The 57,671-nt window shown below is 61.2% G+C and carries 54 protein-coding genes and 1 pseudogene (1 of these 55 running past the window's edge); 12 read left to right on the top strand and 43 right to left on the bottom strand.

Features of this window, described 5'->3' with window-relative positions; all coding sequences use genetic code 11:
• From G3N94_RS04675 to G3N94_RS04650, 6 genes are all read right to left on the bottom strand, one after another.
• A protein-coding gene (locus G3N94_RS04675; protein ID WP_205790925.1) for an OmpA family protein crosses the window boundary here: on the bottom strand, window positions 1–470 show its 5' portion. The gene continues 217 nt to the left of window position 1, outside the view; 470 of the gene's 687 nt are visible here — the first part of the coding sequence; the start codon lies at window positions 468–470; the stop codon falls past the left edge of the window.
• Between the two features lie 58 nt (window positions 471–528).
• Complete coding sequence (locus tag G3N94_RS04670) at window positions 529–1,293, bottom strand: flagellar motor protein (protein ID WP_205790924.1); 765 nt, start codon at window positions 1,291–1,293, stop codon at window positions 529–531.
• A gap of 76 nt (window positions 1,294–1,369) precedes the next feature.
• Window positions 1,370–2,611 carry a cyclic nucleotide-binding domain-containing protein gene (locus G3N94_RS04665; protein ID WP_205790923.1) on the bottom strand — a complete coding sequence of 414 codons (1,242 nt, stop codon included), beginning with the start codon at window positions 2,609–2,611 and terminating at the stop codon, window positions 1,370–1,372.
• Between the two features lie 311 nt (window positions 2,612–2,922).
• Window positions 2,923–3,351, bottom strand: a complete 429-nt coding sequence (locus G3N94_RS04660; RefSeq protein WP_241021598.1) for a lytic transglycosylase domain-containing protein — start codon at window positions 3,349–3,351, stop codon at window positions 2,923–2,925.
• 89 nt (window positions 3,352–3,440) lie between these two features.
• On the bottom strand, window positions 3,441–3,821 hold the full coding sequence (locus G3N94_RS04655; RefSeq protein ID WP_205790921.1) for a hypothetical protein: 381 nt from the start codon (window positions 3,819–3,821) through the stop codon (window positions 3,441–3,443).
• A 14-nt stretch (window positions 3,822–3,835) separates the two neighbouring features.
• On the bottom strand, window positions 3,836–4,213 hold the full coding sequence (locus G3N94_RS04650) for a hypothetical protein (RefSeq protein ID WP_205790920.1): 378 nt from the start codon (window positions 4,211–4,213) through the stop codon (window positions 3,836–3,838).
• A 365-nt stretch (window positions 4,214–4,578) separates the two neighbouring features.
• Here G3N94_RS04650 and G3N94_RS04645 point away from each other — a divergent pair, with 365 nt between their 5' ends.
• From G3N94_RS04645 to G3N94_RS42200, 3 genes and pseudogenes are all read left to right on the top strand, one after another.
• Window positions 4,579–5,061 (top strand): lipocalin-like domain-containing protein, encoded by a 483-nt coding sequence (locus tag G3N94_RS04645; RefSeq protein ID WP_205790919.1) that lies wholly within the window; start codon window positions 4,579–4,581, stop codon window positions 5,059–5,061.
• 78 nt (window positions 5,062–5,139) lie between these two features.
• The gene (locus G3N94_RS04640) at window positions 5,140–5,589 is read left to right on the top strand and encodes a cupin domain-containing protein (protein ID WP_205790918.1); all 450 of its coding nucleotides are present in this window, start codon (window positions 5,140–5,142) and stop codon (window positions 5,587–5,589) included.
• Window positions 5,590–5,717: 128 nt separating this feature from the next.
• Window positions 5,718–6,260, top strand: a pseudogene (locus tag G3N94_RS42200) (hypothetical protein).
• A gap of 189 nt (window positions 6,261–6,449) precedes the next feature.
• Here the strand turns inward: G3N94_RS42200 and G3N94_RS04625 are convergent.
• Complete coding sequence (locus G3N94_RS04625; protein ID WP_346778646.1) at window positions 6,450–7,028, bottom strand: GNAT family protein; 579 nt, start codon at window positions 7,026–7,028, stop codon at window positions 6,450–6,452.
• Window positions 7,029–7,543: 515 nt separating this feature from the next.
• On the opposite strand from G3N94_RS04625, the gene G3N94_RS04620 reads away from it, so the two are divergent.
• Entirely contained in the window at window positions 7,544–7,927 is a 384-nt protein-coding gene (locus G3N94_RS04620) for an ATP-dependent protease (protein ID WP_205790914.1), read from the top strand.
• Window positions 7,928–8,310: 383 nt separating this feature from the next.
• Here G3N94_RS04620 and G3N94_RS04615 read toward each other — a convergent pair whose 3' ends face one another.
• The 5 genes from G3N94_RS04615 to G3N94_RS04595 all read right to left on the bottom strand — a co-directional run bounded on the left by G3N94_RS04615 (window position 8,311) and on the right by G3N94_RS04595 (window position 13,610).
• A complete protein-coding gene (locus G3N94_RS04615) occupies window positions 8,311–9,765 on the bottom strand; it encodes a methylenetetrahydrofolate reductase C-terminal domain-containing protein (RefSeq protein WP_241021588.1) in 1,455 nt (484 codons plus the stop codon).
• Window positions 9,766–9,912: 147 nt separating this feature from the next.
• Window positions 9,913–10,392, bottom strand: a complete 480-nt coding sequence (locus G3N94_RS04610) for a flavin reductase family protein (protein WP_241021587.1) — start codon at window positions 10,390–10,392, stop codon at window positions 9,913–9,915.
• A 220-nt stretch (window positions 10,393–10,612) separates the two neighbouring features.
• On the bottom strand, window positions 10,613–11,641 hold the full coding sequence (locus tag G3N94_RS04605) for a methionine synthase (protein ID WP_205790913.1): 1,029 nt from the start codon (window positions 11,639–11,641) through the stop codon (window positions 10,613–10,615).
• A gap of 26 nt (window positions 11,642–11,667) precedes the next feature.
• Window positions 11,668–12,651, bottom strand: coding sequence for a DUF1852 domain-containing protein (locus tag G3N94_RS04600; protein ID WP_205790912.1), 984 nt, complete (start codon window positions 12,649–12,651; stop codon window positions 11,668–11,670).
• 287 nt (window positions 12,652–12,938) lie between these two features.
• Window positions 12,939–13,610, bottom strand: a complete 672-nt coding sequence (locus tag G3N94_RS04595; protein WP_205790911.1) for an epoxyqueuosine reductase QueH — start codon at window positions 13,608–13,610, stop codon at window positions 12,939–12,941.
• 665 nt (window positions 13,611–14,275) lie between these two features.
• Here G3N94_RS04595 and G3N94_RS04590 point away from each other — a divergent pair.
• Window positions 14,276–15,184 carry a LysR family transcriptional regulator gene (locus G3N94_RS04590; protein ID WP_205790992.1) on the top strand — a complete coding sequence of 303 codons (909 nt, stop codon included), beginning with the start codon at window positions 14,276–14,278 and terminating at the stop codon, window positions 15,182–15,184.
• 326 nt (window positions 15,185–15,510) lie between these two features.
• The gene (locus tag G3N94_RS04585) at window positions 15,511–16,458 is read left to right on the top strand and encodes a helix-turn-helix domain-containing protein (RefSeq protein WP_205790910.1); all 948 of its coding nucleotides are present in this window, start codon (window positions 15,511–15,513) and stop codon (window positions 16,456–16,458) included.
• A 66-nt stretch (window positions 16,459–16,524) separates the two neighbouring features.
• Here the strand turns inward: G3N94_RS04585 and G3N94_RS04580 are convergent, their stop codons facing one another.
• The 3 genes from G3N94_RS04580 to G3N94_RS04570 form a co-directional block, all read right to left on the bottom strand.
• On the bottom strand, window positions 16,525–17,007 hold the full coding sequence (locus G3N94_RS04580; protein ID WP_205790991.1) for an SgcJ/EcaC family oxidoreductase: 483 nt from the start codon (window positions 17,005–17,007) through the stop codon (window positions 16,525–16,527).
• 126 nt (window positions 17,008–17,133) lie between these two features.
• On the bottom strand, window positions 17,134–17,988 hold the full coding sequence (locus tag G3N94_RS04575; protein WP_205790909.1) for a DJ-1/PfpI family protein: 855 nt from the start codon (window positions 17,986–17,988) through the stop codon (window positions 17,134–17,136).
• 153 nt (window positions 17,989–18,141) lie between these two features.
• On the bottom strand, window positions 18,142–18,888 hold the full coding sequence (locus G3N94_RS04570) for an SDR family oxidoreductase (RefSeq protein WP_205790908.1): 747 nt from the start codon (window positions 18,886–18,888) through the stop codon (window positions 18,142–18,144).
• 278 nt (window positions 18,889–19,166) lie between these two features.
• Here G3N94_RS04570 and G3N94_RS04565 point away from each other — a divergent pair, with 278 nt between their 5' ends.
• The gene (locus tag G3N94_RS04565) at window positions 19,167–20,564 is read left to right on the top strand and encodes a sulfite oxidase (RefSeq protein WP_205790907.1); all 1,398 of its coding nucleotides are present in this window, start codon (window positions 19,167–19,169) and stop codon (window positions 20,562–20,564) included.
• A gap of 402 nt (window positions 20,565–20,966) precedes the next feature.
• Window positions 20,967–21,614, top strand: a complete 648-nt coding sequence (locus G3N94_RS04560) for a hypothetical protein (RefSeq protein WP_205790906.1) — start codon at window positions 20,967–20,969, stop codon at window positions 21,612–21,614.
• Window positions 21,615–22,070: 456 nt separating this feature from the next.
• Here the strand turns inward: G3N94_RS04560 and G3N94_RS04555 are convergent, their stop codons facing one another.
• From G3N94_RS04555 to G3N94_RS04530, 6 genes are all read right to left on the bottom strand, one after another.
• On the bottom strand, window positions 22,071–22,457 hold the full coding sequence (locus G3N94_RS04555; protein ID WP_205790905.1) for a BON domain-containing protein: 387 nt from the start codon (window positions 22,455–22,457) through the stop codon (window positions 22,071–22,073).
• Window positions 22,458–22,498: 41 nt separating this feature from the next.
• Complete coding sequence (locus G3N94_RS04550; protein ID WP_205790904.1) at window positions 22,499–23,620, bottom strand: porin; 1,122 nt, start codon at window positions 23,618–23,620, stop codon at window positions 22,499–22,501.
• A 277-nt stretch (window positions 23,621–23,897) separates the two neighbouring features.
• Window positions 23,898–24,950, bottom strand: coding sequence for a 3-keto-5-aminohexanoate cleavage protein (locus tag G3N94_RS04545; RefSeq protein WP_205790903.1), 1,053 nt, complete (start codon window positions 24,948–24,950; stop codon window positions 23,898–23,900).
• 29 nt (window positions 24,951–24,979) lie between these two features.
• Complete coding sequence (locus tag G3N94_RS04540) at window positions 24,980–25,528, bottom strand: alpha/beta hydrolase (RefSeq protein ID WP_205790902.1); 549 nt, start codon at window positions 25,526–25,528, stop codon at window positions 24,980–24,982.
• A gap of 101 nt (window positions 25,529–25,629) precedes the next feature.
• On the bottom strand, window positions 25,630–26,478 hold the full coding sequence (locus tag G3N94_RS04535) for a TauD/TfdA family dioxygenase (protein ID WP_205790901.1): 849 nt from the start codon (window positions 26,476–26,478) through the stop codon (window positions 25,630–25,632).
• Window positions 26,479–26,644: 166 nt separating this feature from the next.
• A complete protein-coding gene (locus G3N94_RS04530) occupies window positions 26,645–27,616 on the bottom strand; it encodes a quinone oxidoreductase (RefSeq protein ID WP_205790990.1) in 972 nt (323 codons plus the stop codon).
• Window positions 27,617–27,744: 128 nt separating this feature from the next.
• Here G3N94_RS04530 and G3N94_RS04525 point away from each other — a divergent pair, with 128 nt between their 5' ends.
• On the top strand, window positions 27,745–28,863 hold the full coding sequence (locus G3N94_RS04525) for an AraC family transcriptional regulator (RefSeq protein ID WP_346778645.1): 1,119 nt from the start codon (window positions 27,745–27,747) through the stop codon (window positions 28,861–28,863).
• A gap of 123 nt (window positions 28,864–28,986) precedes the next feature.
• On the opposite strand, the gene G3N94_RS04520 is transcribed toward G3N94_RS04525, so the two are convergent.
• The 5 genes from G3N94_RS04520 to G3N94_RS04500 all read right to left on the bottom strand — a co-directional run bounded on the left by G3N94_RS04520 (window position 28,987) and on the right by G3N94_RS04500 (window position 35,809).
• Entirely contained in the window at window positions 28,987–30,654 is a 1,668-nt protein-coding gene (locus G3N94_RS04520; protein WP_205790900.1) for a fatty acid--CoA ligase, read from the bottom strand.
• 56 nt (window positions 30,655–30,710) lie between these two features.
• On the bottom strand, window positions 30,711–31,037 hold the full coding sequence (locus tag G3N94_RS04515) for a Rieske 2Fe-2S domain-containing protein (protein ID WP_205790899.1): 327 nt from the start codon (window positions 31,035–31,037) through the stop codon (window positions 30,711–30,713).
• A 68-nt stretch (window positions 31,038–31,105) separates the two neighbouring features.
• Window positions 31,106–33,151 carry an acetoacetate--CoA ligase gene (locus tag G3N94_RS04510; RefSeq protein ID WP_205790898.1) on the bottom strand — a complete coding sequence of 682 codons (2,046 nt, stop codon included), beginning with the start codon at window positions 33,149–33,151 and terminating at the stop codon, window positions 31,106–31,108.
• Between the two features lie 57 nt (window positions 33,152–33,208).
• Window positions 33,209–34,549, bottom strand: coding sequence for an MFS transporter (locus tag G3N94_RS04505; RefSeq protein WP_205790897.1), 1,341 nt, complete (start codon window positions 34,547–34,549; stop codon window positions 33,209–33,211).
• 207 nt (window positions 34,550–34,756) lie between these two features.
• Complete coding sequence (locus G3N94_RS04500) at window positions 34,757–35,809, bottom strand: 3-keto-5-aminohexanoate cleavage protein (protein ID WP_205790988.1); 1,053 nt, start codon at window positions 35,807–35,809, stop codon at window positions 34,757–34,759.
• 1,018 nt (window positions 35,810–36,827) lie between these two features.
• Between G3N94_RS04500 and G3N94_RS04495 the strand changes: the two genes are divergently transcribed.
• Window positions 36,828–37,106 (top strand): hypothetical protein, encoded by a 279-nt coding sequence (locus G3N94_RS04495; protein WP_205790896.1) that lies wholly within the window; start codon window positions 36,828–36,830, stop codon window positions 37,104–37,106.
• Between the two features lie 153 nt (window positions 37,107–37,259).
• On the opposite strand, the gene G3N94_RS04490 is transcribed toward G3N94_RS04495, so the two are convergent.
• The 5 genes from G3N94_RS04490 to G3N94_RS04470 form a co-directional block, all read right to left on the bottom strand.
• On the bottom strand, window positions 37,260–38,525 hold the full coding sequence (locus tag G3N94_RS04490) for a leucine-rich repeat domain-containing protein (protein WP_205790895.1): 1,266 nt from the start codon (window positions 38,523–38,525) through the stop codon (window positions 37,260–37,262).
• 220 nt (window positions 38,526–38,745) lie between these two features.
• Window positions 38,746–39,312, bottom strand: a complete 567-nt coding sequence (locus G3N94_RS04485) for a hypothetical protein (protein ID WP_205790894.1) — start codon at window positions 39,310–39,312, stop codon at window positions 38,746–38,748.
• Window positions 39,313–39,522: 210 nt separating this feature from the next.
• Window positions 39,523–40,110 (bottom strand): isochorismatase family protein, encoded by a 588-nt coding sequence (locus G3N94_RS04480; protein ID WP_205790893.1) that lies wholly within the window; start codon window positions 40,108–40,110, stop codon window positions 39,523–39,525.
• Between the two features lie 18 nt (window positions 40,111–40,128).
• The gene (locus tag G3N94_RS04475; protein ID WP_205790987.1) at window positions 40,129–40,866 is read right to left on the bottom strand and encodes a pirin family protein; all 738 of its coding nucleotides are present in this window, start codon (window positions 40,864–40,866) and stop codon (window positions 40,129–40,131) included.
• A 10-nt stretch (window positions 40,867–40,876) separates the two neighbouring features.
• A complete protein-coding gene (locus G3N94_RS04470; protein WP_205790892.1) occupies window positions 40,877–41,950 on the bottom strand; it encodes an alkene reductase in 1,074 nt (357 codons plus the stop codon).
• A 107-nt stretch (window positions 41,951–42,057) separates the two neighbouring features.
• Between G3N94_RS04470 and G3N94_RS04465 the strand changes: the two genes are divergently transcribed.
• Window positions 42,058–42,930, top strand: a complete 873-nt coding sequence (locus G3N94_RS04465; RefSeq protein WP_205790891.1) for a LysR family transcriptional regulator — start codon at window positions 42,058–42,060, stop codon at window positions 42,928–42,930.
• A 54-nt stretch (window positions 42,931–42,984) separates the two neighbouring features.
• Here G3N94_RS04465 and G3N94_RS04460 read toward each other — a convergent pair whose 3' ends face one another.
• Window positions 42,985–43,644, bottom strand: a complete 660-nt coding sequence (locus G3N94_RS04460) for a glutathione S-transferase family protein (RefSeq protein ID WP_205790890.1) — start codon at window positions 43,642–43,644, stop codon at window positions 42,985–42,987.
• 289 nt (window positions 43,645–43,933) lie between these two features.
• Between G3N94_RS04460 and phaZ the strand changes: the two genes are divergently transcribed.
• Window positions 43,934–45,283 (top strand): polyhydroxyalkanoate depolymerase, encoded by a 1,350-nt coding sequence (phaZ, locus tag G3N94_RS04455; protein ID WP_205790889.1) that lies wholly within the window; start codon window positions 43,934–43,936, stop codon window positions 45,281–45,283.
• Window positions 45,284–45,320: 37 nt separating this feature from the next.
• Here the strand turns inward: phaZ and G3N94_RS04450 are convergent, their stop codons facing one another.
• The 11 genes from G3N94_RS04450 to G3N94_RS04400 all read right to left on the bottom strand — a co-directional run.
• Window positions 45,321–45,680, bottom strand: a complete 360-nt coding sequence (locus tag G3N94_RS04450) for a copper-binding protein (RefSeq protein ID WP_205790888.1) — start codon at window positions 45,678–45,680, stop codon at window positions 45,321–45,323.
• Window positions 45,677–48,883, bottom strand: coding sequence for an efflux RND transporter permease subunit (locus G3N94_RS04445; RefSeq protein WP_205790887.1), 3,207 nt, complete (start codon window positions 48,881–48,883; stop codon window positions 45,677–45,679). Before G3N94_RS04445 ends, G3N94_RS04450 begins: the two co-directional genes overlap by 4 nt.
• A complete protein-coding gene (locus tag G3N94_RS04440; protein WP_205790886.1) occupies window positions 48,880–50,409 on the bottom strand; it encodes an efflux RND transporter periplasmic adaptor subunit in 1,530 nt (509 codons plus the stop codon). Before G3N94_RS04440 ends, G3N94_RS04445 begins: the two co-directional genes overlap by 4 nt.
• Window positions 50,410–50,420: 11 nt before the next feature.
• A complete protein-coding gene (locus G3N94_RS04435) occupies window positions 50,421–51,725 on the bottom strand; it encodes a TolC family protein (RefSeq protein ID WP_205790885.1) in 1,305 nt (434 codons plus the stop codon).
• Between the two features lie 92 nt (window positions 51,726–51,817).
• Complete coding sequence (locus tag G3N94_RS04430; protein ID WP_205790986.1) at window positions 51,818–52,186, bottom strand: hypothetical protein; 369 nt, start codon at window positions 52,184–52,186, stop codon at window positions 51,818–51,820.
• Between the two features lie 302 nt (window positions 52,187–52,488).
• On the bottom strand, window positions 52,489–53,256 hold the full coding sequence (locus tag G3N94_RS04425) for an ATP-binding cassette domain-containing protein (protein WP_124603591.1): 768 nt from the start codon (window positions 53,254–53,256) through the stop codon (window positions 52,489–52,491).
• Window positions 53,257–53,319: 63 nt separating this feature from the next.
• Window positions 53,320–54,033: an ABC transporter permease gene (locus G3N94_RS04420; RefSeq protein ID WP_205790884.1), complete on the bottom strand. Its 714-nt coding sequence runs from the start codon at window positions 54,031–54,033 to the stop codon at window positions 53,320–53,322.
• Window positions 54,030–54,719 carry an ABC transporter permease gene (locus tag G3N94_RS04415; protein ID WP_205790883.1) on the bottom strand — a complete coding sequence of 230 codons (690 nt, stop codon included), beginning with the start codon at window positions 54,717–54,719 and terminating at the stop codon, window positions 54,030–54,032. Before G3N94_RS04415 ends, G3N94_RS04420 begins: the two co-directional genes overlap by 4 nt.
• Before the next feature lie 71 nt (window positions 54,720–54,790).
• The gene (locus G3N94_RS04410) at window positions 54,791–55,564 is read right to left on the bottom strand and encodes an ABC transporter substrate-binding protein (protein ID WP_205790882.1); all 774 of its coding nucleotides are present in this window, start codon (window positions 55,562–55,564) and stop codon (window positions 54,791–54,793) included.
• Between the two features lie 312 nt (window positions 55,565–55,876).
• Complete coding sequence (locus G3N94_RS04405; protein ID WP_205790881.1) at window positions 55,877–56,650, bottom strand: response regulator; 774 nt, start codon at window positions 56,648–56,650, stop codon at window positions 55,877–55,879.
• A partial coding sequence (locus tag G3N94_RS04400) for an ATP-binding protein (RefSeq protein ID WP_205790880.1) occupies window positions 56,647–57,671 on the bottom strand: 1,025 nt, incomplete at its 5' end. The genes G3N94_RS04405 and G3N94_RS04400, both read right to left, overlap by 4 nt.

Below are 57,671 nucleotides of genomic sequence, written 5' to 3'. Positions count from 1 at the left end.
TGCCCTTCGACGAGAATATTGCTCGCCGGATGCGTCTTCAGCACCCCCGCAATCCGCGCGAGCACATCCGACGCATCCGGCAGCAACCTCGCATCCCCGACATTGAACAGAATCTTCGCGTTGATCCCGATCTCGACGCCGTGCGCGGCGTTCGTCACCGTCACCTGCCCTTGATCCTTCAACGACTTCAGCAGCGACGACCATTCCTGCGCAGCATGCCGTTGCGCATCACTAGCCTTATCCCCCAACGCCTGCGTCCCCATCTGCTGCGCGAGCGTCTGATACCGCGCCTGAAGCGCGTTGTACTTCGCGAGCTGCAGCACATAAAGCGCGAGAAACAGCACCATCAGCGTGGTGACGAGATCCGCATACGAGATCAGCCACCGCCCGGACTGCGTGCCTTCGCCACCGTCCTCGTCATGCTCGGCGGCATTGGCCGCGAGACGCTTGCTACCCGATTGCGCGTACATAGGTCAGAACCCGTGTTCGTTAAGCGAGATGTCGATAACCCAAAACATCATCGGCCCATCAAGCCAACGACTCCGCCGCCCGCCCCCGCACATCGCCCGTCAACCGCGTCTCGATCGTATGCGGCGACTCCTTCCGCGAGATCGCGAGCAGCCCGTCGAGATAGAGCTTCCGAAACCGCAGTTCGCTCTCCACCTGCGCGCGCAGCTTCCCGTACAACGGCAGAAACACGAGATTCGCGAGCGCCAACCCATACAACGTCGCGACAAACGCCAGCGCAATCCCCGGCCCGAGCTGCGCCGGCTCGAGAATATGACTCGTGACCTGAATCAGCCCCATCACCGACCCAAGAATGCCGAACGTCGGCGCATACCCACCGGCCTGCTGCCACACCCTGGCCGCCGCCATATGGCTGCGCTCATACGCATCGAGCTCGCGCTGCAAAGCATCCTCGAGCACCGCAGTCGTCACCCCGTTCGCCAGCAACTCCAGCCCGCGCCGCGCAAACGGATGAATCCCGCTGACATCCATCGATTCGAACGCAAGCAACCCGTTCAGCTTCGCCTGGTCGCCCCATTCGAGCAGATCGGACAAGCTCTTGCGATCGACCTGCCGCGCCCGCACGAACGCGAGCCGCAGCTGCTTCACCGCATCGAAGAACCGCGCCCATGTGTTCTGGATCATCACCGCGCCAAGCGTCCCGCCCAGCACGATGACGAACGCCTCGAACTGAAACAGTGTCGAGAAATGCCCGCCTTCGAGCGAAAAGCCGAACACGATGGCCGCGCCACCGAACACCACGCCGAACAGCGTCAACAGGTCCATGTCTCTCTCCGGCCGGCCGCACGCGCTGGGCGGCCCGCATCGTCATCAGTGTCCACCGCCGTATCAACGCCACGTATTACGCAGCATCGGCATTCGGCACAGCCGCCCCGGCCGGCGCCTTGGCCGCCCGCACCGCATCGAGCAGCCGCTGCTCGATATCGCCGACTTCAACCGGATCGAGCTTGAGATCGCGCCGCATCACCCACGACACTTCGTTGCGCCGCGTCTCGGTCATCACCGAGAACAGCCGATCTGCCACCGACTGATCGTCGGTGCTCGCGATCAGCTTCGCGAGATCGTACGTATCGAATGCACTGATCACCTCGAACAGCGTCCGCTGATCGACCCACGCCAGATCCTCCAGCGCCTTGATATCGCCGCCGCGCCGCAGGTTGCGCCGCGAGAAATACGCAACGCCCTTCTGCTCGACGAAGTTGAGCACCTTCGACTTGCGGAACGCGAACACTTCCTCCGCGATCTCGCCGTGCGACAGCTTGTTGAGCAGCAGCTTGCGCTCGACGCCGATCAGCGCTTCGAGATCGGCCAGCTCGATCAGCTCGAGTTCGCTGTTGATCGAAATGTCGAGGTCGTGATCGGCGACCTGCTGCGCGCGATCGACGATGCGTGCCGCATCGAACGTGACGACCTGGCGCGCATCCGCGGACGACGCATAGTCCAGCGACGCGCCGCCGAGCTGCTCGGCCTGCGCGGCCGCGATCGTGACGAGATTGAGTTTTTCCATTCGCCGGAGCATCGCCAGCACATGCGGACGCGAATGGCCTGCGATCGCGCGGCACTTCTTGATCACGTCGGCGAGCGATACGGACGCTTCCTCGGCTTGCGCCTGCATCGGCCTGCGCGCCCACGAGTCGCCGCCGTCGCGCCGCTCCCCGCCCGCCATCAGCGCGAGCACATGCGCGTAGGACAGCACGCCGGGCATGAAATCGGCATGCGTATAGGTCGCGAGCTGGTCGTCCTTGCGCTTCACGCGGCGGATCATCGTCCGCACGATGTGGCGCAGCAGCGCCGACACCTTCTCGATCTCGTCGTCGAGCATGCTCGCGGGCACGACCGTGAGCTGGCAGAACGACAATGCCTTCGCGGTGTGCCCGCGCGGCTCGGACGCGAGCAACGCGGATTCGCCGAAGAACTCCCCTCGGCCCAAGGTTGCGACGACAACCTTCTTGTCGTCGCATCGCGTCGAAAGCTCGACCTTGCCATCCGCGATCAGGAAGAGAACCGCCTCTCCCCCGAATCCTTCCGAATAGATGACTTCGCCAGGTGACGCTGTGCGCGACCACGATTGTTGACGATTCACGATGTTCCCCCGATGCGCTCGCTGTTTTACTCGGCTGCGTCCACGTTTCAGACGTGCATCGACAGCCGTTCCCCGTGTAGCGGTTTACGACATCGGAAACACGCTTCTTTAGCGGCTCTCAGCGCGCTCTGGCGCGGGATTCGACGTGAAACGTTTGCGTTTTGACTCAGCCTTGGGCAGTGGGGAAATTGTGTTGTGTTTCTCCGGGAAAACGATAGTTCGCGGCGCATCGCGCGAATCGGTCGATGTGACTTCGGGCTTTACGTTTGCCCTTCAACACGCTCAACCGCGTGTCGAAGGGCCATTGTCATTCACTCGTGCAATCCCCACGACACGAGCACCCCATGGATGTTGCGCGCGTACTCGTCGCGCAGTTGCGGCGTTTCCGAGTGATAGGCGCCGATCGCCTGCCATGTATTGCCGTAGCGCACCATCTTGCGTTTCAGCATCCACGCGGCGACATAGATGTTCACGCATGCATCCTTCAGCGCGCCCGGCGGCACACCGTACCGGCGCAGCTCGCCGAAGTGCACCGAGTTGATCTGGGTCTGGCCGACGTCGATGCTGCCATCCGCGTTGCGATGCACGGCGCCCGGATTGCCCTTCGATTCGAACCACGCAATCGCCCGCAGAATCCGCGGGTTGACCCCCTGGTAGCCAGCCGCGCGTTCGAAACACGCGTCACTGGCCTGAGCGTCATCCGCGCGCGCCGGCGTAGCGACAACCGCGCCCAGCAACATCAGGAACGACAGCCATTTCGCGCAGCCACGCCGCTTCGATGTAAGCCAAACGTTTGCCATGATTTGCCACCCGATTCCGTTCAATCGCTTCATTTCCACATCGCCAGCGTGGACGTGCCGTAGCCGATCGCACGGTGATCGTGTGCCGGCTGATCGAGCGCGTCGTCGAGCTTCTTGTCGATTGCGGCGAGCGCCGCGCGCGACTCTTCCGTCACCACGAGACGCACCTGAAACTCCGGCGCGTGCTTCACGGGCGGCGTGTGACGCGACTTCCTCGTGTGATGGCCGCTTGCCGGTGCCGGCGTGTCCACGTCCGCAGCGCCCGCCGTCGGCGGCAGCGATGCGAGCGGCGGCAGCGGCGGAAACACCTGGGTGGGCGCGGCCGACGCGGGCGGCGTGCTGTCGGCGGGCTGCGCCGCGAAAGCCGTGCCGCAAACGAGCACGGTCGCACAAATCGAAAGTCGTAACATCGCGAGCGCTCCCATCACTGCGTCGGACCGAGCTGAACGGTGTACGGCTGGCAACTGCCGGCCGCAACGTTCTCGACGTGAACCGATGCGGCGCGCTGCGTCGCCACGCCGCGCCGGATCGACTGGTTCAGGTAACCGAAATCCTGCGGCCGCGCGGCCACGCGTATCGTCATCGGTTGCGATTGTTTCGACGCGAGTGTGCCGACCTTTGCGAGCACGGCGGTGAGTTGCGGATCATGTGCGCCGAGCGCGTCGGCTGGTATGACGAAATCGACGAGCTTCGCCGAGGCGGACGATGCGTCGTTGTGCGCATTCGCGTCCTGACGTCCGGGTTGAAGTTGGGCGCAGCCGGTCAGAGCGGCTACGACGACAAAGATGACGAACGGCTTCACGTGCTTTACTCCCGATCACTGGACCTGCTTTATCGGCAAAGCATTCGCGAGATTTACCCCTTTCGCGCGCGATGCCCGCCGTGACTGGAGCGCACACGTGTCGTCTATTCGTCCTATTTAAGCACCTCCTGATCAGATGGCATTCGTCCGATCTATGCATGTGTCATGCGCGCGATGTTGGTGCCACGTCCTGCAACGCGTGCGCATTTCGGATGCTCGTGAACACCCGTTTCGCTTGCCGTCTCGATGCGGTGCACCGAGACAAAAGTCGACCACGGCCCCTCTAATGTTCTCTGGCTCACCTATCCTGTTTAAAGACGCCAGGGGCAAGCGCCCGCGTCGCCAGAACAACTGCGAGGATGACCGTGAATAACAGAAACAACCTTTCGGCGATTTCCGCTTTGCTGCTGATCGCGGCGTTCGCATTGCCTGCCGGGCACGCAGTCGCGCAGGATGCCAAGAGCGTTGCCGGCACGTATACCCTCGTCTCGAACTCACAGTACGGCGACAATGCGCGCGGTCAGCTGATACTGAGTCCGGACGGGCACTACTCCATCATCCTCGCAAGCGCGACGCTTCCGAAAATCGCGTCGAATTCGCGAATCAAAGGGACCGCGGAGGAAAACAAGGCTATCGTGGACGGCAGCATCGCGCATTTCGGCAAGTACACGGTGGACGCGGACGACAAAAACATTACATTCAACGTCGAGGTCAGCACATTCCCGAATTACGACGGCCGTACGTTCAAGCGGGCACTGAAGGTTTCCGGAGACCAACTCACCTATACCAACAACACGCCATCGAGCGGCGGTGAACCGCATGACGTGGTCTGGAAGCGGGTCAAGTAGCATTGCGCTCAAGCGAGTTCGTTGTTGCGTGCCGCATCCCGACCAGGTAGACCGGGACCGACACCGCGGGAGAAATCAATGAAGAAGATCCTCATCTCGCTGGCATTGATCGCGGCCACCTGCTCTGCAGGTGCACAAGAAGCGATGAAGGTGATCAAGGCCGACGAACTGGTATGGAAAGACCACCCGTTCTTCAAGGGCGTCAAAACCGCCGTCTTGTTGGGCGATCCGGCAAAAGCCGAGACCATCATCATTCGCAACAAGTTTCCGCCAAACTATCGCGTCGCGCCGCATACGCATCCCTATACGGAGATTCTCACCGTGATCAGCGGGAGGATCGGGCACGGTGCGGGGGAAAAGTTCGAGGCCAAAGGCGAGATGTTTCCGCCAGGGACTGTCTTCGTCCTGCCACCTGGTCACGCCCATTACGTTTGGACGGGGAGCGAGCCGGCAACTATCCAGGTTGAGTATGTGGGGCCTGGCGGCATCAACTTCATCAATCCCGCTGACGATCCGCGTAATAAGTAACGGGTGCGGAGGGTTCGTGTTACGCCCTATCTGCTTTATCGTTGAATGATTGCTGTTGAGAGACGCGGGCGGCCGAATCGGGCAATCGAAGCGTTACGTAAGCGGGGTTACCGGGTGATCGAGGGTGAATGTCTTCGCCAGCCAAGGATGCGAATTCCTCGGCTAAGGCCGGTGCCGGGCCCTCGCTCGAAGAGGAAACGTCTTGGAAGCGGCTGGGGGGCGGCAAGCCGGATCTCCAGGTCACAGGCCGACTCATCGGTGGCTGCCTTGATACTATCTCGCGACTCGCCGGCACGGTGTTCGGCGAGGTGCCGCGCTTTGTCGAAGCATCTAAGGCCGACGGGACACTCCTCTATCTGGAGAACGCGGAGATGAGCCCCTGCAACCTCGCTCGCTCCCTTCTGAGCCTGCGCTTGAGCGGGTGGTTCGAAGGGGTATCAAGGGTATTGATAGGCTGAAATGCAGGGTCTGAAAGCGTCCGACCTGATGACTTAAGCTATATCGATGCCTTGCAATCGGCTCTTGGCGACATTCGCTGCCCGGTGATTTACGACATGGATATTGGGCATGTCCCTCCGCAGCTTTCGCTCGTGAATGGCGCACTGGCTCAAGTCGAGCTTCATGATGGTCACGGAACCATAGTCCAGTGGTTAGGTGTCCCCCGGACTTAAAGAAGGGAGTCTTGCTGTTCCCATTGAATGAGTCACTCCAGGTTGTGGCAACAGACGTCTTGCAGCGGCTGTCCGTAATTGAGAAAGCTGGATGTCTCTTGCGGGTCGACTTCGGCCGACCGCGCCGCAATCGGACAACGGGAGTTGCTTCCGCTGAACGCTCAAATGGCGTCCGCCGTTTGAACGATGCTATTGGGTCCCGTCGTATACACGGTCCATCAACCACTCCCGCGCAAGCATCGCGAAGATCACATCGTCGGCCCACTCGCCGTGAAAATAGTAGCTTTCCACGTGATGTGCCTCTTGCCTGAGGCCCAACGCGCGACATAGCGCCATGCTTGCCGTGTTCCTGGGATCGACAGACGCGATCAACCTGCGATAACCCCACTCCCGGAAAGCGAGATCAATACCGGCCACCATGACCTCACGTGCGTACCCTTTACGCTGCTCGGCCGGCTTTAGTGATAGACCAAACTCGATCGGATCTTCCTTGGTTGACGGAAAGTGCACGCCAAAGTCGCCGATCAGTTCGCGGGTGTGCTTGCTGCGAATGGCGAGCTGGCACCATTGGTCAGCTTGACCGAATTTTATGTTTGACTGCTCCGAAATAAAATCTGCCGCCTCTTCAAAATTGGATGGTTGCCAACCTTGATATCGAGCAACCTCTGGATCACTTCGATACGAAAATAGGTCTTTGGCATCTTCTTGACTAAGCGGATCAAGTACCAATCGCTCCGTCTCAATCACTGGACACTCTGGGCTCTTCACCGGCATTCCTTTATTTTTTGAAATATCGAATTTGTTGCATCGATTATAGCTTGAGCCAAAAGACGGATGTATTCGAAAGCGACTCACTACTCGGAAGGCGTACGATGCCCGCGTCGCGGCAACACTCGACAGGCCGCTTCGGGTCGTTTTGAGCCGGTAACGGACCACCGGGGAGGTATCCGGCGGAGTTCGGCCATTACGAGCAATTCACGACCGGCGCCCGCATTGGCGCTTAAGTGCCGGCGTGACGCTCGCGGCGATACGCTCGAAACTTGTGCTGCGATCTGCCGCGCCCGGTTGTTTTCATCGCGGTGCTTGCAGTGCAGCAAGATGAGTGCCCTGTCGCCCGTGCGGTCCCGATGAGTCGCGCACTCGAAGGCGTCAACCTTCCGATCATGGTGCCTTTGCACGGGCCAAACGTCGGCGCCAAGCGGTGTGTTGCACCGGCCGGATTCGAGGCACCTGCGCGTGTGCGGCCCGTGCGATGATGTGCCATGACCAACATGAGAGATGGAATGACGACTACATTCGACGAGGCGACAACGGCCGCGATCGCCGCGTTTGCCCAATTGGATTTCTACACGGCTGTGCAAGCGATGCGCGCCGAGGCCGATTACGACCGCGAACGAGACCAGTGGATCTCTCGCTATATCGACGAGCACGGCGGCGGCGCGGACGATGCAGCATACGACGCCTTGCACGCGCAGGCCCAGGCAACCCCGGAATACGCGCAGTTCATCGATGCGGCTCGCCGGGAAATCCTGGAATACTTCGGCGTGACCGACAATCAACTGGACTGGATGGTCCTGCTGCGCAATGACGACAGCGATGAGCTTTGGGCGGAAGTCAACCGGCGGCGGAGCGCGCTGGGAACCGGTGAAGTGCGCGGAGATCTCTGACCATTGCTTGCCATTGGGGTCTCAAGTCGTGCTGGGTGTGGGGCTAGAGCCAGGTCAGGCACGTGGTGCGCTGGGCTCTCAGTTGCTTCAACCGATCCGCAAAGGGAGGACAAGCTTTCGGGTCTTCGGAACGAGTGACCGTTGTGCTCTGACACCTGCCCTCGGAGATGCAACGGCTCGACCGGCAGCAGCGGGTCGGTTTCGGAAGTTGGCGGCGGATGCTGCGGCGCACGGCCGCGACCCGTTGCCGGACGCCCGAGTTTGACCACCAACAGCCACTCAAAAAACCAGATTGAATAACCGTTCGAGAAGTACTTTCGGCCACTGATCACTTTCGGCATCGCGAAGGTCGCTTGGCCAGCCATCATTCTCTGGGGTTCGATTTAGCGCTTTGGCGTCGAATCTTCTGCCTCGAACCATTCAGGCCAGGAGCTGCGGTGCCTGCTTTCTGCTTCGATGCAAGGAATCAACGTCTGCGCCAGCACAGGTAATTGATTGGCAGATTTGGCAATCCGGTATTTGACACTGTGCACGCACTCGCGGTCGGCAAATTCGCAACGATTGAGCCGGGTCCCGCCACAGGGGCCGTTCGCCAGGCCTTTGGGGCATGTCTCGGGGCATACGTAGAGCGTGTCCTGCAAGCGGCAGCGGCCGCAGGTATCACAGCCGACCAGCGGCCGTTTCACCGTCCGTTCGACAGCATGTAGCGCATTCGCTGCCACGCCGACCTTCCAGATCGGCCGCGTCACGCTCCAGCCAAAGGCTCTGCTGAGCCATCCCGTGCGACTGAAGAACTGGCCATGTACCGAAGAGAGCAGCGTGTGTCGCAGGCGCTCCCGGCGGGTGGCCGTGACATCGGATTGCCCCATTTCCCACGCACCGGTTTCGGGAGCGAAGCATACTTGGGGCGCTCCAGGCATCTGCCAACTTGCATGCCATCGTTCGGCCCAATCGGTCGGTGAGGTCATGCGGTCCCGCTGCTCGGTGATCGCCTGCTCCAACGAAAGCAGTTCGTCCAGCGTATGCACCCCGGACACATGAGCACCGGCATAGCCCATCAATTGCAGGCCCACTATCTGAAGCGCCAGGCGCTCGAGGCTTCGTGCGCCGGCATAGGCCTGCGATACCTGCTGCTCCCTACCCAACAGCTCGCGCATGGATTCGGTGATGACGATGCCGGGCACGTCCTGCAGAACGGCCGCGCGCTTGTCGGTCAGCCTCATCACACAGGCAAGCATGGGTTTCATACGAACCTGAGCGCGCATCCAGGTCTGGGCTTCAATATGCTTCGCGGCGTCAAAACCCAGTTGCAGAGTAAGGAAATCAGCGCCAGCCAGAAGCTTTTTCTGCGCCTTCAGATACTGTGCGCCGCCTTCCTCTTCGCGGTATTTGAACGGGTTCAACGCTGCGCCCAACAGCCAGTCCGGGCAGTGCTCACGGGCAACCTGCAGCGCAGGTACCGACTCCAGATAGCGCACTGGTGCCTGACCAGGATGGTGGCCTGGCAAGCGATCACCACTGAGCAGCAACAATTGCTCCAGACCACGGGCCTTCATCGACTCCATCTGGAGCAGCAAGTCTGCACGCTCGCGATCCTTGCCTGAAAAGTGCAGCAAGGATGAGGCCGGATTTCCCAACGCTCCAGCGCCTTCCAGGGGGCTCAAGTCCGAGTGCAGGCCGACACGATCGGCGAAGGCTGGCAGTAACGGCCAGCCGGCCAGGTGCCCGCGTTGCACGATTTGCTCAAGCGCGGCCAGGCGCGAAGGGGACTGTTGAGGAACGACCTCAAGCACGCAGACGAAGCGTCCTTCGTTCAGCGCCTGTTTCAATGAACTCAAGACAGCTCGATACCGTGTCAATCAGAGGAGCGTCGTTGCCGCAGCCTCTTGGTGATAGTGCAGAGCAACGACTGCGATGATAGCCAGCAGCACGCGGGGCGGCATAGAAGAAGAACAATTGCGCGGGCGCCCAGCGGAGGTAAACGCTCAAACCGCGCTATGTGCGGCGATGTTGCGATATTGTCCTTTGAAATACAGCAATGGCTGCGTAGCAGCAGCTTCTTGCAGGTTTAACGCTTTCACTTCACCAATCACGATCAGGTGATCACCTGCGGCGTGCTCGGCGTGAATTTCGCAATCAAGCCAGTGAAGGCTGCCGACAATGATCGGATTACCCAGCGGCGATTCCTGCCATTCGACTCCGTGCCACTTGTCCGTACCTCGCCGAGCGAACTGGTTGGAAATCTTGACTTGCTCATCTGACAGGATATTGACTGCGAATCGACCTGCCTGGCGAATTTTAGGGAAGCTGGCCGAACTGGACATTACGCTGAATGACACCAGCGGCGGGCTCATCGACACGCTATAGAACGACTGGCAAGTGAAGCCAATCGGCTCGCCATCAATGTGTGATGTAATCACAGTGATACCGGATGCGTAGTGCCCGAGCGCTTCGCGAAAGCTCAATGGCTCGATAGCGGTACTAGGGAGTGACATAGCAGGTACTAAATACTGGGGCAACTCGAAAGGGTTAAGGAAGGTCTGAAGTAGTCCGGGAATGCTGGCTGACTTCAGTCTTTGGCAATATTGAAAGCGACCCATCGATCAGAACCGACCAAATCGCTCACTCAATTCTCCGCGTTTGGTCGCCGCGAGCAGCTCACGACGACCATTTTCCGCCTCAGAATTAGTTCGAGAGTTCTCTTCGGACGATTTCTGCGCCTGCACTCAACGCATTCAGCTTGCCTCTTGCTACTGCACGAGATAGCGGGGCCATGCCACAGTTGGTGCAAGGATAGAGCTTGTCTGCATCTACAAACTGGAGTGCTTTTCGTAGGGTATTGGCGACTTCCTCTGGTGTTTCAATGGTGTCGGTTGCCACATCAATGGCACCCACCATCACTTTCTTACCCCGAATGAGCTCAATGAGATCCATCGGAACACGAGAGTTGTGGCATTCCAGCGAGACTATATCGATATTGGACTTTTGCAGCTTGGGGAAAGCCTCTTCATATTGCCGCCACTCCGACCCCAGCGTCTTTTTCCAATCCGTATTGGCTTTGATGCCATAACCATAGCAAATGTGTACAGCAGTTTCACATTTGAGCCCTTCAATTGCCCGCTCTAGCGTGGCAACACCCCAATCGTTCACCTCGTCAAAGAAAACATTGAATGCGGGCTCGTCAAACTGGATGATATCAACACCAGCAGCCTCTAACTCCCTGGCTTCCTGATTGAGGATTTTTGCGAATTCCCAGGCCAGCCTTTCGCGACTTTTATAATGATCGTCATAAAGCGTATCGATCATCGTCATGGGACCTGGCAGAGCCCATTTTATGGGTTGACTGGTTTGCTGACGCAGAAATTTGGCATCTTCAACAAAAACCGGTTTTTGGCGGGCAACAGCACCAACGACCGTCGGTACGCTCGCATCATAGCGATCACGAATTCGAACGGTCTTACGGTTCTCAAAATCAACGCCGCTGAGGTGCTCAATAAACGTGGTAACAAAATGCTGGCGCGTTTGTTCGCCATCGCTGACAATATCAATGCCTGCGTGTTGTTGCTCTTGCAGTGACAAACGCAAGGCATCTTGTTTTCCCTCAAATAATCCCTCATCCTGCAATTTCCACGGCGACCAAAGTTTCTCGGGTTCTGCGAGCCATGAGGGTTTAGGCAAGCTGCCAGCAGTTGAAGTGGGTAGCAATTTTTTCACAATAGATGATCTTGCGTTTTGATTAGTCAAAGAGCGTAGTTAGCAGACCACTGCTCAAGAGCAGCCTGGTATGGTTTGATAAACTGCTCCTCAACAAACCTTCCCTGCTCAATAGCCAGCCGGCTACGTTCTTCTCGATCATAAACAATTCGAGTTAATGAAAAATCCTCATGCCTCAAACTTGGCTGATAGGATTTTCCTGCTGCCGAATTCGCATTGTAAATCTCAGGACGATAAATCTTCTGGAAGGTATCCATCGTGCTGATGGTGCTGATAAGCTCAAGATTGGTGTAATCACTGAGCAAATCGCCAGCAAAATAAAAAGCCAAAGGCGCAGCACTGTTCGCAGGCATGAAATAGCGAACCTTCAACCCCATTTTTTTGAAATACTCATCAGTTAACGAGTATTCATCCTGCTCGTATTCAACGCCCAATACAGGATGCTGATTTTCAGTCCGATGATAAGTCTTGCTACTCGAAACACTGAGACATATGACGGGCGGTTTATTGAAATTATCCTTGTAAGCGCTCGAATTCACGAAGCACTTGAATAGCTTTCCATGCAGCTCTCCAAAATTATCCGGAGTGCTGAATTCGGTGTCATTCTTGTTGTGCTCCAGCAATAGCACACTAAAGTCATAATCCCGCACGTAAGAGGAAAAATTATTTCCTGCAACGCCATCAATTCGCTCGTTGGTTTTTCGATCAAAAATATTGGTTTTCAATATTTCGATCAAAGGAAGCGCGTTACCACTGCCTTCACCATCAATATTCATCTCAACGGAAATGATTTCAAGCTTGACAGTATAACGATCGCCTTCAGGGTTGTCCCAATGCGCCAACGCATTGAAACGATTGTCAATCATCCTGAAGGTGTTGCGCAAGTTCTCCTGGCGACTCTGCCCTCTGGCCAGGTTGGCAAAGTTGGTTGTGATACGCGTATTGTCCGACGGATGATAGTCTTCATCGAAACAAATGCTCTTGATAGAAAATGTAAAATCTTTATTCATTGGGATCTGGCAACCTGAATTCTGAGGTAGAAGCTGCATTTACTTCTTGCATTTTCAGAATTTTATGCCAGGCCACTCATGAATAAAAATGATTTGATTTCATGGAGCCATTAGATATTTTCATGCTCACGTCGAATCGAATCTAGCGACGAACTGTGGGGCATGCATAAAAGAGACGTCCCTCGCTGCGGGGACAAGGAATGATGACTGGAATGGCCGAACGCCCGTTCAATCCTGTCCTGGATCGCAGCAGATAAGAGGCGCAGGTCGGTTTACTGACGGCGAGCTCAAGATTCGATTGCGAAGTCGTCGTCGCCGTAGAATTTCACGCCCAGCTGAATGTGTTCCCGGCCGCTTTCCAGGCGATGCCGATTGGTGTCGCGTAGCGAGTAGACGCAGCCGCAATATTCTTGCTGGTAGAAGTTTTCTCGCTTGCTGATCTCGATCATGCGGGATGATCCGCCTGCCTTGCGCCAGTTGTACTCCCAATACATCAGGTCGGGGTAATGCGAAGCCGCGCGCACGCCGCTCTCGTTGATCTGCTGCATGTTCTTCCAGCGCGAGATGCCCAGCGAACTCGTGATCACCGGGAAGCCATTTTCGTGCGCGTAAAGCGCGGTTCGCTCGAAACGCATGTCGAAGCACATCGTGCAGCGTACGCCGCGTTCCGGTTCGTTTTCCATGCCGCGTGCGCGCTCGAACCAGTTATCGCGGTCGTAATCGGCATCCACAAACGGAATGCCGAAATTCTCCGCAAAGCGAATGTTCTCGTCTTTGCGTAGATCGTATTCCTTGCGCGGATGAATATTCGGGTTATAGAAAAAGATCGTGAAGTCGATGCCCGACGCTACCATGGCTTCCATGACTTCCCCGGAACACGGCGCGCAGCACGAATGCAACAGCACCCTGCTCTGGCCGCCGGGCAATGGGAGAGGCTTACGGTTATGGGTTGATGTCATGACATCTCCTTTCGCCGAAACGTCACGCAGGCTGATACACGACCGGCATGCTTACGCAGCGACGATTGTCTTTCAGGCCTCGCGCCAGATTTCACGTGGTGTATCGAGTACGAGTTTGAGCTTGTCTCGTTGCGCCGCTACGCAAAATCATTGCGTGGACAGTGCTCGCGAAGCCGCACTTTGGCTAGAGCGCCAGTTGTTCCAGCGGTGCATATCTAGCGGCCTCGTCGGTCCGAAGAGTCATGCTTTAAAGCGGGAAACGCCAAGATTGCCGGGGTAGCCCGTAATTATCCTGGACCGCCTTCTATTTGACCATGGATTATTTTTCATACATTCATTAGTTTCATTCATCAGAAAATCCGGTCGTTGGCCTCACACTGCGTGAGCGGCCAGCATACTTCTGCATCCGACTCAAGCACATTCATGAGCCGCCCGATTTCGTCACTATCGTCCGTCGTCATGTCGATGTTGTCTGGAGAAAACCCATAGCAAAGGCACCGTTGAAGGGCGTGGGCTGCCTCCGCGAGCATGCGCACTGCCATTCACTGAAAAGTACGGAAAGTTCAGAAGTGGGAGCGGTCATAGGGCTTATCTTCGATGAAGAAAAATGGCATTATTTCATCCATCCATTAGATTTCTTCATTTTTGCTGGATTGTCCATTTCCATGCTCGAGCGCGTTCATCTCGTCATCGTTCGTGAAGTAGCCCGTCAGGGCTCACTCACCGCAGCCGCGGAATCGCTTTTCCTCACGCAATCGGCGTTGAGCCACACGGTCAAAAAGATCGAACAGCAACTCGGCACCCCGATCTGGCACCGGGAGGGACGCAGCCTGCGCCCTACGCAGGCCGGCCAGTATCTGCTCTCGCTCGCCGAGCGTCTTCTGCCCCAGTTCGAGCTAGCCGAGGAGCGCATGAAGCAGTACGCGGCGGGCGAGCGCGGCACCCTGCGCATCGGCATGGAATGCGCGCCGTGCTATCAGTGGCTGCTCAAGGTCGTTTCACCGTATCTCGCGCGATTTCCCGATGTGGACGTGGATGTGAAGCAGCGCTTCCAGTTTGGCGGGATCGGCGCGCTGATCGGCTACGACATCGACGTGCTGGTGACGCCCGATCCGCTCAACCGCCCCGGCCTGCGCTTCGAACCGGTGTTCGACTACGAGCAGGTGCTGGTGGTCGCGGAAAATCATCGGCTGGCAGGCGAGCGCTATGTGAAACCGGAACAACTGGTCGACGAAACGCTCATTACCTATCCCGTGGAAACCGACCGGCTCGACATCTACAACCAGTTTCTGCGCCCCGCCGGCATCATTCCGCGGCGGCACAAAACGATCGAGACGACGGACATCATGCTGCAGATGGTCGCGAGCCACCGTGGCGTGGCGGCGCTGCCCAAATGGCTCGCGGAAGAATACGCTGACCGCATGCCGCTCGCCATCGTCAAGCTCGGCAAACAGGGCATCGCCAAGCAGATTTTTCTGGGCACGCGCGAGGACGATGCCGTCGTCGATTACCTGAATGCATTCGTCGAGTTCGCGCGCGAGTCGAACTGGCAAACGCCGCGCGTACGGCGCTGACTAATATGGGCTCGGCCGCACTTGGTGCAGGCGTCGCACCCAACTCTATTGCGCGCTGTACAAGCCCACGGTTTAAGACCGGTCGTAACAGTTAAACGCTTTGGGCCAGCGACCAACCATTAACGTTCGAGGCGATGCAGATAAACCGGCAATGAACCTCCACCTCTTCGATGCGGATGACTTGCCTGCGCTGTTCCAAGCATCGGCTGTACCGGCAATCGATGAGGGCGTAAAGGACGTTTTTCCCTCATTTCAGGCCGAGTGACGCTATTCGAGGGTTCCGCGTAAAATGCGTCTTTCCGGGGTTTTCAGTTAGCGACTTCGTCATGCATCGAATTGGATTCTTCGTTTGCCGTGGCCACGATGCTCTTGATCTTAGCGGACCACTTTCCGCTTTCAATCAGGTGACCACGGCCGCTGGCCATACGCCATACGATCTCCAAGTAATCTCGCAGTCCGGAGGCCCCGTTCCTGGCAATACGGGCCTTTCGATCGAGACCCAGCCGATCGGAAGGCGCACGTTTGACACCGTCGTTTTCGTCGGCGGTGATATCAATCCGATGCAGACATCGGAGAACATCGCCGCTGCCAGGAAATTGGGCGCCAGGGCCTCGCGGGTGGCAAGCGTGTGTACGGGCGCGTTTCTGCTCGCGGAAACCGGCTTGCTGGATGGCTTGAGAGCAACGACGCACTGGCGATACGCTGCTCTATTGCAGTCGCGCTTCCCTCGCACCAGGGTCGAGGGCGACAGTATCTATATCGTGGATGGCCGCATCTGGACGTCGGCGGGCATCGCCTCCGGCATAGACCTGGCGCTCGGCATGATTGAAAGCGATATGGGCGCGGAGATCGCGCGCGCTGTCTCCAGGCTTTTGGTTGTTCCGTATCGTCGACCCGGAGGTCAGTCCCAATTCTCTGCCATGTCGCAGATGGAGCCGGAATCGGATCGTATCCGCATCGCGCTGAATTTTGCCAGGGAACATCTGGCTGAAGCGTTACCTGTCGAACGACTCGCCGATGCCGCAAGATTGAGCTTGCGACAGTTCGGACGGGCATTTCGCCGGGAAACCGGTGAAACACCTGCCAAGGCGGTCGAGCGCTTGCGAGTCGAAGCGGCGAGGCTGCGCCTGCAGGGGGGTAGCGAACCGATCGAACAGATTGCGCTGGCTGTGGGATTCACCGATCCGGAACGGATGCGGAGGGCCTTCATCAAACTGCATGGGCACCCGCCGCAAGCGATTCGACGCGAGAGTCGATCGAACGGAGCGCGCTGATCGACCGCCGGCCGATCAGCGTGCTGCGTGGTCAACGTTCCGCTAACGGGCTATTTCGCCGGACGCTCACTGGCCGTCGGTTTCCACGGGAGCGTAGTCATTCCACATGTCGCGATGCAACTTCCACACGCCGGCCTGCTTCACAAAGACGAGAATCTGCTTGGCGCGGATTTTGAGCTTTCCATCGTGGTCGCGAACCTCCGCATCCGAAACCTCCGTCACGATCCGATCATTACCGTAGAACTCGTCATGGCTGAACGATACGGTGCCGGGTTTTGATCCGGCATACCCCTTGGTGAAGTACTCGACGATCGCGCGGCTCCCCGTGACTTTGTCGCCTCCGGGCGGCAAGAGTGTGCCGTCGTCGGTATAGAGTCGGCCGATCGCCTCATAGTCCCCTCGCGCAAAAGCATCCGCCCATCGCGCGTTTTCTGCCTTGATGGCCGCTTCGGGCGGACGTTGCGAACCACCGGCAGTCGCCGGCGCTGCAAACGCGAAAAAGGTGACGCAGGCTGCAAGAGCAGCAGTGAAAATACGAATCTGTTGCATCGAGTGATTTCCGATCATGGATTGAATTTCTAGGACTGCGAAAAACTGGAAGGCGGAGCAGGCAATGTCGGCTGCGGTGATCATCGAGGCCTGCGGATGGCCTTGCACACATTGCCTGCAAGCATTTCAACGAACGCCCGGGATTCGTGCGAGTCCCCTGGATGCGCCGGGCAGCCTTTTGTCGACCATCGCGATTGTTTCTGGCCGTGCGTCTCTCGGATGACCGGAGTGGAACGGCGGAGCGGGATCATATTCGATCAGGAGTTGCGTGAATTCGGCGGCCTGTTGACCGCGCAGCTTCGTTGCAACGCGAAGAGCGAAGTCGATGCCCGCCGTCACGCCGCCGCCGCTCATGAACCGGCCGTTGTCGTCTTCGACGAAGCGGTCGGGAACGGGAATGGCGCCATATTCCGCCAGCTTGTTGACGAAGGCCCAATGGCAGGCGCTTCGCTTACCCTTGAGAACGCCCGTTGCGGCGAGCACGAGCGATCCGTTGCAAACCGACGTAACGTGTTTGGCGCTTTCTGCCAGACGCCGGATCTGCGCTTGATACTCCGGTCGCATCGGCGCCGTCAGATCGGACCCGCCAGGGACCAGGATCACGTCTGTCTTCTCGATATCGGCCAGTCGTTCCGTCTCGCCATACACGACGCCGAATTCGAGCGTCACGTTGCCGCCATTGAGGCTCGCGTAGCGAACGTTCGTATTCGGTAGCCGATGGAAAATCTCGCTGGGGCCCGCGAAGTCGAGCAGCGTCCCTCCATCGTAATTGACGATCAGAATATTGAGGGGGACATTCGGGGCAAGTCCCCCCTCGCTGCCTGCCTGCGCAAGAACAGGGGTTGCGTGCCCACGCAAGGCCCCGCCGCCCAGGACGGCGCCGAGCGTGGCGACGCTTCCAAACTTGAGAACATCGCGGCGCGAACGGCCTGCTCTGCTGAGTGGCTGTCCGGAAGCATTGTTTTCGCTACTGTCGGTCAAGATCATTTCTCCTTGCACTTCGGCCCCCTCTGAGAGCGCAACCAGGCTGGGCCGGATTGAATGGCCGCCGCGACGAAAAGCGTGGCGGACGTGAGATCGGGATGTGGATGAACCGGGATGACGTGCAGGGCGCCGGAATCGGGCGCCGCAGGCTTAAAGCTGCGAGGCACCGCCATCGACGACCAGTTCGGTACCGACGACGTACGAAGATTCGTCGCTGGCGAGATAGAGCGCCGCGTAGGCAATGTCCTCAGCCTTGCCCATGTGGCCCACCGGAATGGCTCCGGCGAACTCGGCCTTGCGGTCGCGAACCCATTCGTCGGGCATGCCCCACTTGGTGAGCAGAGGGGTGTCCATCGCGCCGGGAGCGATCGCGTTGAAGCGGATTTTCCGGTCAAGAAACTCGTAGGACCAACTGCGGGCAAGCGATCGCACGGCGGCCTTCGCCGCCGCAGTCAACGAAATGCCATGCTTGCCGGTCTGCGCAACGAACGATGTATTGAGGATAACTGAGGAGCCCTCTCGCAAGTCCGGCAGCACCGCTTGAAGCGTGAACACCACGCCCTTGACGTTGATGTCCATGATCTCGTTATAGAGCTCGTCGTCGATGTCGTTGACTGCGGACGGGAAAGCCCAGCCAGCGTTGGCGAACACGACATCCAGGCCGCCGAACTTCTCTTTTACCTCAGCGGCAATCGCGCGCATGTCCGTGATCGAACGGACGTCGCCCTTGAGAACGATCGCATTCTCGCCAAGCTCGGCCTTCACGCGCCCAAACACGGCATCATCGCGACCTGTAACCGCTACCCGGGCGCCTTCTGCAATGAACAGCTTCGCGGTTGCGAGACCGATGCCACTGGTACCACCCGTGATTAAAGCTGACTTGTTCTTAAGCCTCATCTTCTGTTCCTTTCTACGTGGTGATTGATCAGGCCGAACGTTCAAAACGCAATCGCGTTTGTGCGCTCTTCCCGGCTCGACCTTCCACGCGAAGTATGGAACGTGACGAGTATGACTCAAAGGTCGTATATCCCTCAAAAAGCGCCACCGTGCCGCCCCTGCCCCGGGGCGGCGGGAAAACGCGCACAACCGAGCTGTTTCCATTCGATCTCCTGGAACGCTCGACTTCGACCGCCAAGCCGCAGTAAGCTGGTCGAAATGACGTCTGGAGAGCAGCCATGGCACTCTTCGTCGTACGGCACCAGCACGCTGCTGAGCGGTGCCCAGCTGAGGACCCTGATCTGGGGGCGATGCTATTGAATCACCTGAGGCGTCCAAACGTCAGACAGCACGGGGTGGAGATTCAGGGCGAGGCGATCGTGGAGAACGAGCACACCTTGTATCTCATCCTTGAAGCGGATGACGAAGACCACCTGCGCGCGTTCATGAAGCCGTTACAGATGGTCGGCAGCCTGGATATCTATCCCGCCTCGACATGCGCGCGCGTGGTCGCGAGCGGAGGCTGCGGCGCCGCGATGCCCGTCAGCGAGTTCGTGTCGGCGGTGGATCCCGAAGAAGCCTGCGTGAAGGCCATTGAGGCAGGGCTGATAGTCCATCGCGCGCATCCTCTCAACTGTGAGACCTCGATTCCGGCGCTGATCGGCGGCGTGGTTATGCCGAATGCGCACTTCTACGTCCGCAATCACTTCCAGATCCCTATCCTCGACGCGGCCACCTTCCGCCTCACGGTCGGCGGCCTCGTCGAACGACCGCTTAGCCTGAGTTTGCACGATCTCCACAACATGCCGTCGCAGACGCTCGTCGCGACCCTCGAGTGCGCCGGAAACGGCCGCACAAAGTTCCAGCCGGCCATTCAGGGCGAGAAATGGGACCAGGGTGCCGTCAGCACCGCAGAGTGGACGGGAGTGCCGCTGGCGGAAGTTCTGGATCGGGCTGGCGTGCGGACCGGCACACGCGAAGTATTGTTTCGTGGCGCAGACGGCGGGATGGTGGAGGGCCGCTCAGAACCCATCCGCTTCGAGCGCAGTCTCCAGCTTGGGTCTGCCCGCGATCCTGATCTGCTACTGGCCTATGCGATGAACGGCGAGCCACTGCCCATTCAACATGGCTACCCCGTGCGCCTCCTGGTTCCAGACTGGTATGCCGTGGCTTCGGTCAAATGGCTGACCGAGATTGAGCTGATCGACCAGCCGTTCGCCGGGTACTACCAGTCGGACAAATATTGGTACGAATGCGAACGCGATAGCCAGGCCGTCCGCGAACCGGTGACGTTGCAACGGGTGCGGTCCCTGATCACCGAGCCAGCCCCCAACCAGGAGGTCCCGTGCGGCGAACTGGCCATCCGCGGCGTAGCCTGGTCCGGTGCCGCTCCGATTGCGCATGTGGAGATAAGCGTGGGCGGCGGAAGCTGGCAGGAGGCGCATCTCGTCGGCGAGCGCAAACGTCACAGCTGGCAGTGGTGGGAACTGATCAGCAGAGTCCACGAGCCGGGTGTCGTTACGTTGAGCGCGCGGGCCACCGATCTCGCCGGGCGCACCCAGCCCGAGCACGCCGAGTGGAACAGGCTGGGTTACGGCAACAACGCGATCCACCACGTGCCGATTCGGATCGTTTGAACGGTGGATGCCGAATTAGCCGGCTAGCGGGTATGTAACTGCCGTTTGCGGGCGTCTGCTTCAAGCAGATCAGTGGCCATTCGCTGCGACAGCGCGACGGACTGTTCAGGGTCGGCTTCAGCGAACCGCATCGGGCGGTAACCGGCCAGAAACGGCCTTTCGCTTGCTCAAACGTACGATCGTTCAAACGGCGACTCTTGCGTCAGAAAGGGGCCGTCCGATCCATGACGGCAAATGTTCCAAATTGACATTTGCCGAACGCCAGGGTGAATCAACGCCGCATGCTGGCCCAAAGAACTGTCAATGTCCACTTGGCGATTCGCCAACCCTCCAGCCCGTAACAGTTGGTAACATTTCAGGCTATACTCCGTCCCAAAGTCATGTGGACATGTATAGCCAACAATGCGAGTCACGGTCACGGCAAGCCAAACCCCGATCCTGAACGCGCCGCTAGACAGGGCGTTGCATCCGGTGATCGACGAAGTGGTTCATCGAAGCGTGTCGGAGGCGACGACCAAGGACGGGTACATGCGCTGCGCCGACTACGCCATCGTCGGCGCGCAGTTCCTGACGCTGTTGACCGGCGTGCGGTATCGGCCCGTTGCGGGCGGCGAGGTGATGGATTTCGGCGACGGAAACCTGTACGTGCTCTGCTCGACGCGCGAGCGGCGCCGCACCGCGACGCATCTGTCGCAACTTGCGCGCTATCACTGCTGGATCGAGGCGCGTCACACCCATGCCGATGGACGCGTGCGAACGGAAATCGTCGACTTCACTTTGCGCCACGACGCGACGGTGGCGGCTGCGGTTGGTATGCCGTTTTCCGGTGTACAGCGGACGTATCTATGGGGCTGGACGGATGAGCACGAAGTGCCCGCCGAATTACGCGATCATCCGGCGTTTGCGAAACAGGGGCCGCACTGGCGCTGGCCGGAACGCGAATGCACCGAACTGTTGCGCGCCTACGAACGCGAGCGGCCGAACTACTTCGGCCGTCAGGTGTCCCGCGCAATGAATCTGCTGGCCGATCAGATCGAAAACCACGGTTGAAGGAACGGGATCGTCAGGATCCGTCAGCCCGGACTCAACAGTGCAAGCGGTCTGATTGCAGCTTCAGCGGCAGCTTGGTCCTGTGGCTTCGGAAGTTGGCGGCGGATGCTGCGGCGCACGGCCGTGACCCTTTGCCGGACACCCTAGTTCGGCCAGGAGGCGACGCTCGCTATCGCTGAGACTGTGCCATTCAGACGACCGCTTCACTCCGAAGGCGGTCGATCGCCAGCAATTTTCGCTTGCCGGCTTGTCGGCCTTCGCTGTCATTGCCCCGTTCGCTGTCGGCCGGGCGCACTCAGCTGCGGATGTCCCGCTCACCAGAGCGCGCGCACCGTGCGCGCCGACTGCGATTTTCCTCGAAGCAGGGGCGATCACTCGCCCCACCTTTATTCCCTCCGCATCCAGTAAGCCAGTACAACTAACCGCGACTCAGATTGGCTCGCGTTGACATTCTTGTCATTGCCCTAACGGGCGCTGGATCGTCACTTTATTAGTAACCGACGTTACGCCGGCGACGCTCTTCGCCACATTGCCAACCGTTTCAATCTGTGACGCTTCGGTCACCGTGCCGTTCAGCGTGACTGCGCCGCCTTTCGCGGTCACGCTGATGCTGCCCGCGTCGATCTCCTTGTGCAGCGCTAGCGCCGCGTATATCTTGCGCCGCAGCGCGCGGTTCGCCTGCCGCACGGACTTTGCCGACATTCCGCCGGACGCGGGGGCCGCTGCGCCGCCCGACGCATTTGCCGATGCCCCGACAGGCGCACTCGCCTGCGCCCACACGTCACTCGTCACCGCCGCGATCACGATGCAGAGCACCACCCTGATGCCGTTCATCATCTTCATCGTTGTTCCCCGTTTCGTCCTCAAATTTCCTCTTTGCTTCGTCAGAAGGTATGCCGCATGCCGATCATTGCGGCCGTCGTCGACACGCCCGGCGCGACAGGCTGGCCATACGTGATCGTCTGGTTCATCGTGCCGTGGTTCGCGACGTAACCGACCTGCGCATACATCGTTGTGCGTTTCGACAGACTGTACTCGGCGCCCGCCGCGTATTCGCTGGAATGGTTTGCACCGTTGTTGCGATCCTTCAGATAGTAGTATCCGGATGTGATCCGAAACAACGGCGTGAACTGGTAGCCGAGACCACCCGAGATCATTTCGTAATCCGCGAGTTTCGTGTTTGACGGATTCTTGCCGATCGCATACGACGCCGACACTGACAACCCGCGGAACGTGTACTTCGCGCCCAGGTAATAGAAGCGGTTGTTGTCGAGGCCGGTCGGCGTCACCGCTGCGGCGTTCGTGTCGTGGGCGTTGTAGTAGACCGCCGCGAGATTGAGCCCGTAGTTCGAATATTTGAGCACCGCCGACTCGCGCGTGCCGCCCTGAATCTGCCCCGGAACCCCGCCCGGCGCGTATTCGAGTGCGACCGACGCACCATAGAACTTCGGCGACTGGTAGACGAGTGCATTACTGTCATACAGCGCGCCGATCGGCACGTTCGAGTTCGTGCCTGGCCAGCCGGCGACCTGGTTCATACCAAGCCACGCAGTCAGGATGCTGCCGAAATATTGCGCGTTGCGCGCGTCGGTTTCGGCCATCGCATAGATCATCGGCGTGAACTGGCGTCCGGCGTCGAACGAGCCGAACGGGCCGGAGATGCCGATCGTCGTCTGCTGATTGAACACCGCGGTACCGCTCGTCGTGTCCGCGAGCCCGAGTTTTCCGGTGCCGCTGTTAAACACACCCTGCAGCCGAAAGTTCACCTTGTAGCCGCCGCCGATGTCCTCCGTACCCTTCAAACCCCAGAAGCTCGAATAGATACCCGCGTCCTTGAAGGCAAACACGTGTCCATTGTTACGCGCAGTCGGTGCAAACGATGCCGCAGATGTGCTCTGATACAACAAACCGGAATCGACCACTCCGTACAGCGTAACTGACGACTGCGCGTGCGCCGCACACGCGAATACCGCGAGAACTGCCCCACCGCTCCACTTCAGTTTCATCGACGTCTCCGCTACCTATTGTGATTGCCGGGTTACCCCGATCTGATATCTACCGACATCCAAACGAACCGGGATCGAGGATCCCGGACGACATCCCCAATACCCGTACATTTATTGCAGGACACCGGAACATGACAGCCGGTCCCCTCTGTTGCAGATCCAGCCACAACTGTTATTTACCCGACTTCGTCCACCTTCCGCGGGAAGGCGGCAATTCGGTATCCAGCGGCAGACTATGGGCGTATCAGAACACCCACAGTCACGACGCTTCCGCTTGCTATGCAACCCACGACGGCTGCCCCAACACACCGCTCTTCCGGTTCGGGAGATAGCCGACCTTCATGAGCGTCTCGTCGGTGGACTCGTACCACTCGCCGATCCGGTAAATGCGCCGTGCCTCGTCCGCGCTGGCTACCTCGCGATACAAGCTGCGTGACATGTTCGCCATGCGTTCTACTTGCTGCACTGAAGTCATCCTTTCGCCCTTGCGTCCCCAGAGCGTGTCTTCGATGCCGCAGCGCACGTGGAATCCCATCGCAATCGCCATCGTCGTCAACGGATGAACGTAGCGCATGAAAGATTCGACAGTGAAGACCGCGTTATCCGGCAGGCGATTGATCATTTCCAGCATGTTCCGCGGATTCGGCCCCTCGGATCCACCGCCGAGCTGCACCCAGTTCACTACCAGCGGCCCCTTGTAAATGCCGCGCCGAATCAGGCGCTCGATCGATTCCAGCTTGGCGATCTGGCTGATCATGAAGTGAGGCTGAATGCGCGCGGCCTGCAGCCGCTTGAGGTGCTCCTCGACGAACAGCGGTCCGGCCTCATACGACATGTTGCGGTAAGCCTCGAAGTACGCCGGCTCCGCGAGGGAGGTTCCCGCGAACTCTTCCTTCGGATGAAGTTCGGTAACATTCATCGTGGCGTTGTTGACGACGATCGTCACCTGGTCCGGCTTGGGATCGAGCGCGGCCAACATGTGCCGCGTGTCATCCGACAGCCATTTCGCCGCCTGCCCCGAGTCTTCCGGCGCGAACGAAATGGAGCCGCCGACTTGCAGGATCATTTTGGGTACGGCGTCGCGCAAGCGGGCGAGCAGTTCGTTGAACATCGACAGGCGCTTGCTTCCCTTGCCGTCGGCCTCGCGCACATGGACATGCAGCACGGTCGCCCCGGCGTTGTAGCAATCTACCGCCTTCTGAACCTGTTCGTCCATGCTGACCGGGATGTCGTCGGAATCGTCCGGAAGAAACTGCGGTCCATAGGGTGCCACCTGAATAACTAAGGGTTCCTGATTTTCAGGAAGCAGCGAATCATCGAGAAATTGCACGGTCGTCTCCTTACGTGAAGTGGAATGGATCAGCGCAATGCGCGGATCAGCTCTTCCGCCATCGGCCATTCGCCGAATCCGGCCGCCGGATTCAAATGACCGACGTTTCCGAGGTCGACCAGACGGCTTCCCCAATTGGAGGCAAACTCGGTGACGCGATCGAAGCCAGCCAGTGGATCGTTGTGGCTCGCGGCGACAACGCTCGGAAACGGCAGCGTATTGCGTGGAATCGGCAGCCACCCGTTCTCCTCCAGAACCTCGCGAGAGGTATGCCCGTGCGGCAGTGGCGTCTCGAGATCGGGCGGCGTGGCAAGTAGCGCACCATGGATCTCCCGTCGATGCCTTTGCGCCCAATGCACGGTAATCATGACGCCAGCGCTATGCGCAACCAGGATGACGGGGCCGTCGACACGGGCGAGTGTCGCGTCGAGTGCAGCGACGCGCGCCGCGCAGCTGAGCTTGTCAGTCTCGAGTGGTTCGACCGAAATCGAATTGCTCAACTTTTCTTCCAGCAGCGTTTGCCAATGTTCGGTCACATGGTCACGCAGCCCAGGTACGATGACGATTGTCGGGTCCATCCGGCAGGTTCTCGGTGCCTTCGCCGATCGGCGAAAATTGTTTCGAAACGGGCGCTTGCTCGCAACGTGAAGGCGCGTAGCAACGAAGCGCCCGCGAACATTCAATAGGGCGTGGTGCCGATGATCCCGGCACGATCCATCTTCCGATAGCACGGCGGGTAATCCATCACTGCGTAGTGCTGTGTCGCGCTGTTATCCCAGATCGCAACGCTGTTCGGCTTCCATCGCCAACGGACCTGATACTCAGGGATATACGCCTGACTGATCAGGTAGCGAAGGAGCTCCGCGCCTCCGGGATTCGCGTCCTGCCCATATCGAACGTGCTCCGCGGTGTGGAAATTGGTGAAGTGTGTGGTAAAGACATTCACGTACAAAACCTTCTCGCCCGTTTCCGGATGCGTACGCACGACCGGATGCTCAGGGTCCGGATACTTTGCCTTGAGCGCCAGACGGTTCTCCATCGGCATCGACGCACCAAAGACGGCCTCGATGCCGTGACGCGCACGCAGATTCACGATCTTTTCCTTGATGTAGTCAGGCAGCTTTTCGTAGGCCAGCGCCATGTTTGCCCACATCGTGTCGCCACCGATCGGCGGACATTCGACACACCTGAGCACCGCACCGAAGGGCGGCGCTTCCCGCCAGGTGGCATCGGAGTGCCATGCATTTTCGTAGCGGTCCGGCCGTTGATCCGGCGTCTTGTAGATTCGGACAAGGCCCGGATGCTCGGGGTCGCTGCCCGCGACCGGATGGTCCTCGAGGTCGCCGAATCGCTGCGCGAAGGCCACATGTTCCGAGCTGGCGAGATCCTGATCTCTCAGAAACAGCACGCGATACTTGAGCAGCGCTGCGCGAATCTCGGAAAACAGGCCGTCGTCGTGAATCGCATCAGCCAGTTTCACACCCGTCAGTTCAGCGCCCAAGGCATAGGTAAGTTGCTCGATATGCATAACACTAAGTCTCCTGAATCTTCTTCGGAGCACGGCGCCGTGTGCTCCTCCGTTGTTATTTCAAACGCCATCGTTCCGCGGTCGCGCTGCAACGGTGCCTCTGCTGCAACGTCTCACAATGACGTGCACGAGAAGCCCCTCGGACTCCCGCGAAACTACGTCGAATTCACGGAACCAGCACCGTGGCGCCAGTCGTCTTCCGCGACTCGAGCATGCGATGTGCGTCGGCGGCATCCGCGAGCGCAAATGTCTGCTTCGGCTCGCTCTGGATTTTCCCTTCGAGCACCAGATCGAACAGTTCCTTTGCCATCGACAGCATGTGCGACCGCGGAGTCGCGTAGTGCACCATCGCCGGACGCGTGAACCAGATCGAACCTTTCAGCGCGAGCGCCAACGCATCGATATGGACCGGTCCGGAGCTCGTGCCATTACTGACGAGCGTACCGCGCACTTGCAGGCTGTCGAGTGACGCTTGAAGCGTGTCTTTTCCGACGGAGTCGAAAACGACCGGCACACCCTTTCCGTCCGTGAGCTCGCGCACGCGCTCGGCAATGTTTTCGCGTGACGTGACGATCGTATGCGTACAGCCGTTCGCCTTCGCAATCTCCGCCTTTTCGTCGCTGCTGACGGTGCCGATCATCGTCACACCGAGTGCGCGCGCCCACTGGCAGGCGATCAGACCAACACCGCCGGCAGCAGCGTGATACAGAATGGTCTCGCCGCCCTTCAGCGGATAGACCTGACGAAACAGGTATTGCGCCGTCATGCCCTTCATGATGAGCGTCGCTGCCGTGGGATCCGAGATGCCGTCGGGCAGCGGAATCAATACCCCGGCAGGCATCACGCGAACGTCGGAATAGGCGCCCTGCGGGCCCATCAGGTAGCCGACACGATCCCCGACCTTGATATCGGTCACGTCGGGTCCGACGGCCTCGACAACACCGACCGCATCCGAACCCAGGCCGCTCGGCAACTGCATCGGGTAGTAACCGGTGCGGTGATAGATGTCGATGAAATTGACGGCGATGTAGCTATGCCGGACGCGGGCTTGTCCCGGCCCCGGTTCGCCGACCTCCACCTTTTCGAGCTTGAGGACTTCCGGACCGCCGATTTCGTAAAGACGGATTGCATGTGACATGTGAACTTCTCCATGAATGGCATCTGCAGTCGATGTCGTGCACCGCAGCCCGGCAGTCGGGGCGATTACCTCGCCCAAAGTCTTGATCTGCCGGGGCTGATGCGCGACGAGCTGTTGTTGGCTACTATATGGCAACCCGTAAACTCGATTTTAGTTTTGGCGCCGTTTTCTTCATTTTCCGCGCCAGTTCGTATAAACCCCGAGGCCTCGTCATGGCAACCGCTCAGCACAGTCAAGCGACAGCAAATGAACCCAAGGCCCGGGCGGCCGCGTTGACGCATTACCTCCAGGTAGCGCTGCGACACGGACTGCCCGCGCATGACCTGTTGCGCAAGTTCGGGCTCGATCCGGCGATGCTGATGAACCGGGAACAACGCATCTCGTTCATGGCAGTTTGCAAACTGCTTGAGGCTTCCGCGTCCGAGTCCGGCTGTCTGTCTTTCGGCATCCAGATGGCGAAGGCGCGCACGGCCTTCGACTTCGGGATCATCGGCCTCCTGCTGGCGCACAAGCGCACGCTTCGCGAGGTGCTCCTCGCGATGCTGCAATATCGTCACTTGCTGAACGACGCGCTCGGGCTCTACTTCGAAACGACCGGATCGAGGGTTGTAATCGGTGAGCAGATTCTGTGCGACACGGGTGAATGGCCGCGGCAAACAGTCGAGCTTGCGATCGGTGTGCTGACACGAACCTGCGCGGCGATTCTTGGCCCGAACTGGAAGCCGATCAGTGTCCACTTCACGCATCCGGCACCGCCTGACCTGCGCGATCACCGGCATTACTTCGGCTGCCCGGTGATGTTCGGCAGCGACTTTAACGGGTTGATTTGCCTCGACAGCGATCTGGACCAACCCAATCCGATGGCGGATCCGGAACTGGTCAGATATGCGGAAGGTTTGGCGATATCCGTCGACGTGGAAGGTTCTCCGACCATCGCCGCGGAGGTTCGCAACGCAATCTATTTGCTGTTACCTGTCGAACAGGCAGACATCGAGCACGTCGCCCGCCAGTTGCATATGAGCGTGCGCTCTCTGCAGCGGCACCTGGCTGAAGCGGACACGACGTTCTCGGATCTGATCGAAGAAGTGCGCCACGATCTCGCGGTTCGCTATATGAGCAACCGGCGGTATTCGATCGGACACGTTGCCACGCTGCTCGGCTACACACGACATGCGTCCTTCACTCAATGGTTCACGAAGCGATTCGGCATGGCGCCGAAGTCTTGGCGAAACGAGCACTGCACGTAGAAGCGGACGATGTGCCGCGCTTGTCCGATCCCAGCAGATGGAGACTGCGACGCACCCGGCACTTCGAAACAGCGATACGCATGCCGCCAATCGCGTTCACGGCGACAATACTGAGTCTGGCGACTACGCGGCCATCTGGCGCAGGCGCTTCTTGTCGATCTTGCCGACACTCGTCTTCGGAATTTCTTCGACAAAGACGATGCGGCTCTCTTCCGGAACCGCATAACGACTGATCCGATTCGTCTCGACGTGCTTCATCAGGTGTTCGCGAACGACGGGCGCGCTCACTTCGCGGTCGGCTCCCCTTACCACGAGCGCCATCGGCCGCTCGCCCCATTTCACATCGGGCACGCCGATCACCGCGCACTCGACGACGCCCGGCACAAGCGAAATCAAGCGCTCCACGTCGATCGACGACACCCATTCGCCACCGGTCTTGATCACGTCCTTGATGCGGTCCACGATCTGCACGAATCCATCCGGATGCATCACCGCAATATCCTGCGTGTGGAGATAGCCGCCCGCCCACAACGCCTCTGACGCATCCGGCTTGTTGTTGTAGCCGACCGTCAGGAATGGAGCGCGAAGAATGATTTCCCCGGGACTCTTGCCGTCGCGCGGCACGTCGTTCATGTTTTCGTCGACGACACGAAAGTCGACCATCGCAACAGGGCGCCCGGTCGAACAGCGCATCTGCAATTCCTTATGGTGATTGGCTGCCGAGTCGTCCCGATTGCTCGATGCGAACCCTGGCGGCAATTGCGCGAGCGCGACAATCGGGCCTGTTTCCGACATTCCGTACCCGGTGAAGACGTCGATGCCGCGCGCCATCGCCGCATCGCAAAGCGAGGGCGACAGCGCTGAACCGCCGATGACGAGTTTCCAACCCGACAGTGCACTCTCGTCTTCCGGCGCGGCCTGCAGAAGCATCTGGAGGATCGTCGGCACGCAATGAGAGAATGTGACTTTCTCCGTTTCGTGCAATCGGAGCAACACATCCGGAACATAGCGGCCGGGCAGAACGGTCTTGAGCCCGAGCATGATCGCGATATACGGCATCCCCCATGCGAGGACGTGAAACATCGGCGTGATCGGCATGTAGACATCTTCCCGATGCAGCCGCTGCCCATCGCGCGGCGCGCACAAGCTCATCGCGGTCGACATCGCATGCATGACGATGTTCCGGTGGCTATAGCTGACGCCTTTCGGATCGCCGGTTGTTCCCGTTGTATAAAAAACCGCAGCCTTCGTGTTCTCGTCGAACTCCCCGAACGAAAACTCGGGTGACGCCTGCTCCAGCAAGGTCTCGTACTCGCCGGCCACTGGCAAGTCGGTCTTCGGCATCGGCTGACCGTCCGCCAGAACAATCACATGGCGCACAAACCGCAGTTCCCCCCAGATCTGGGACAACATCTCGACAAAATCAGCATGAACGAGAACGGCTTCCGCTTCCGAATCGTTCAACGTATAAAGGATTTGTTGAGGCGACAGCCGCACGTTCACCGTGAAGAGCGTGGCCCCCATCATCGGAATCGCGAAATAGCTCTCCAGATAGCGGTGACTGTCCCAGTCCATGACTGCGACGGTGGATCCGTGTCGAACGTCGAGCGACGTCAGTGCCGACGCAAGCCGGCAAAGACGGCGATCGAAGTCACTGAAGCGGTAGCGCAATTCACCACGATACGTGATCTCCTGGTCGCCATGAATGCTTCGGGCATTGAGCAGCAACTGCTTGATCAGAAGCGGGTAGTTGTATGCCGACGGCGTCGCGGCCACCAGATTGTCTTGCATATGTGTCTCCACCTTGCTCGGAATATATCTTTGCTATCGAACAGCCGGATCGTGTTTCAAGGCGTCCGAGACGGTTCGCCGACGAGCATCACGAACTGTCCGTCATGCTCCTGAACAGGGAATTTCTTCGGACAAAGCCCCGATGCTTTCGAATCGGGCCCCTCGCGCAGATCGAAGCGCATCCCGTGCGCGGGACAGCGCAGCATGTGTCCCTCCAGTTGGCCGCTGGCCAGCGATGCACCGTTGTGTGGACACGAATTGTCGACAGCAAAGACCTTTCCGTCGATGTTGAAGACGACGATGCTGGCTCCATCGACAAAGACGAGCTTGCGCTGCCCTGGACGCAGTTCGTCAACAGGTGCGATTCGGATACAACGTGACATGGCTTACAGTCTCCAGGAGAATTTCGAACGCCATCGAAGTCGACGGGTCGCTTCACCGATTGCGGGCACTATTGGGTCGACGCAAGCTTGTGAGCATCACCAAATCGCTGTACGCAGCCCAGCGCGAACTCTTGGAACCACGCCAGGCTCTCCGGATTCGCCATCGTGTCCGGGTTCGCTACCTTCTCGATCGGATGCCCCAACAGCAGCTTCTTGATCGGCAACTCCATCTTCTTGCCGGACATCGTGCGAGGAATGGATGGCACTTGAAGCACTTCGTTCGGTACGTGCCGTGCGGACAGCGCGGCCTTGATCCGGTCCCGGATCGTCACGGTCAATTCCGGACTCAATTCGACGCCGGGGCGCAACACCACAAACAAAGGCATATAGGACTCGCGTCCGAGGTATTCGAGATCGACGACCATGCTGTCCAGCACCTCGGGCAAATCTTCTACCGCGCGGTACAACTCGCTCGTCCCCATTCGGATTCCGTATCGATTGATCGTTGCATCGGAGCGTCCGTAGATGATTGCGCCACCACGTGGTGTGATACGCACCCAGTCGCCGTGACGCCAGATACCGGGGTATGTGTCGAAGTAGCTGTCGCGGTAGCGTCGGTTATCCTCATCGTTCCAGAAATAAAGCGGCATCGATGGCATCGGCGCGGTGCAGACCAATTCGCCGACCTCGTCGATCAGTGCATTGCCTGCGTCATCGAAAGCCTCTACGCGGGCACCAAGGCAGCGGCACTGCATTTCACCGAGGTAAACCGGCAACGTCGGCACGCCGGCAACGAAACAACCGGCGAAGTCAGTGCCACCGGAAATCGCGTTGATCCACACATCTCCGACATGATCGAGGATCCATCGGTAGCCTTCCGGCGACAACGGAGACCCGGTGGACCCCACTGCGCGCAACTGCGAAAGATCCGCGACTTCATTCGGCTCCACGCCAGCCTTGACGCAACTCTGGAAATAAGCGGCGCCTGCGCCGAAGAAGTTGATGCGTGCGTCTCCGACGAAACGCCACAGTGCGTTCATATCGGGGTAGCCGGGGTTGCCGTCGTAAAGGCATGCGGTCGCGCCTGCAAGCAGCCCGCCAACCTGAAGGTTCCACATGATCCATCCGGTGCTCGCATTCCAATGGAATCGGTCGCCCGGACGCAGGTCTAGATGGAGCGTCGTGAGCTTCACATGCTCGAGCACGATCCCGCCGTGCGAATGGACAATCGGTTTGGGCAAACCCGTCGTACCTGACGAATAAACGATCCAGAGCGGATGATCAAACGGAACGTCGTCGACCGCGAGCGGTGCATCACCTGCGATCGCGTCCGCCCAGTCAACGCCATGTGCGAAGGAAGCGGCGCAAGCATGCGGATCGAGATTTGGCACCAGGACGACATGCTCCACGCTCGGCAGTTCGCCAAGCAATGCATGCAGCAATTCGCGCCGGTCGTACGACTTGCCGCCGTACCGATAGCCGTCGACCGCGATCATGGCCTTGGGCTCAATCTGGCGGAAACGGTCCAGAACGGCAAGCTGCCCCATGTCCGGCGCACATGCTGACCAGATCGCGCCGACGCTGACCGTTGCAAGGAACGCCACGATCGTCTCGGGTGTGTTGGGCATGAAAGCGGCGACTCGGTCGCCGCGCGCCACTCCCAGTCGCCTCAACGTAGCCGCAAGCGCCGCGACTTGCTGCTCCAGCTCGCCCCAGCTCAGGTCGCGCTGATCACCCGCCTCGTTGCGAAACGATATCGCGGGTGAGGTCGGATCAGCGTGCCGAAACACTTGCTCGACGTAATTCATCTGTACACCGGGGAACCACTTCGCGCCCGGCATTGCGGTGTCGACCAACGTGTCGCCGCGCGGCTCGACTGAAATGATATCCGCCCAATCCCACAGGGCAGACCAGAACGTGTCGACATGATCGACCGACCAGCGCCACAGTTCGGCGTAGCTGCCGAACGACAAGTTGCGCTCGTCGGAGAGCCATTGCATGAACGCCGTGATGCGCGCCGAAGCGATCGTATCGACGGAGGGGAGCCAGGCGGGCTGGTCCGTCGTCAAAGCGTTCGGTGAAGCCGACTGAATTTGAGTGCTGAAGTGATTCATCGCCAGTCCAGAGTGGAAGCCGAAATTCGATACGTTTGGTCAACCCGCGAGCATCGATCAGGCCGATACCGCAGTGGGTGATACGGAGGGCGTGGCCGCATCCAAATGCACCCCGACGACCCGAGCCATATCGGATTCGTAGGTGCGTCGTGCCCGCAGGAAGCACAACGCGGCGACAATGCCGAACGCCGGCATGATCGCGAGTGCAGTCTGCAGGCCCCACAGATCGGAAAACAAACCGCCCAGAATCGGGCCGACGGCAAGGCCGAAGAGATTCTGGAACAACGACAGAATCGACGCGCCAGTCGCACGAACACCCGGGTGAACGACGTCGTAAATCACGCCTGCCGACGGCGCCAGCGTGCATGTCATCAGAAATCCGCCGAACGCGACGAGCGGGAATTGAAACGGCGACGATGCTGCTACCGTGAAAGCCGTCAGGAAGACGAAGAACGTCGCCACGGCAAGCGACGCCACCATGACGAGCTTCTTGGTATGCCCGCGGGCACCGAGGCGATCCGCAAGATTGCCCCACAGAATTCCTCCGAGGGCGCCGCAAAGCACAACCAGCGCGGCCTCCCGTGCCGCCCGATCGGGCGCGACCGAATGGAATCGCATGAAATAGCTTGGCAGCCAGGACCAGATGGTCGATACGACGATCAATTGAAAAGCCGCGCCCAGACATGTCCACCAGATCGTCGCCGAGCCGAGCAGCGTTCCAACGACTTGACGGACGGTGGCCAATGCCGCCGGACGAGCTTGGACCGAATGAGGCGTCAGCGCGACGGTCTTGTAATCCGGCACCAGCAGATACAGCATGGCAAGCACGAGACCCGGCACGCCCACAACGCCGAATGCCGCGCGCCACCCCCAATACTTTGCGACTTCCGCGCCCAACAAAACCCCAAGCACGGAACCGAGCGACGCAGCCGCCAGCAGACCGCCCTGAAGCGTTGCGCGCAAGCGCCGGGGAAACAGGCTGGCGAGCAGCGCGCCCCCCACCGAACCGTAGCCCGTTTCGCCGACGCCGACGAGCGCGCGTGCGGCAAACATCTCGCCGTAGTTGCGCGCGAACATGCATGAAATTGACGCGAGACTCCAGAGCGCAGCCATCAGGAAAATGCTTTTGACCCGACTGACGCGGTCCGCCAGCAGCGCGACCGGCAAACCGCCGAGCGCAACGACAATCGAAATGACCGATACGAGCGCACCGAGCTGCTTGTCGGACAGGCTCCAGGCCAGCTTCAGATGAGGGAAGAGCGACACGATCACTTGGCGATCGATGTAATCAAACAGCATCAGCGCGAACGTCATGGCGAACGCAAACCACGCCCGTGGACGGCTGACGAGGTAGTCGTCACGATCCGCAGCCTGATGTTCGATTGGATACAAGCTCATTGATGTCTCCGGCATGAGGGCATTCGCGCGAGTCGTTGCCTCTTTGATATTTGCCAATACGTCGATGCAGTCGATATGACCGCCGAGGGTTGCCCATTCGGGCCCCCCCGCGCCTCTTCGTTTTCGCTCACTTCCGAGCAACTGTCGAGCTACGCATGCCGTACCTGCCGCGTGCTCCGGACGGGGCGCTTGCCGCGCCCCACCCCTTTATGCGGCGCGCAACGGCACGCTTTTCACGCCGGGTGCGCGATTAGGCGCCATGCCGAGCTTCCGCAAGGTTTCATCCGTGCTGCTCCAGAACGTGCCGGTCTGGTAGATGCGATGAGCGTCTTCGCCAGTGGCGATCTCGCGGTTCAGTTCACGAGCGATGCGGACCATCTTCTCGACCTGCTGCACCGACGACGCACGCCTGCCGTCCGGGCCATTCAGCGTGTCCTCGATCCCGACACGCACATGCAGCCCCAGCGCGATGGCCATCGTGGTCATCGGCACCACATTACGGTTCAGCGACTCGATCGTCAGCACGGCACCGTCCGGCGTACGACGCACGAACTCGAGCATGTCGGCTGGATTCACGCCGGATGCACCGCCACCGATCGCCACATAGTTCAGAACCAGCGGCCCCTTGTAGACACCCGAGCGAATCATGCGCTCGACCGTATCCAGGCTCGTCACGCCACCAAGCATGAAGTGCGGCTGAATGCCGTTCGTGACCAGTCGCCTGATGTGCTCTTCGTACCACGACGGGTTGGACGGAACAACCATGTCGCGATACGCAGCCTGCATGGCCGGATCGGACAGCGAGGTGCCCGCGTAGTCCTCCTCTCTCATCAACTCCATCAGATTCATCTGCGTAGTGTTGATCGCGACCGTCACCTGGTCCGGCTTCGGATCCAGATTGGCAAGCATGTGACGCGTATCATCGCTGAGCCACTTGGCAGCCTGACCTTCGTTTTCCGGCGCGAACGAGATCGAACCGCCGACCTGCAGCACCATTTTCGGCACCGCTTCGCGCAGCCGCGCAAGCATCTCGTTGAACATCGACAGGCGCTTGCTACCCTTGCCGTCGGCTTCGCGTACATGGACGTGCAACACGGTCGCCCCGGCGTTGTAGCAATCGACGGCTTTCTGAACCTGCTCGTCCATCGTCAGAGGAATATCGTCCGAATCGCCGGGAAGCCATTGCGGCCCATACGGTGCAACCTGGATGACCAACTTTTCCTGGTTTTCCGGCAACAGGGAATCGTCTAGGAATTGCATGTCTCGTGCTCCTCTTCGGTGCGAGTTGTGTTCGAACGCGGCCCGGCGGTGTGTAGCCACGCGATCCACGACCGTCGAAGGTCGATGGAAAGCGCGTCGAGCCGTTGCTGGCAACTATATGGCAACCCGGGAAACGAATTTTAGTTCTCATGCCAATTTTTTCTTTTTTCGCGCCATACCGCGTAAACCCCGAAGTCTCCCTTCGCTCGAAGATCTCGCTCCGATCTGCTTGAGCTGTGCGGTCTGAGTCCGCTAACGGACGCGCCATTGTCATCAACCGAACACTCGTAACGGCCGAGATGCCGCGACGATTTTGGTCAAACGGATGTCCGATTGACTTCGACGGACATTCGAACGTCGGCTCCGTCCCAAAAAACGGACGCTCACACCCCGGTCCCACACCAAACCGATGGACTGATTCCGAAGCGCGCCTCCGCGCACGTTGCGTACTTGAAACATTCATCGCTGCTCGACAGCGATTCATTCGTCGGATCGAATGTATGCCGCCGATGCGCTATTCCGCTCTTTCCGTCGGATCCTTATCTGGCCTGGCATTCCGCCCTCGCCCCCCGGAGACCCGACGTTACACGATTGAAACAAAGCCGCGCCCCGATGTTTCACCGCCATATCGCTGGTGCCCGTGTTGCCCGGATTCATTGACATCTCCCGAACTGGTCCGCAACTTGCTGCGTTTCTCGTGCACACCAGAATCCGCACGGCCAGACGGCTCGATGCGGGCGACAAACAAACATCCAGCGAGGTCGGGGAAATCATGTCCAAATACCTGTCGGCCGTCATGCGACTGCTGTCTCGCATCACTGTTCCTGTTACGCATTGCATGACGTTATCGACGCGGCCACGCCTCGTCGAGATCAGATGCGTCGACACGGTCCGCATATACGCTGAACGTCGCGATACCTCCAGGCGATAGCCGAAAACCGGGAAGCCTGTTCAGGTAGCGCTCGGCCGATTGCGATTGGCCGATGCGGGTTCGTCGATTATTTCGGGGGAGGTCGACATGATGAACTGGATCAACCGTTGGTCGATGCGTCACGCACCCACACCGGAAAAAGCCGCTGCGTCGATGCTGGTGACTGCGCGCATGGAGTTGTTCACTGCGGAGCAGCGTGTCATCGATGCGAAATTGCAAGCGGATTACTGGCGCACGCGTGTGGCGTTTCTCGAAGAAGTGCAGAAACTCGGCATCGAGCCTTGGGTAAGCGCACAGCCGTCGCATTGGACTGAGGCCGAGTCTGCGCCCCGCAACACGGGCCCGCGTCTCGCTACCAGCACCTGAATACCCACGCACGACGCGCGATTGCTCGCGGCATGCAACGACGTGCTGTGTCTCGCGATGCGCGCCTGCGATGCGACGTCTCGTAGGTGCGCTCACGTCCTCGAATCGGCCGCTCGAGCACGGATAGTCGAGTGGGTGGAGCAAATAGAATCGTCACCAAACGATTCGAGTGTTCGGTAACGCTGCCTTGATCTCGTCGACGTTCCTGGCTCGGGTCCCATAAAGCACGAGCTCTCGCAACCCTGTCAGCCCCTTCAGTACGTCGACGTCCTGGACCGGGGTGTTCGCGAGATAGAGCTCTTGCAAGCTGGTCAATCCCTTCAGTGCATCGATGCTATGAACGTCGGTGCGAAAAAGATTGAGCGTTCGAAGGCCCGTCAGGTCTTTCAGCGCATCGATGTTCTCGACATTCGTATCGGAGAGATTGAGCCATCGCAGGCCCGTCAGGCCCTTGAGCGCATCGATGTTCGTGACTTGCGTGCGGGCAAGCACGAGCGTTTCCAACTGGAGCAAGCCCCGCACCGCCGCGATATTCTCGACTCTGGAACCATCGAGCGCGAGGGTTTTCAGGGTGGGCATTCCGGCCAGCACATCGATGTTCCGAACCGGGGTATTCGCGAGATAGAGCGCCTGCAGGTCGTGCAGCTTCTTCAACGCATCGAGACTCTCGACTTGCGTCTCATTGAGATCGAGCGTTCTCAAGGTGGTCAGCTGACGGAGTGGCTCGATGTTCCGGACATTCCTGGCGCCGCCCAGCTTCAGTGTTTCCAGGTGAGGCAATTTCTCCAACGCATCGAGATCCCGAACCTGTGTGTCCCGGAGGTCGAGTTGCTGCAGGTCGGTCAAGCCCTTCAGCGCGCGGAGGTTCGAGACCCGGGTATCCCAGAGATTGATCGATTGCAGACCGGTCAATCCTTGAAGCGAATCGATGTTCTGGATTTGGGTGCGGTGGGCCACGAGTCGTTTCAGGGAACGCATTCCCTTGAGTGCGTCGATGCTCCACACGCGTGTGCCCGTGAGGTCGAGCGATTCCAGACCATCGAGTCCGTCCAACGAGTCGACGTTATCGACTTCGGTGTCCGCCAGACTCAACTCGAGCCTGACGTGGAGCTTTCGTAGATGCGGGAGTGCGGCGGCCAACTGAGCGGTCGTCAATGCCGGCTTTGCCCGCAATGCCAGACATCCCGGCACGGGTGTGGTCGCTGAACCGCTGCTGTCACTGCAGGCGTTCGTGAAAAATCCCAGGTCACTCAGCGCGCGTTCGTCCAGTTTTTCCCGAAACGGGTTGAAGATCACCAACAGGCTCGCGACCAAAAGGCCGATGCCGCCGACAAGGGCCAATGGCCTGGCGCGGCGCCAGACCGATGTGCGCGAGCCTTCAGGTGTTGGCTCTGTGCTTGGCGGTCGTGTTTCGGGCACGGCGGGCTCCGTTGGTCCAGGGTTGCCTCCTTTATACACGAACAGAGGGGCCGGGATTTCCCGGCAATGGAGTCCGGTGGATGTCACGACTTCGTTCGATCAGCAAGCGGATTTTGCCGGGGCGTAGTCTGACGAAGCAATGCCGCCGGCAAACGCGCGCCAATTTGCCAGTCGGCTAGCAGCTGCGCAAATCCCGAGATGGTCGGTGGTCTTGAGGCAACTAATGTGAGGCATTCTTCGCGCGGCCGACTTCCCCCTCGAGGATCCACAAACGTTCTGCTGCTGACGGTCGCTCTACGCGTATCACCCCTGTTCCTTGCAAGTGGCTCAAACTCCCGCTGGCACCGACGATCTGCCAAAGACCGAAGATGAAGGGCTGAGGTGCCCCATGCACCTGAGGAACATACTGGAGATGCATTTGAAGACGCATCGTGAGCTTGTCACCTGACGGAAGGGTGAAGACCAGATAACCAGGACCTCCGCCGTTCGGCTCTGCTTCGTTCCAGCCAGCTTCGGCGGCTTCTTCGGTCGGGACCTCGTGAAACCCCCAGTCGAGAACGGTTGCACCCTCAAGCAATCCTTTGCTTGTCACCTTTCCGCTTTGCTTGAGCGCAGCGACGTAGCGCCCGCTGCCCTCGCCGAGTTCGAGCTTCTCGTATTGATTGGGCATACCTCGTTCGCCGGTTTTGATGTTCACGACAAACTCCAGTTTGACTGGCTCTGCGTGAGCGAACAGCGACAACGAGAAGATGCCGAAAGCCAACAGAAGTCGTCGGGGCGTCTTCATGGGGAAACTCTCCGATTTCGATAGCCGTTGCACCGGCATGGACGAACTCGTCACGTGCTTCCCTGGGGCGTGTCTGCTACCGAGGGGTGTACGGTTGTGTACTTGGCGGCTTCAGGGTAAGCGTAGCGTGAGTTCCGTCTGGGCGGTAGAGGCCAGAGTCGCCAGGCCGTTGGATCAGCATCTCCGGCCTGACAACGCGTGCCCGCTCCGTCAGCCCTGCAATGCGGGCATGATCACTTCCTGAATGATCCGCATCCCTTCGGGCGTGCTCCAGTTACCCGCCAACTCGGCAATCACCTGGTTCGTACTGGAGAGCGTGACGCCGTTCTTCTCCATGCGGCGCAACGCCATGTCGTCACTGATCCGGCTCGGCGAGCCGCCTGCATCGGCAATCGCTTGCACGTCGTAGCCGTCGCGCACGAGGCTCAGTGCCGGGAACACGGTGCAGACGTCGTTGGTGACGCCCGCGATGATGAACTTGCGGCGCCCGGTCGCCTCGACGGCTGCGGCGAAATTCACGTCATCCATCGCGTTGACGATACCCGCGCGCTTGACACGAGCAGCGAACTCGTTCGGCAGGATGGTTTCCAGTTCGTCGAGCAGCGGCCCCTGTGCGTATTCCTCCATGCTGGAGGTGAGCACCACCGGCATCTTCAGGATGCTGGCGGTCTTGGCCAGCATCAGCGCGTTGCGCTTCATCTCGTCGAAAGGAATGGAATGCACCCAGCCCATGGTGCCGACCTGGTGGTCGATCAGCAAAAGCGCGGCGTTGTCGCCAGTGAAACGTTCGAAAGTCACGAAGAGACTCCTTTGTAGTCAGGTTGCAGTGGAATGCAGCGGCGGGCCGGCAAACAGCATGACCTTGGCGCTGCCGCGGAACGCTTGAAGCGTGATCGCGTGGGGTGTGTCCTGTGGCGGAAAGACAGGGAGCTTGAGAGCGTCGTGCGTGAAGTCCTGGCCATCCACGCTGGCCGTTCCATGGATCGGCATCACGAACGCGCAATAGCCCGCTGCGACAGGCACGGCCAGTTCGGCGCCTTCCTCCAGCGAAATGTCGAGCATCGTCACTTCGGTGGGTGGCTTCAGTGGCGAACATGCGTCCTTGAAGCTTCCGACTGGCACGCGCACCTTGGCGCCCGGCAGTTGCACCACCGGGATGTCCTGCGGCTCGAGGATCAGTGCAAACGGCGCGATGTTCTGTCGTTCCCGAGCAAGGTTGACGAAGATCTGCAGCGAATGAACCGTCTTGCCGACCTCTGCCGGTACTTCCTCGTGAACGATGCCGCTTCCAGCCGTCGCCCAGTGCAGGCCGCCGGGCTGGATCACGTTTCGGGTGCCAAGCGAATCACGGTTGTCGATACCCGTTTCCGAATCGAGGAACACATAGGAGATTGCCGAAAAGCCGGCATGGGAATGCGGCGGAAACGTCGGCCCACTCATCCACGCGTGATCGACGCCCAGGAAGGGATCGATCTGCGCGGCCACGCCGCGCAGGCCGTAAGCGTGGAAGTGGCTGCCGTGGTTGGCGCGCTGCAGCGGAGCAATGACAGGCATCACGTTCACCTCATGCACCCTGTGCTTCGCTCAGCGTCGGGTAGTCCGTGTAGCCCTGCGCCGTACCGCCGAAGAAGCCATTGCGGTCCGCCTCGTTCATCGGTGCGCTGCTCTTCAGCCGGGCGACGAAATCCGGGTTCGCAAGGATCATCTGGCCATAGGCCTCCAGGTCGGCCAGCCCCGTCGCCAGGTCGGCCTCAACTTGCTCACGTGGGCGGCCCGGCCGGTTCAGGATCAGCGTGCCCTGCCAGAGCTTGCGGATGTCGGCCAGCAGCGCTTCGTTGCCCTGCTCCATGATGTGCAGGTAGGCGAGCCCCAGTTTGTCGAGTTCGGCGACCAGGTAGCGGTACAGGTCCGGCCCTTCGGCACCTTCGTCGATACCCCAGATCGTCGTGCCCGGCGAAAGCCGGATGGCGGTGCGGTCCGCGCCGATCTCTTCGGCAATCGCGGTCGCGACTTCGATCGCAAAGCGGGCGCGATTCTCGATCGAACCACCGTATTCATCGGTGCGTGTGTTCGCGCTCGGGGCGAAGAACTGATGGATCAGGTAGGCGTTGGCGCCATGGATTTCGACGCCGTCGGCACCGGCCTCGATCGCGCGTCGAGCCGCATGGCGGAAATCCTGGACGGTCTGGCGCACTTCGTCGGTGGTCAGCGCACGCGGCACGGGAATGTCCTGCATGCCCTTGGCCGTGAACATCGGCGTACCAGGGGCGATGGCAGCGGGCGCGACGCCCTGCCGGTGATGCGGCGTGTTATCGGGGTGCGACATGCGCCCGGCGTGCATCAACTGGATGAAGACGTGGCCGCCCTCCGCATGCACGGCATCGGTTGTCTTTTTCCATCCGGCGACATGCGCGTCCGTATAAATGCCCGGCGTGGTCAGGTAACCCTGCCCGTCATCCGACGGCTGGGCGCCTTCCGTCACGATCAGGCCAACGCTGGCCCGCTGAGCGTAGTACTCGGCGGCAAGGTCTCCCGGCGTGCCGTCGTACTGCGCACGGCTGCGAGTCATGGGGGCCATCACCAGACGGTTCTGCAGGGTGTAGCGGCCGACGCGGACGGGATCGAACAGTTTGCTCACGATGAACTTCCTTCACTGGAGGGTGGACGGACGCATCATCGCGCGATCCCCATGCGGGATAAATATGGTAATTTGGATAACATTGATCCCTTCATGGAGCAATCTACATGGAACTGCTGAACGACATGGCCTTGTTCGTCGAGGTCGTCAAAGCCAAGGGCTTTCGCAGTGCCGCGGACGCGATGGGAATGCCTAACTCGACGGTGTCGCGTCGGATCAGCGGACTGGAGAAGGCGATCGGGCTACGCCTGCTGCATCGCACGACACGGAAGATCGAACTGACCGAAGCGGGTCAGATTTATTTCGAGCGTTGCAAGCGCATCGTCGATGAAGCCCGGCTCGCACACGAGCAGCTCGGCGAAATGCTGGCCCAGCCGAGCGGCGTGCTGCGCGCATCATTACCGGTGGATTTCGCCGTGACCTACCTGGCGCCGCTGATCGCGGAGTTTGCGGGCCTCTATCCCGGCATCACCTTCGATTTCGACCTGACGCCGCGACGGGTCGATCTGGTCAGCGAACCGTTTGACGTGGCGATCCGCATTGGAGAGTCCGAAAGCTCGCAACTGATCGCACGGCCGCTTGCCTCGCTCACGCCTTACCTCTATGCGTCGCCTGGTTATCTGGAACGGTCGGGCGAGCCAGGCAGGCCCGCTGACCTGGCACGGCATGAGTGTCTGAGTATCCTGAAGGCCGACTCATGGACGCTGCACGACGGGAAGCGAACCGCCACAGTGCCGGTGGGTGGCAGGTTCGCGCTCAACAGCGTCGGCATGATCCGCAGGCTGTCGACGCTCGACATGGGCATCATCCTGATACCGGAAGAGATCATCTCCGATGAACTGGCCAGCGGGGCGCTGCGGCGCGTCATGCCGGCATGGCATGGCACGCCGCTGCCTGTCTATGCGATCACCGAAACCCGGTTGCTGCCGGCGAAAACGCAGCGCTTCATCGAGTTCCTGCGGGAGCGATTAGGACGATAGTTCGCATGGCTGACGGGTTAATTCATCCAGGCGATCGCGCACGCAAGCTATCCGCTAAAACTCCATATCGAGCTCGTCGATATCTTCCTTCTCCGCCTTCGCCGCCTCGATCCATTCCGCGACGAACGGCTGCGCGAGCACGCGCATGCAGTACTCGGCGATATCGGGTTCGAGCTTCACGTCATAGGTCACAAAGCGCGTGACGACCGGCGCGTACATCGCATCGGCAACGCTGATCTCGCCGAACAGCCAGGGTCCGCCATACTCCGCGAGGCATTCGCGCCAGATCGTCACGATCCGTTCGATGTCGTACTGCGCGCGCGACCAGATGCGGAAGTTCGGGAAATGCGCACGCAGGTTCATCGGCAACGCGGAGCGCAACGCACTGAAGCCCGAATGCATCTCGCCGCAAATCGACCGGCAATGCGCACGCGCATGCCGCGCTTTCGGCAGCAGTTGCGCGTCGGGCCGGATCTCGTTCAGATATTCAGCAATCGCGAGCGTGTCCCACACCTTGGTGCCTTCGTGCGTCAGACACGGCACGAGTATCGACGGCGACAGCAGCAGCAGCTCGGCGCGTGACGCGGCGTCGATCGGCACCCTCACCGTCTCGAACGGCAGGCCGCTCAGCTTCGCGAGCAGCCACCCGCGCATCGACCATGTCGAGTAGTTTCGGTTGCTAATGGTCAGCGTCGTTTCGCTTGCGGGTTTCATCTTGTGTCCCCTATGAATCGCTGTCGTGCACATGCACCAGAAACGATCGGACGTGTCGCGCACGCCGCACCAGAGCGGTGCGGCTCGCGCACCGCTATCCGGCGGCAATAATCGGGCAAACAGCACCTTGCACCGGCGTAGCATTTTGCGGCACGCTATATGCAGCCGTCACGCGCCAAGCAGCCGCACACGCCGCCGCGCCCCATGACAGCGTGCAACGCGCGTGCCAGCGTTCGACTGGCACATGGCTTGCCTCGTTCAACTTATAGCGGCGAAAGGTGCGACGGTCATGAACATGCTTGCGTACCCCTTTTATCAGTGGTTTTCCGAATGCACGCGGCCCACGCGCGCGTGGGCCACGTACCTGCGTGCGTCGATGTCGATGTGGCCGCCGTCGACGTCCACGGCGCAGGGCCGCACGCTCGACGCGTGGTGCGAACTGCTCGAATGCTGTGCGTTCTCGCATCGCCGTCCGCCGTTCTGCATCGACGCGGTCGACATCGACGGTGAGACGATGCCGGTGGTCGAGGAAGCCGCGTGCGGCACGCCGTTCGGCACGCTGCTGCACTTCCGGAAGACGCGGCAGGTTGCGCGGCAGCCGCGCGTGCTGATCGTCGCGCCGATGTCCGGGCATTTCGCGACGCTGTTGCGCGGCACGGTGCGCACGATGCTCGCCGATCACGACGTGTATATCACCGACTGGCACAACCCGCGCGACATTCCGCTGCGCGCCGGACGCTTCGGCTTCGACGAATATGTCGAACACGTGATCGATTTCATCCGTCACATTGGCCCGGACGCGCACGTGCTCGCGATCTGCCAGCCGACCGTCGCCGCGCTCGCGGCCGTCGCGCTGATGGCGGCCGCCCGCGACCCCGCGCAACCCGCGAGCCTGACGCTGATGGCGGGCCCGATCGATTGCCGCGTGAATCCGACGAAGGTCAACGAGCTCGCGACGAGCCGCCCGATCGACTGGTTCGCGCGCCATCTGATCAGCGTCGTGCCGTCGGGCTTTCCGGGCGCGCAGCGACGCGTGTATCCGGGTTTCGTGCAGGTCGGCGCGTTCATGTCGATGAATCCGGATCGCCATGCGTCGTCGTTTTCCGACCTGTATTACGAGCGCGCGAAAGGCGACCCCGAGAAGGCCGACGCGCTGCGGCATTTTTACGACGAGTACTTCGCGACGACCGATCTCACCGCGGAGTTCTATCTGGAGACCGTGGAAAAGGTGTTCCAGCAATACGCGCTCGCGCGCGGCGAACTGACGGTCGGCGGCCGGCTCGTCGAACCGGCCGCGATCCATCGCACCGCGCTGCTGACGATCGAAGGGGAAAAGGACGACATCTGCTCGGTCGGCCAGACGGTCGCCGCGCAAGAACTGTGCTCGGGGCTGCCGCCGTATCTGAAGACGCATCATGTGCAGACCGGCGTCGGACACTACGGCGTGTTCAACGGCAGCCGCTGGGAAACGCAGATCTATCCGATCGTGCGCGGCATGATCCACGACAACGAGCCGTACGATCGCACGGCGCGCGCGAACGATGCCGGTGCGGGCACGGAGTATGTGACGTTGCATGCGCTGCTTGAAGCGCGGACGGCGGGTAGCAACGCAGCGACAGGCGCGCTGTCGCCGCACTGACGCGCGAAAGGATCACGCGCCGGCCATCGACGCCCGCTCAGGAACGCTTTTCGAGCTTCACGATCGTCATCGTGCCGTTGACGTTTTCGACACGCACCCTGACCTTGTCGCCCTCCTTCACCTGCGCGATCATCGCTGCGTCCTTCGCCTTGAACGCCATCGTCATCGGCGGCATGCCGACATTGTCGAGCGCGCCGTGCTTCAGCGTGATCATGCCGGTCGCCGGGTCGATCTTCCTGACTTCCGCATCGGTCAGTGCGTGGGCCGTCGATGCCTTCATCGTCGACGACATGGAAGACATCGACGACATGTCCATACCGGCCATGTCGTTGCCGGCGAACGCCGGCATTGCAAAGACGGAAGCGACGGTAACGAATACAGCAAACGGTTTCTTCATCGGATCTCTCCAGTGGGTTGAACCGGCACGCTCGTGCCGGCGGAAACGACATCGGGAAAACATGCAGCGTCGGCCTGTCTCGCACGACGGCGCTGCAGCAGGAACCATGCGGCCGGGATGACGAACATCGACAGCAGCGGCGCCGTCACCATCCCGCCGACCATCGGCGCGGCGATGCGCTGCATGACCTCCGAACCGGCGCCGTGTCCGACCATGATCGGAACGAGGCCGGCCAGCACGACGGCCACCGTCATCGCCTTCGGTCGCACGCGCAGCACGGCCCCTTCGCGAATCGCGTCGAACAGCAGCGCTTCGGTCAGCGGCGAGCCGCCCTTGAGCCGGCGATCGAGTGCGTCCTTCAGATACAGCAGCATCACAACGCCGAATTCGGCCGCCACGCCGGCGAGCGCAATGAACCCGACCGCCGTCGCGACGGATACCGCGTGGCCCAGGAGCCAGATGAGCCAGAAGCCGCCGACCAGCGCGAACGGCACGGTCGACATCAGCAGCAGCGCATCGGCGACCGAATCGAAGGTCAGGAACAGCAACACGAAGATCACGGCGAGCGTCACGGGAATCACCATCCTCAGCTTCGCCGCCGCGCGCTCCAGGTACTCGAACTGGCCCGACCACGCGATCGAATAGCCGGGCGGCAGCCGCACCTGCCGGGCCACGGCCTGCTGCATCGCGTTGACGGCCGACTGCAGGTCGGTATTGCGGATATCGACATACACGTAACCGGACAGCCGCGCGTTTTCGCTGCGGATCATCGGCGGCCCGTCGGCAATCGCGATGTGCGCGACGTCGCCGAGCCGGATCTGCGCGCCCCGATCCGTGACGACCGGCAACTGCCGCAGCTTCTCGAGCGAGTCGCGTATTTCGCGCGGATAGCGGACATTGATCGGAAAGCGTTCGCGACCGTCGATCACTTCGCCGACGTTCTCGCCGCCCACCGCCGACGACACGACCGACTGGAGGTCCGCAACCGCAAGCCCGTAGCGCGCCGCGGCGAGCCGGTCGATGTCGACGTCGATATAGCGGCCGCCGTTCAGCCGTTCCGCGAGCGCGGACGTCACGCCCGGCACGCGCTTCACCGCCGTTTCGACGTCGGTCGCGAGCCGGTCGATCTGCGTCAGGTCCGGTCCGGAAATCTTGATGCCGACCGGCGTCTTGATGCCGGTCGACAACATGTCCAGACGGTTGCGGATCGGCGGCACCCAGACGTTCGACAGGCCCGGCACCTTCACCGTCCTGTCGAGCTCGTCGACCAGTTTCTCGGGCGTCATTCCCGGCCGCCACTGATCGCGCGGCTTGAACCGGATGGTCGTCTCGAACATCTCGAGCGGCGCCGGGTCAGTCGCCGTATCGGCCCGACCCGACTTGCCGAACACGGTGGCGACCTCAGGTACCGTCTTGATGAGCCGGTCGGTCTGCTGCAGCAGCGCGCTCGCCTTCTCCGCTGAAATGCCGGGAAGCGCGGTCGGCATGTACAGCAGGTCGCCCTCGTCGAGCGGCGGCATGAATTCGCCACCGAGCCGGCTGATCGGCACCACGGTCAGCGCCAGCGCGGCGACGGCGAGACCGATGGCCGCCCACGGCCGGCGCAGCGTTGCGTCGAGCAGCGGCCGGTACAGCCGGATCAGCATGCGATTGATCGGATTCGCGTGCTCGTGCGGAATCCGGCCGCGAATCAGATAGCCCATCAGCACGGGCACGAGCGTGACCGACAATCCGGCAGCCGCCGCGATCGTATAGGTCTTCGTGAATGCGAGCGGCGCGAACAGCTTGCCTTCCTGCCCTTCCAGCGAGAACACCGGAATGAACGACAGCGTGATGATGAGCAGCGAGAAGAACAGCGCGGGTCCGACCTCGGCAGCGGAAGTCGCGATGAGTTCCCAGCGCTGCGCCGCCGTGATCCGTGCATCCGGATGCGCATGCTCGAACGCCTCCAGATGCTTGTGCGCGTTCTCGATCATCACGATGGCCGCGTCGATCATCGCGCCGATCGCGATCGCGATGCCGCCGAGCGACATCAGGTTCGCATTCACGCCCTGGTAGCGCATTACGATGAACGCGGCCAGCACGCCGAGCGGCAACGACAGAATCGCGACAAACGCACTGCGCAGGTGGAACAGGAACACCGCACAGACGATCCCGACGATCACGAACTCCTCGACGAGCTTGTCCTTCAGGTTGCCGACCGCGCGCTCGATCAGCTGCGAACGGTCGTAGGTGGTGACCACCTCGACGCCCGGCGGCAACGACCGCGCGAGATCCGCGAGCTTCGCCTTGACCGCGTCGATGGTCGTCAGCGCGTTCTTGCCCGAGCGCATCACGACAACCCCGCCTGCGACTTCGCCCTGACCGTTCAGCTCCGCGATGCCGCGCCGCATCTCCGGCCCGATCTGGATGCGTGCGACGTCACCGAGCAGCACGGGCGTGCCCGCATCGTTCGTGCGCAATACGACGTTGCGGAAATCGTCGAGCGTGCGCAGATAGCCGGACGCACGCACCATGTACTCCGACTCGGCGAGTTCGACGACCGAGCCGCCGGATGCCCGGTTCGACTTGCCGAGCGCGTCGAGCACCGCGGGCTGCGTGATCCCGTACGCGCGCAGCCGGTCCGGATCGAGCACGACCTGGTACTGGCGCACCATGCCGCCGATGCTGGCCACCTCGGAGACGTCCGGCACCGATTTCAGTTCGAACTTCAGGAACCAGTCGTTCAACGCGCGCAACTGGCCGAGATCGTGACGGCCAGTCCTGTCGACCAGCGCGTACTCGTACACCCAGCCGACCCCGGTCGCATCCGGCCCGAGCGACACCGTCGTGCCCTGCGGCAGGCGGCCTTGCACCTGGTTCAGGTATTCGAGCACGCGCGAGCGCGCCCAGTACGCGTCGGTCTTGTCGTCGAACAGCACGTAGACAAACGCATCGCCGAACGACGAATACGCGCGGATGGTCTTCGCGCCCGGCACGCCGAGCAACGTGGTGGTCAACGGGTATGTCACCTGGTCTTCGACGACCTGCGGCGACTGGCCCGGATACGACGCCTTGACGATGACCTGCGTATCCGACAGGTCCGGCAGCGCGTCGAGCGGCGTTTCCTTCAGCGAGTAGACGCCCCATGCGGTGACCAGCATCGTCGCGAGCAGCACCAGCAAGCGGTTGCGGATGGACCAGCGAATGAGTCGCGCGATCATTGCACACCTCCGATCGGCTCGACCTTCGTCAGCTGATAGCCGTCATCCGTTTGCCTGAAGACGAAGTGCACCATCTGCCCAGGCTTCACGTCCGGAAACGCGGCGGGCGCGGGCTTGCCGAATGCCATCGTCATCGCGCCCCAGCCGAGCGCCGGAACGGGCTGATGGGACAACGTGATATCGACGGCGGTCACCTTCTCGACCTTGCCGGTGGTCTCGTAGGATTGCGCGGCTGCGGCCGGGGTGGACGTCGCGCTCGCCGCGCTTGCACCGGTGCCGCCCTCCAGCCGAGGCAGCACCGCCTTCAGGCTGGCCTCGGAGTCGATCAGGAACTGCCCCGACTCAATCACCGTATCGCCTTCGTTCAGTCCGCCGAGCACTTCGGTGTCGTTGCCGACGTCCTGGCCCGTGCGAACCTCGACGGGCTGCAGACGGCCGTCAGTGTTCCTGACGATGACGACCGAGCGCTTGCCGGTGGTGATGACCGCTTCGGACGGCACGAGCAGGCGCGATACCGAGTTGCGGCCAGCGACGTGAACGCGCATCAGCATCCCGGGCGTCAGCTGCAACGCTGCATTGTCGAGTTCCACACGCGCTTGCAGCGTGCGGCTGCTGGTGCTGATGCCCGGCAGGATTTCGCGGAGGCGTCCCATGACGTGCCGGGTCGCGTCACCCGCGAACGTCGCGTCGACCGTCATCCCCGGTTGCACGCTCAGCGCAAGCGCCTCCGGAATCTCGACGATAAGCCACAGCGTCGACAGGCCGGAGATCTTCGCCAGGGTCTGTCCGGGCACGACCATCGCGCCGTCCCGCACGTTCAGTTCGCTGACGACGCCCGTCTCCGGCGCCGTCAGCACGATGTGCGTCTGCGCGTGTCCGGTCCGGTCGAGGCTCGCGATCACGCCATCGGGGATCGACAGCGCGCGCATCCGCGCCCGCGACGCATCGAGCAGGCTGAGGTCCATCCCGCCGCGCTTGAGCGCGAGGTATTCCTCTTGCGGCGCGAGCCAGTCCGGCACGAACAGCGACGCAATCGGTGCGCCCTTCGCGATTTTTTGCATCGGCGCGCGCGCGTACAGCCGGTCGATGTACCCGGTGACACGCGACTGCACGACATCCGTGCGCGACTCGTCGAACTGCGTGGTACCCACCGCATCGAATCCGCCGGCTGTCTGTTGCCGGTGCACGGTCGCGTATCGAATCCCGAGATCCTGCTGCATGCCGGGGTCGATCCGGATACCGGTGGCACCAGTGCCGTCATCCGCGTAGACGGGTTCGAGCTGCATGTTCATGAAAGGCGACTTGCCCGGCTTGTCGAAGTGCTGGCTCGGCACCATCGGGTCGTGCCAGTACAGCACCTTTCGCCCCGTCTTCGGGTCGATCCTGTCACCCGAAGCGCCGACGCCGGTGGCAACCGTCACCGCGTGGCCCGACGTGTGGCGGATGCCCGCGACATAACCTGTGCCGAGCAGCGCTGCGCCGGCGAACACCGTCAGCACGGCACGCGCCAGTGGTTTGTTGTTCATCGCGTTCTCCGTCACTGAGCGGCGGCCATCGTCGACGGCACGACCTGGTATTCGAGCTGGGCCCAGGTCCGCGACACGTCGCGCCTGAGATCGAGCACCTGCAACTGCGCGTCCAGCTGCGCGCGCCGGGCGGCGAACGCGTCGGCAAGCGAGCCGGTGCCGGCACGGTAGGCCGCATTCGCGAGTTGCACGCGCTGGTCGGCGGCCGGCAGCAACGCGCCGCTCAGGTTCGCGATGCGTTCGCGGCCGCTGGCGAGCGTCACGGATTGCATCCGGATGTCGGCCTGGACTTGCTGCAGCGTGTCTTCGTAAGTGAGGCGCGCCTTGGTGGCCAGTTCGGCCTTCTCGGCGACATCGCGGTTCTGACGGTTCTTGCGATCGAGCGGCAACGGGATCGTCACGCCCACGGACACCATGTTCGAATACGCGCCGCCGCGCTGCTGGTACGCGATCTCCCACGTCCAGTTCGGGCTGCGCTCGCTACTGGCGACCGCGGTGTCGGCTTCGGCGACTGCGATGTCGTCCGCTGCGGCGACGAGTGCCGGCTGCGACACGCGCAGCGCGTCCGGCGGAAGCGACGATACGAACGATTCAGGCGCGGGCGGCTGGCCGGTCACGTCGGTCACGGGAACCGTCGTCCATCGGGACAAGCCGATCAGCGCGGTCTGATAGTTCTGCTGCGCGTTCAGCACCTGGTCCCGCGTCTGCGCAAGCATCGCTTGCGCCTGCACGACGTCGGCCGCGCTCGCCCTCGCCCCGCGATACGACGCCTGCGTCGCGGCCAGCTCGTGATTCATGTGGTCGAGCAGCGCCTGTTGCAGCGCGAGGGCCTGTTTCGCGTAGACCGCATTCAGCCAGGCCAGTGCGGTTTGCTGGCGAACATTCGCGAACTGCGTCAGATAGCCGGCGCGCTCGCGGCCGATCTTCTCGCTCGCGAGCGCGGAACGCAGCCGCCGCTTTTCCCCGGACACCCACTCCTGCTCGATGCCGATGCGGCGCATCGTCATGAAATCCTGACCGACGGTGAAACGCTGCGGGCCGTCAATCGGCAGATTGTCGATGCCGGCCTTGAGCATCGGGTCCGGCAACTGGCCGGCCTTGACGGCTGCCTCGGCACTGGCGCGCACGGACGCCTGTGCCGCGGCCATCGACGCGGAACGGTCAGTCGCCGACTGCAGCGCGGCGTCGAGCGTGAAAGGTAACGATGATGGTGCTTGCTGGGCATGCGCGATGCCCGCGACAAGCAGCGCGGCACAAAGCATGCGCGCGCGCCAACGGGCACGCCGACCTGGCGGCGTGCCGAAATGGAATGACATGATCTAACCCCAACGGCGGAGTCGCAAACGGACTCCACGTCCTGGCATAGGACGAACCTCACCGCGCGTGCGGTGAACCTGTCGGATCGGGATTAGATGGCGCGCGGAGGTCGCCACAACCCGTTCGGCTCACGGACCGAAAGGGACTGGGCGTAATGGAACACGACCGGGCTCGCGAACGCGGCCGGGCGGCTGAGTTCTGCGCTGGCGGCAGGATGGTAGAGGCTGCCGAACTGGCATTGGGCGGTGGCCTTGCAGAACACGCCCTTGGCTTTCGCCTTGTCCACGGATGTCGATTTCATCGAATCGCAGCCCGCCATGTCGGCGGACATTCCCGCGCCGTCCTCCATGGACATCGTGTGCTGCATCGGGCACTCGCCCGTCAAGCCGCTCGCAGCCAGCCCGCTGATGGGCAGCACCGCGCAAAGCAGCAAGAGGAGGATGGTCCGAAGCAGTTTCATGCGCGAATTATAGCGCGGCAATCGGCAGCGTCGATGCGCGGTTCGATGGAGCATTCGCGAACTCGGGCGAGTGTGAATTGGATGACGCCGGAAAAACAAAAGGCCGCACGAGGCGGCCTTTCCTTTCTTTGGCGTCTGGGCACTTGAAGTCTGTCGTGTGAACGAGAGCGCGACAAGTGGTTGGTCCCCAGCGCTTACCCGGTGAGTATAGGGCCACCCGCAACTTGAAGCAAGGCCACGTCGCACCCGCGCTTGATGTCCTGTCGCCGCGGCGCTTGCACTGCGAGCAACGCCCCACGTCATTACTTCAACCGCCCCGACAAAAACTGCCCCAACCGCTCGCTCTTCGGCGTGACGAGAATCTCCTGCGGATGCCCTTGCTCCTCGATCTTCCCCTGATGCAGGAAGATCACGTGATTCGACACGTTCCGCGCGAAGCCCATCTCATGCGTGACGACGACCATCGTCCGGCCTTCCTCGGCCAGCGCCTGCATCACCTTCAGCACCTCGCCAACAAGCTCCGGATCGAGCGCCGACGTCGGCTCGTCGAACAGCATCACCTCGGGCTCCATCGCGAGCGCGCGTGCAATCGCCACCCGCTGCTGCTGCCCGCCCGACAGATGCGACGGATACATCCCTTCGACCCGCGCCGGCAGCCCGACCTTCTCGAGATACTTGCGCGCGCGCGACACGGCCTCGTCCTTGCCGAGCCCGAGCACGGCCATCGGCGCCTCGATCACGTTCTCCAGCACCGTCATGTGCGCCCACAGGTTGAAATGCTGGAACACCATCGCGAGCTTCGTGCGCATCCGCTGCAGCTGCTTCTGGTCGGCAACGCGCAGCGATCCGTTCTTGTCGCGCGCGGTCTGGATCGCCTCGCTGCCGATCGTGATCTGCCCCGAGCACGGCTGCTCGAGAAAGTTGATGCACCGAAGAAACGTGCTCTTGCCCGAGCCGCTCGAGCCGATGATGCTGATCACGTCGCCGGCCTTCGCCTTCATCGAGACGCCCTTCAACACCTCGTTGTCGCCGAACTTCTTGTGCAGATCCTCAACGATGAGCTTGTACATGCTTGTGCTTCCTTTCGAATGCGCGGATACGTGAATGCGTGAATACGTGAACGCGTGAATGCATTAATGGCTGCGGGGCGACAGGTACGCGAGCCAGCGCGACTCGAGCTTGCGGAATCCCCAGATCAGCGCGAACACGACCGCCGCGTACAGCACGGCCGCGATACCGTATGCCTGGAACGACATGTAGGTCGCCGAGTTCACGTCGCGCGTGACCTTCAGGACGTCCGGCACGGTCGCGGTGAACGCGAGCGTCGTCGCGTGCAGCATCAGGATCACTTCGTTGCTGTAGCTCGGCAGCGAGCGGCGCAGCGCGGACGGCAGGATGATCCGCGTATAGAGCTTGAAGCGCGACATCCCGTAGGCCAGGCCCGCCTCGATCTCGCCCGCCGCAGTCGACTTGATCGCGCCCGCGAAGATCTCCGTCGCATACGCGCATTCGTTCAGCACGAACGCGAGCAGCGTGCAGTTCATCGCGTTGCGGAAGAACGTGTCGAGCAGCACGTGCTCATGCACGACCTGCAGGCTGTAGATGCCCGTGTAGCACATCAGCAGCTGCACGTAGAGCGGCGTGCCGCGGAACACATACGTATAGAGCCACACGGGCCCCGACACCCAGCGGTTGCTCGACGCGCGCGCGATCGCGAGCGGCACCGCGAGCGCGAAACCGAGCGCGATCGACACGACGAGCAGCCACAGCGTGATCGCGAGCCCGCTGAAGCGGTAGCCGTCGGTGTAAAGGTAGTTCTGCCAGTACTGGCTGATGATCTCGATCACAGTGCAAGCCTCCGGACGCCGACCGAATAACGCTTCTCGAGGTGGTGCAGCACGACGTTCGACACCGTCGTGATCGCGAGGTAGATCGCGCCTGCCGCAAGCGTGAAGAAAAAGAAGTTCAGCGTGCTCTTGCCCGCATCCTGCGACGCCTTCACGACATCCGCGAGCCCGATGATCGACACGAGCGCGGTGGCCTTCACGAGCACCTGCCAGTTGTTGCCGATGCCCGGCAGCGCGAAGCGCATCATCTGCGGGAACAGGATGCGGCGGAACACGCGCCAGCCGCCCATCCCGTATGCGAAGCCGGCTTCGAGCTGGCCGCGCGGCACCGACAGGAACGCACCGCGGAACGTCTCGGTGAAATACGCGCCGTAGATGAAGCCGAGCGTCACGACGCCGGCCACGAACGGGTCGATGTCGATCTGGTCCCAGCCGAGCATGTCGGTCACGTTGTTCAGCAGGATCTGCATCCCGTAGAACAGCAGCAGCATCAGCACGAGGTCAGGCACCGCGCGGATCAGCGTCGTGTAGAAGGTGCCGACTGCGGCAAACGCGCGGTTCGTCGACAGCTTCGCGGCTGCGCCGGCGAGCCCCAGCACGAGCGACGCGGCAAGCGACAGCACCGCGAGCTTCACGGTCTCGACCGTACCGGCCCACAGCAGCGGGCCAAATCCATGGAGGAACATGTGAGCGTATCCAGAAAGGCGCAGAAAGGCGCGCGGCGCGCGCGGCCGGAGCCGGGCGCGCCGCATGACGGTCAGCCGCCGTAGACGTCGAACGTGAAGTACTTCTGCTCGAGCTTCTTGTACGTGCCGTCCTTCAGCATGTCGGCAATCGCGTGGTCGATCTTCGCCTTCAGGTCGGCGTCGTCCTTGCGCAGGCCGATGCCCGCGCCGTTGCCGAGCGTCTTCGGATCGTCGATGGCATCGCCCGCGAACTGGAAGCCCGTGCCGCGCGCCGTCTTCAGGAAGCCGATGTCGGCCTGCACCGCATCCTGCAACGCAGCGTCGAGACGGCCGGAGCTCAGGTCCTGGTACACGCCGTCCTGGTTCTGATACGGCACGACCTGCACACCCTTCGGCGCCCAGTAAGTCTTCGCGTAGGTTTCCTGGATCGTGCCCTGCTCGACGCCGACCGACTTGCCCTTCAGCGCATCGGCCGTCGGCAGCACCGCCGAGCCCTTCTTCACGACGAGGCGGGTCGGCGTGTTGAACAGCTTGTCGGAGAACGCGATCTGCTCGGCACGCGCCGGCGTCATCGACATCGACGACAGCACGCCGTCGAACTTCTTCGCCTTCAGCGCCGGGATCATCCCGTCGAAATCGTTCTCGATCCACACGCACTTCGCGTTCAGGCGATGGCAGATCTCATTGCCAAGATCGACATCGAAACCGACCACCTTGCCGCTGGTGTCTTTCGATTCGAAAGGCGGATAGCTGGCGTCGACGCCGAAACGGATCGTCGACCAATCCTTGGCATGGGCACCGACCGCGATGCATGCGAGAGCAATACTGAGCGCGAGTTTCTTCATGGTGTTCCTTCAATGGCGAACCGGGCACCGGGCTCGCCGCCGGGGCGGGCGACGCCCGCACTGCCGGCACAGCGTCGTAACGCCGCGAACCCGTCCAACTGGCGAACCCTCGTATGAAGAGAACGCCCAAGTTGTACATACAACTTTGCCGTTTTCCGCACGTTGTCAGCAATCCGTGTTTATCTCTAATTGTCTGGCGGATTGTTTTCCTGAACGAAATTTCCTTATATTTCAATTACCTAAGATTACATTCTGCTAAACCCGGAGTGGCTCGCGCCGAGCGCGACCCGCACGCGGCGGTTCGGAAGTTGTCTAGACGCCGCGAAACGACCCCGATTCTGCCGGCGTTTCGGCGCCCGCGCCACCGTCGCCGCGCGCCGTGCCGACCACTTCGAGCCCCACCAGCCGATAGCCGAACTGCAATTCGGTGAGCAGATGCCGGGGCGTCGCCGGCACCTGCTCGAGCTTCTGCCGCAGGTTCGTCATGTACACCCGCACATAGTGCGCGCGGTCCGCGTCGTGAATGCCCCACACCTCCGCCAGCAATTGCCGCGCGGCGATCACGCCGCCGCGGCCGCGAATCAGCGCGCCGAGCAGGCGGAACTCGAGCCGCGTCAGGTGTACGGGCTCGCCGCCGCGAAAGACTTCGTGCTTGCCCAGATCGACGACCACGTCGCCGAATCGCACGATCGACGACGACTGCCCGTCGGTCGACACGAACGCCGCGCGACGCAGCTGCGCGCGGGCACGCGCAAGCAGCTCGGGCACGCCGAACGGCTTCGCGAGGTAATCGTCCGCGCCCGCATCGAGCGCCGCGACCTTTTCCACTTCCTGCTGCCGCGCGGACAGCACGATCACCGGCACCGTCGACCAGCCGCGCAGTTCGCGGATGAACGACTTGCCGTCGTCGTCGGGCAGCCCGAGGTCGACGATCACGAGGTCGGGCTTGCTGCTCGCCGCATACATCCGCGCCTCCCTGACCGACGACGCGTCGCACGCGTCCATCCCCTCCTGTTCCAGCGCCATCCTGACGAAGCGACGGATGTCCGCTTCGTCCTCGACGACAAGCACGCGTGGTCTGATCATGTGCGACTCTCGTGTTCGATGTCGGGCGGCGCGCCCAACGGCAAGCGAATCTCGAACCGCGCGCCGTGCGGCTCGAGCGGCACCGCGCGGATCGAGCCGCCGTGTGCATTGACGATGCTCCGGCACAGCGCGAGCCCGAGCCCCACGCCGGCGATCGACGATTCCTTTCGTTCGCGCTCGAACGGCGCGAACAGCAGTTCGGTATCCCGCGCAACGAACCCCGGCCCGTCGTCCTCGACGAACACGTAGATCGTTTCGCCGAACACGCGCGCGCGAACCGACACCGACGCATCGACGCCCGCATATTTCGCGGCGTTGTCGAGCAGGTTCATCAGCACGCGCTCGATCAGCAGCGCATCGACGTCGATCAGCGGCAGGTCGGCCGGCAGGTCCGCCTTCACGTCGCGGCCGGCCAGCATGCACGCGGAATGCGCGAGCGCACTGCCGACGATCTCGTCGAGCATGTGCCACTCGCGGTTCAGCCGCACGCCTTCGCTCTGCATCCGCGCGAGATCGAGCAGGTTCATCACGAGACGATGCAACGCCTCGGCCTGGTCGCGAATCGCGCGGGCCAGCCCGGCCGGTTGTCCGGCCGCGAGCCGCTCAGGCCGTTCGAGCGTTTCCGCGAGCCCGCGGATCGCGGTCAGCGGCGTCTTCAGGTCGTGCGATACCGCGGAGAGCAGCGCGTTGCGCAACCGCTCGCCTTCCATCTTCACGACGGTGTGCTGCGCGACGTCGACGTAATGCACGCGCTCCAGCGCCATCGCGACCGACGAGCACAGCGCGTCGAGCAGACGCCGGTCGTCGGGGTCAGTCGGAAGCGGCTGCGCGCCGGCGTGCAGCGCGAGCACGCCGCGCACGCGCATCGGCGCCTTCAGCGGCATGTAGCGGGCCACCGCGCCGCCGAACACCGGCGTGCCGCGACCGGCGGCCTGCGCGTGGTCGTACGCCCACCGCGCCGCGTCGGGATCGACGAAGCCGGCGTCGCGCACGGCCCGCAAACGGTCGTCCGCGTCGGGCA

Source organism: Burkholderia sp. Ac-20353 (assembly GCF_017104785.1).
GTDB lineage: Bacteria > Pseudomonadota > Gammaproteobacteria > Burkholderiales > Burkholderiaceae > Burkholderia.
This window is presented reverse-complemented; position numbering and strand designations above follow the sequence as displayed.

Bases quoted from the DNA above. Each gene is read 5' to 3' on its own strand.
- G3N94_RS04485 (WP_205790894.1), bottom strand. From the start codon at position 39,312: ATGAAGACGCCCCGACGACTTCTGTTGGCTTTCGGCATCTTCTCGTTG.
- G3N94_RS04430 (WP_205790986.1), bottom strand. From the start codon at position 52,186: ATGAAACTGCTTCGGACCATCCTCCTCTTGCTGCTTTGCGCGGTGCTG.
- G3N94_RS04525 (WP_346778645.1), top strand. From the start codon at position 27,745: ATGGCAACCCGTAAACTCGATTTTAGTTTTGGCGCCGTTTTCTTCATT.
- G3N94_RS04415 (WP_205790883.1), bottom strand. From the start codon at position 54,719: ATGTTCCTCCATGGATTTGGCCCGCTGCTGTGGGCCGGTACGGTCGAG.
- G3N94_RS04465 (WP_205790891.1), top strand. From the start codon at position 42,058: ATGGAACTGCTGAACGACATGGCCTTGTTCGTCGAGGTCGTCAAAGCC.
- G3N94_RS04440 (WP_205790886.1), bottom strand. From the start codon at position 50,409: ATGAACAACAAACCACTGGCGCGTGCCGTGCTGACGGTGTTCGCCGGC.
- G3N94_RS04460 (WP_205790890.1), bottom strand. From the start codon at position 43,644: ATGAAACCCGCAAGCGAAACGACGCTGACCATTAGCAACCGAAACTAC.
- G3N94_RS04600 (WP_205790912.1), bottom strand. From the start codon at position 12,651: ATGAATAAAGATTTTACATTTTCTATCAAGAGCATTTGTTTCGATGAA.
- G3N94_RS04570 (WP_205790908.1), bottom strand. From the start codon at position 18,888: ATGAGGCTTAAGAACAAGTCAGCTTTAATCACGGGTGGTACCAGTGGC.
- G3N94_RS04520 (WP_205790900.1), bottom strand. From the start codon at position 30,654: ATGCAAGACAATCTGGTGGCCGCGACGCCGTCGGCATACAACTACCCG.
- G3N94_RS04670 (WP_205790924.1), bottom strand. From the start codon at position 1,293: ATGGACCTGTTGACGCTGTTCGGCGTGGTGTTCGGTGGCGCGGCCATC.
- G3N94_RS04660 (WP_241021598.1), bottom strand. From the start codon at position 3,351: ATGTTGCTGGGCGCGGTTGTCGCTACGCCGGCGCGCGCGGATGACGCT.
- G3N94_RS04565 (WP_205790907.1), top strand. From the start codon at position 19,167: ATGGCACTCTTCGTCGTACGGCACCAGCACGCTGCTGAGCGGTGCCCA.
- G3N94_RS04640 (WP_205790918.1), top strand. From the start codon at position 5,140: ATGAAGAAGATCCTCATCTCGCTGGCATTGATCGCGGCCACCTGCTCT.
- G3N94_RS04405 (WP_205790881.1), bottom strand. From the start codon at position 56,650: ATGATCAGACCACGCGTGCTTGTCGTCGAGGACGAAGCGGACATCCGT.
- G3N94_RS04435 (WP_205790885.1), bottom strand. From the start codon at position 51,725: ATGTCATTCCATTTCGGCACGCCGCCAGGTCGGCGTGCCCGTTGGCGC.
- G3N94_RS04495 (WP_205790896.1), top strand. From the start codon at position 36,828: ATGATGAACTGGATCAACCGTTGGTCGATGCGTCACGCACCCACACCG.
- G3N94_RS04425 (WP_124603591.1), bottom strand. From the start codon at position 53,256: ATGTACAAGCTCATCGTTGAGGATCTGCACAAGAAGTTCGGCGACAAC.
- G3N94_RS04530 (WP_205790990.1), bottom strand. From the start codon at position 27,616: ATGTCACATGCAATCCGTCTTTACGAAATCGGCGGTCCGGAAGTCCTC.
- G3N94_RS04555 (WP_205790905.1), bottom strand. From the start codon at position 22,457: ATGAAGATGATGAACGGCATCAGGGTGGTGCTCTGCATCGTGATCGCG.
- G3N94_RS04450 (WP_205790888.1), bottom strand. From the start codon at position 45,680: ATGAAGAAACCGTTTGCTGTATTCGTTACCGTCGCTTCCGTCTTTGCA.
- G3N94_RS04535 (WP_205790901.1), bottom strand. From the start codon at position 26,478: ATGCATATCGAGCAACTTACCTATGCCTTGGGCGCTGAACTGACGGGT.
- G3N94_RS04590 (WP_205790992.1), top strand. From the start codon at position 14,276: ATGCTCGAGCGCGTTCATCTCGTCATCGTTCGTGAAGTAGCCCGTCAG.
- G3N94_RS04505 (WP_205790897.1), bottom strand. From the start codon at position 34,549: ATGAGCTTGTATCCAATCGAACATCAGGCTGCGGATCGTGACGACTAC.
- G3N94_RS04560 (WP_205790906.1), top strand. From the start codon at position 20,967: ATGCGAGTCACGGTCACGGCAAGCCAAACCCCGATCCTGAACGCGCCG.
- G3N94_RS04550 (WP_205790904.1), bottom strand. From the start codon at position 23,620: ATGAAACTGAAGTGGAGCGGTGGGGCAGTTCTCGCGGTATTCGCGTGT.
- G3N94_RS04475 (WP_205790987.1), bottom strand. From the start codon at position 40,866: ATGCCTGTCATTGCTCCGCTGCAGCGCGCCAACCACGGCAGCCACTTC.
- G3N94_RS04445 (WP_205790887.1), bottom strand. From the start codon at position 48,883: ATGATCGCGCGACTCATTCGCTGGTCCATCCGCAACCGCTTGCTGGTG.
- G3N94_RS04515 (WP_205790899.1), bottom strand. From the start codon at position 31,037: ATGTCACGTTGTATCCGAATCGCACCTGTTGACGAACTGCGTCCAGGG.
- G3N94_RS04655 (WP_205790921.1), bottom strand. From the start codon at position 3,821: ATGTTACGACTTTCGATTTGTGCGACCGTGCTCGTTTGCGGCACGGCT.
- G3N94_RS04500 (WP_205790988.1), bottom strand. From the start codon at position 35,809: ATGCAATTCCTAGACGATTCCCTGTTGCCGGAAAACCAGGAAAAGTTG.
- G3N94_RS04620 (WP_205790914.1), top strand. From the start codon at position 7,544: ATGACGACTACATTCGACGAGGCGACAACGGCCGCGATCGCCGCGTTT.
- G3N94_RS04510 (WP_205790898.1), bottom strand. From the start codon at position 33,151: ATGAATCACTTCAGCACTCAAATTCAGTCGGCTTCACCGAACGCTTTG.
- G3N94_RS04585 (WP_205790910.1), top strand. From the start codon at position 15,511: ATGCATCGAATTGGATTCTTCGTTTGCCGTGGCCACGATGCTCTTGAT.
- G3N94_RS04540 (WP_205790902.1), bottom strand. From the start codon at position 25,528: ATGGACCCGACAATCGTCATCGTACCTGGGCTGCGTGACCATGTGACC.
- G3N94_RS04580 (WP_205790991.1), bottom strand. From the start codon at position 17,007: ATGCAACAGATTCGTATTTTCACTGCTGCTCTTGCAGCCTGCGTCACC.
- phaZ (WP_205790889.1), top strand. From the start codon at position 43,934: ATGAACATGCTTGCGTACCCCTTTTATCAGTGGTTTTCCGAATGCACG.
- G3N94_RS04595 (WP_205790911.1), bottom strand. From the start codon at position 13,610: ATGACATCAACCCATAACCGTAAGCCTCTCCCATTGCCCGGCGGCCAG.
- G3N94_RS04410 (WP_205790882.1), bottom strand. From the start codon at position 55,564: ATGAAGAAACTCGCGCTCAGTATTGCTCTCGCATGCATCGCGGTCGGT.